This is a genomic window from Rhizobium sp. WW_1, from assembly GCF_003610155.1.
In the GTDB taxonomy this organism is placed as follows: domain Bacteria; phylum Pseudomonadota; class Alphaproteobacteria; order Rhizobiales; family Rhizobiaceae; genus Rhizobium; species Rhizobium tropici_A.
Map to the genome: position 1 here is coordinate 1 of NZ_RAIN01000005.1, position 57,473 is coordinate 57,473.

At 59.0% G+C, this 57,473-nt stretch carries 53 protein-coding genes (1 of these 53 running past the window's edge); 30 read left to right on the forward strand and 23 right to left on the reverse strand.

The annotated features are described in order from the left end of the window. The first annotated feature begins 108 nt into the window (after positions 1-108). On the forward strand, positions 109-933 hold the full coding sequence (locus tag BJ928_RS15755) for a CsgG/HfaB family protein (RefSeq protein WP_348628225.1): 825 nt from the start codon (positions 109-111) through the stop codon (positions 931-933). Positions 934-950: 17 nt separating this feature from the next. On the opposite strand, the gene BJ928_RS15760 is transcribed toward BJ928_RS15755, so the two are convergent. Further along, complete coding sequence (locus BJ928_RS15760; protein WP_047631540.1) at positions 951-1,241, reverse strand: hypothetical protein; 291 nt, start codon at positions 1,239-1,241, stop codon at positions 951-953. A 728-nt stretch (positions 1,242-1,969) separates the two neighbouring features. Between BJ928_RS15760 and BJ928_RS15765 the strand changes: the two genes are divergently transcribed. Beyond that, positions 1,970-2,524 (forward strand): invasion associated locus B family protein, encoded by a 555-nt coding sequence (locus tag BJ928_RS15765; protein ID WP_183079417.1) that lies wholly within the window; start codon positions 1,970-1,972, stop codon positions 2,522-2,524. 210 nt (positions 2,525-2,734) lie between these two features. Here the strand turns inward: BJ928_RS15765 and BJ928_RS15770 are convergent, their stop codons facing one another. Then, on the reverse strand, positions 2,735-3,637 hold the full coding sequence (locus BJ928_RS15770) for an alanine--tRNA ligase-related protein (protein ID WP_047631538.1): 903 nt from the start codon (positions 3,635-3,637) through the stop codon (positions 2,735-2,737). Positions 3,638-3,850: 213 nt separating this feature from the next. On the opposite strand from BJ928_RS15770, the gene BJ928_RS15775 reads away from it, so the two are divergent. Continuing rightward, positions 3,851-4,585 (forward strand): hypothetical protein, encoded by a 735-nt coding sequence (locus tag BJ928_RS15775; protein ID WP_245432349.1) that lies wholly within the window; start codon positions 3,851-3,853, stop codon positions 4,583-4,585. A gap of 87 nt (positions 4,586-4,672) precedes the next feature. Here the strand turns inward: BJ928_RS15775 and BJ928_RS15780 are convergent, their stop codons facing one another. From BJ928_RS15780 to BJ928_RS15810, 7 genes are all read right to left on the reverse strand, one after another. Beyond that, positions 4,673-5,599: an HlyD family efflux transporter periplasmic adaptor subunit gene (locus BJ928_RS15780; RefSeq protein WP_047631536.1), complete on the reverse strand. Its 927-nt coding sequence runs from the start codon at positions 5,597-5,599 to the stop codon at positions 4,673-4,675. Beyond that, positions 5,586-6,320: an ABC transporter ATP-binding protein gene (locus BJ928_RS15785; protein ID WP_047631535.1), complete on the reverse strand. Its 735-nt coding sequence runs from the start codon at positions 6,318-6,320 to the stop codon at positions 5,586-5,588. The genes BJ928_RS15780 and BJ928_RS15785 overlap by 14 nt, the downstream gene beginning before the upstream one ends. A gap of 4 nt (positions 6,321-6,324) precedes the next feature. Next, positions 6,325-7,461: an FtsX-like permease family protein gene (locus tag BJ928_RS15790; protein WP_047631534.1), complete on the reverse strand. Its 1,137-nt coding sequence runs from the start codon at positions 7,459-7,461 to the stop codon at positions 6,325-6,327. Between the two features lie 2 nt (positions 7,462-7,463). Next, positions 7,464-8,840 carry a TolC family protein gene (locus BJ928_RS15795; protein WP_047631533.1) on the reverse strand — a complete coding sequence of 459 codons (1,377 nt, stop codon included), beginning with the start codon at positions 8,838-8,840 and terminating at the stop codon, positions 7,464-7,466. Between the two features lie 216 nt (positions 8,841-9,056). Next, complete coding sequence (locus BJ928_RS15800) at positions 9,057-9,479, reverse strand: SH3 domain-containing protein (RefSeq protein ID WP_052227682.1); 423 nt, start codon at positions 9,477-9,479, stop codon at positions 9,057-9,059. A gap of 138 nt (positions 9,480-9,617) precedes the next feature. Further along, a complete protein-coding gene (locus tag BJ928_RS15805) occupies positions 9,618-10,520 on the reverse strand; it encodes a DMT family transporter (RefSeq protein WP_047631532.1) in 903 nt (300 codons plus the stop codon). Between the two features lie 465 nt (positions 10,521-10,985). After that, positions 10,986-11,243, reverse strand: coding sequence for a DUF2934 domain-containing protein (locus tag BJ928_RS15810; RefSeq protein WP_047631616.1), 258 nt, complete (start codon positions 11,241-11,243; stop codon positions 10,986-10,988). Positions 11,244-11,386: 143 nt separating this feature from the next. Between BJ928_RS15810 and BJ928_RS15815 the strand changes: the two genes are divergently transcribed. Continuing rightward, positions 11,387-11,848 carry a YbhB/YbcL family Raf kinase inhibitor-like protein gene (locus tag BJ928_RS15815; RefSeq protein ID WP_047631531.1) on the forward strand — a complete coding sequence of 154 codons (462 nt, stop codon included), beginning with the start codon at positions 11,387-11,389 and terminating at the stop codon, positions 11,846-11,848. A gap of 187 nt (positions 11,849-12,035) precedes the next feature. Here BJ928_RS15815 and BJ928_RS15820 read toward each other — a convergent pair whose 3' ends face one another. The 4 genes from BJ928_RS15820 to BJ928_RS39345 form a co-directional block, all read right to left on the reverse strand. Beyond that, a complete protein-coding gene (locus tag BJ928_RS15820) occupies positions 12,036-14,411 on the reverse strand; it encodes a phosphoketolase family protein (protein WP_047631530.1) in 2,376 nt (791 codons plus the stop codon). A 19-nt stretch (positions 14,412-14,430) separates the two neighbouring features. Further along, positions 14,431-15,603 (reverse strand): acetate/propionate family kinase, encoded by a 1,173-nt coding sequence (locus BJ928_RS15825; protein WP_047631529.1) that lies wholly within the window; start codon positions 15,601-15,603, stop codon positions 14,431-14,433. 207 nt (positions 15,604-15,810) lie between these two features. Next, complete coding sequence (locus BJ928_RS15830; RefSeq protein ID WP_047631528.1) at positions 15,811-16,188, reverse strand: hypothetical protein; 378 nt, start codon at positions 16,186-16,188, stop codon at positions 15,811-15,813. A 181-nt stretch (positions 16,189-16,369) separates the two neighbouring features. Then, a complete protein-coding gene (locus BJ928_RS39345; RefSeq protein ID WP_245432351.1) occupies positions 16,370-16,795 on the reverse strand; it encodes a hypothetical protein in 426 nt (141 codons plus the stop codon). Positions 16,796-16,958: 163 nt separating this feature from the next. Here BJ928_RS39345 and BJ928_RS15840 point away from each other — a divergent pair, with 163 nt between their 5' ends. Beyond that, complete coding sequence (locus tag BJ928_RS15840) at positions 16,959-18,599, forward strand: FAD-binding dehydrogenase (protein ID WP_047631526.1); 1,641 nt, start codon at positions 16,959-16,961, stop codon at positions 18,597-18,599. A 251-nt stretch (positions 18,600-18,850) separates the two neighbouring features. On the opposite strand, the gene BJ928_RS15845 is transcribed toward BJ928_RS15840, so the two are convergent. The 5 genes from BJ928_RS15845 to BJ928_RS15870 form a co-directional block, all read right to left on the reverse strand. Further along, positions 18,851-20,311 (reverse strand): HAMP domain-containing sensor histidine kinase, encoded by a 1,461-nt coding sequence (locus tag BJ928_RS15845; RefSeq protein ID WP_047631525.1) that lies wholly within the window; start codon positions 20,309-20,311, stop codon positions 18,851-18,853. Further along, entirely contained in the window at positions 20,308-20,982 is a 675-nt protein-coding gene (locus BJ928_RS15850) for a response regulator transcription factor (protein ID WP_047631524.1), read from the reverse strand. Before BJ928_RS15850 ends, BJ928_RS15845 begins: the two co-directional genes overlap by 4 nt. Positions 20,983-21,558: 576 nt before the next feature. Further along, positions 21,559-23,292 (reverse strand): phospholipase D-like domain-containing protein, encoded by a 1,734-nt coding sequence (locus tag BJ928_RS15860; protein WP_047631522.1) that lies wholly within the window; start codon positions 23,290-23,292, stop codon positions 21,559-21,561. A 103-nt stretch (positions 23,293-23,395) separates the two neighbouring features. Continuing rightward, positions 23,396-24,070 carry a DUF2278 family protein gene (locus BJ928_RS15865; RefSeq protein WP_047631615.1) on the reverse strand — a complete coding sequence of 225 codons (675 nt, stop codon included), beginning with the start codon at positions 24,068-24,070 and terminating at the stop codon, positions 23,396-23,398. A gap of 23 nt (positions 24,071-24,093) precedes the next feature. Beyond that, positions 24,094-24,639, reverse strand: coding sequence for a hypothetical protein (locus tag BJ928_RS15870; RefSeq protein WP_047631521.1), 546 nt, complete (start codon positions 24,637-24,639; stop codon positions 24,094-24,096). A 427-nt stretch (positions 24,640-25,066) separates the two neighbouring features. Here BJ928_RS15870 and BJ928_RS15875 point away from each other — a divergent pair, with 427 nt between their 5' ends. From BJ928_RS15875 to BJ928_RS15925, 11 genes are all read left to right on the forward strand, one after another. Beyond that, positions 25,067-26,113 carry a LacI family DNA-binding transcriptional regulator gene (locus tag BJ928_RS15875; protein WP_245432353.1) on the forward strand — a complete coding sequence of 349 codons (1,047 nt, stop codon included), beginning with the start codon at positions 25,067-25,069 and terminating at the stop codon, positions 26,111-26,113. Between the two features lie 81 nt (positions 26,114-26,194). Continuing rightward, positions 26,195-27,802 (forward strand): ABC transporter substrate-binding protein, encoded by a 1,608-nt coding sequence (locus BJ928_RS15880; protein WP_047631520.1) that lies wholly within the window; start codon positions 26,195-26,197, stop codon positions 27,800-27,802. 10 nt (positions 27,803-27,812) lie between these two features. Further along, positions 27,813-28,781, forward strand: a complete 969-nt coding sequence (locus BJ928_RS15885; protein ID WP_047631519.1) for an ABC transporter ATP-binding protein — start codon at positions 27,813-27,815, stop codon at positions 28,779-28,781. Next, a complete protein-coding gene (locus tag BJ928_RS15890) occupies positions 28,771-29,640 on the forward strand; it encodes an ATP-binding cassette domain-containing protein (protein ID WP_197070131.1) in 870 nt (289 codons plus the stop codon). The genes BJ928_RS15885 and BJ928_RS15890 overlap by 11 nt, the downstream gene beginning before the upstream one ends. 10 nt (positions 29,641-29,650) lie before the next feature. Further along, complete coding sequence (locus BJ928_RS15895) at positions 29,651-30,577, forward strand: ABC transporter permease (protein WP_047631518.1); 927 nt, start codon at positions 29,651-29,653, stop codon at positions 30,575-30,577. Positions 30,578-30,602: 25 nt separating this feature from the next. Continuing rightward, on the forward strand, positions 30,603-31,493 hold the full coding sequence (locus BJ928_RS15900; protein WP_047631517.1) for an ABC transporter permease: 891 nt from the start codon (positions 30,603-30,605) through the stop codon (positions 31,491-31,493). A 37-nt stretch (positions 31,494-31,530) separates the two neighbouring features. After that, entirely contained in the window at positions 31,531-32,328 is a 798-nt protein-coding gene (locus tag BJ928_RS15905; protein ID WP_047631516.1) for a glycerophosphodiester phosphodiesterase family protein, read from the forward strand. A gap of 85 nt (positions 32,329-32,413) precedes the next feature. Continuing rightward, entirely contained in the window at positions 32,414-32,737 is a 324-nt protein-coding gene (locus BJ928_RS15910; RefSeq protein WP_047631515.1) for a metalloregulator ArsR/SmtB family transcription factor, read from the forward strand. Further along, positions 32,734-33,159: an SRPBCC domain-containing protein gene (locus BJ928_RS15915; protein ID WP_047631514.1), complete on the forward strand. Its 426-nt coding sequence runs from the start codon at positions 32,734-32,736 to the stop codon at positions 33,157-33,159. The genes BJ928_RS15910 and BJ928_RS15915 overlap by 4 nt, the downstream gene beginning before the upstream one ends. Positions 33,160-33,283: 124 nt before the next feature. Continuing rightward, positions 33,284-33,904, forward strand: coding sequence for a YdeI/OmpD-associated family protein (locus tag BJ928_RS15920; protein WP_047631612.1), 621 nt, complete (start codon positions 33,284-33,286; stop codon positions 33,902-33,904). Positions 33,905-34,297: 393 nt separating this feature from the next. Continuing rightward, positions 34,298-34,573, forward strand: a complete 276-nt coding sequence (locus tag BJ928_RS15925) for a hypothetical protein (RefSeq protein WP_147413915.1) — start codon at positions 34,298-34,300, stop codon at positions 34,571-34,573. Positions 34,574-34,648: 75 nt separating this feature from the next. On the opposite strand, the gene BJ928_RS15930 is transcribed toward BJ928_RS15925, so the two are convergent. From BJ928_RS15930 to BJ928_RS15945, 3 genes are all read right to left on the reverse strand, one after another. Next, positions 34,649-36,211, reverse strand: coding sequence for a glycosyltransferase family 39 protein (locus tag BJ928_RS15930; protein WP_052227681.1), 1,563 nt, complete (start codon positions 36,209-36,211; stop codon positions 34,649-34,651). Between the two features lie 599 nt (positions 36,212-36,810). Then, a complete protein-coding gene (locus BJ928_RS15940) occupies positions 36,811-37,614 on the reverse strand; it encodes a LytTR family DNA-binding domain-containing protein (RefSeq protein WP_245432355.1) in 804 nt (267 codons plus the stop codon). Next, positions 37,611-38,705 carry a histidine kinase gene (locus BJ928_RS15945; RefSeq protein ID WP_052227680.1) on the reverse strand — a complete coding sequence of 365 codons (1,095 nt, stop codon included), beginning with the start codon at positions 38,703-38,705 and terminating at the stop codon, positions 37,611-37,613. The genes BJ928_RS15940 and BJ928_RS15945 overlap by 4 nt, the downstream gene beginning before the upstream one ends. A gap of 224 nt (positions 38,706-38,929) precedes the next feature. Between BJ928_RS15945 and BJ928_RS15950 the strand changes: the two genes are divergently transcribed. The 3 genes from BJ928_RS15950 to BJ928_RS15960 all read left to right on the forward strand — a co-directional run bounded on the left by BJ928_RS15950 (position 38,930) and on the right by BJ928_RS15960 (position 44,022). Next, positions 38,930-42,049, forward strand: a complete 3,120-nt coding sequence (locus BJ928_RS15950) for an autotransporter domain-containing protein (RefSeq protein WP_183079418.1) — start codon at positions 38,930-38,932, stop codon at positions 42,047-42,049. Between the two features lie 32 nt (positions 42,050-42,081). Beyond that, positions 42,082-42,588 (forward strand): invasion associated locus B family protein, encoded by a 507-nt coding sequence (locus tag BJ928_RS15955; RefSeq protein WP_183079419.1) that lies wholly within the window; start codon positions 42,082-42,084, stop codon positions 42,586-42,588. Between the two features lie 99 nt (positions 42,589-42,687). Further along, complete coding sequence (locus BJ928_RS15960) at positions 42,688-44,022, forward strand: tetratricopeptide repeat protein (protein WP_047631510.1); 1,335 nt, start codon at positions 42,688-42,690, stop codon at positions 44,020-44,022. Positions 44,023-44,032: 10 nt separating this feature from the next. Here BJ928_RS15960 and BJ928_RS15965 read toward each other — a convergent pair whose 3' ends face one another. Further along, positions 44,033-44,953, reverse strand: a complete 921-nt coding sequence (locus BJ928_RS15965) for a LysR family transcriptional regulator (RefSeq protein ID WP_047631509.1) — start codon at positions 44,951-44,953, stop codon at positions 44,033-44,035. Between the two features lie 73 nt (positions 44,954-45,026). Between BJ928_RS15965 and BJ928_RS15970 the strand changes: the two genes are divergently transcribed. Continuing rightward, complete coding sequence (locus BJ928_RS15970; protein ID WP_047631508.1) at positions 45,027-45,470, forward strand: VOC family protein; 444 nt, start codon at positions 45,027-45,029, stop codon at positions 45,468-45,470. Positions 45,471-45,570: 100 nt separating this feature from the next. Continuing rightward, positions 45,571-46,842: an MFS transporter gene (locus BJ928_RS15975; protein WP_052227678.1), complete on the forward strand. Its 1,272-nt coding sequence runs from the start codon at positions 45,571-45,573 to the stop codon at positions 46,840-46,842. A 66-nt stretch (positions 46,843-46,908) separates the two neighbouring features. Here the strand turns inward: BJ928_RS15975 and BJ928_RS15980 are convergent, their stop codons facing one another. Next, positions 46,909-47,493 carry a YigZ family protein gene (locus BJ928_RS15980; protein ID WP_047631506.1) on the reverse strand — a complete coding sequence of 195 codons (585 nt, stop codon included), beginning with the start codon at positions 47,491-47,493 and terminating at the stop codon, positions 46,909-46,911. A gap of 352 nt (positions 47,494-47,845) precedes the next feature. Between BJ928_RS15980 and BJ928_RS15985 the strand changes: the two genes are divergently transcribed. The 9 genes from BJ928_RS15985 to BJ928_RS16030 form a co-directional block, all read left to right on the forward strand. Further along, positions 47,846-48,682 carry an AraC family transcriptional regulator gene (locus BJ928_RS15985; RefSeq protein ID WP_245432362.1) on the forward strand — a complete coding sequence of 279 codons (837 nt, stop codon included), beginning with the start codon at positions 47,846-47,848 and terminating at the stop codon, positions 48,680-48,682. Between the two features lie 157 nt (positions 48,683-48,839). After that, on the forward strand, positions 48,840-50,117 hold the full coding sequence (locus BJ928_RS15990) for a sugar ABC transporter substrate-binding protein (RefSeq protein WP_047631505.1): 1,278 nt from the start codon (positions 48,840-48,842) through the stop codon (positions 50,115-50,117). Positions 50,118-50,203: 86 nt separating this feature from the next. Then, complete coding sequence (locus BJ928_RS15995) at positions 50,204-51,070, forward strand: sugar ABC transporter permease (protein ID WP_047631504.1); 867 nt, start codon at positions 50,204-50,206, stop codon at positions 51,068-51,070. After that, positions 51,067-51,888: a carbohydrate ABC transporter permease gene (locus tag BJ928_RS16000; RefSeq protein ID WP_047631503.1), complete on the forward strand. Its 822-nt coding sequence runs from the start codon at positions 51,067-51,069 to the stop codon at positions 51,886-51,888. The genes BJ928_RS15995 and BJ928_RS16000 overlap by 4 nt, the downstream gene beginning before the upstream one ends. Before the next feature lie 13 nt (positions 51,889-51,901). Then, positions 51,902-52,948, forward strand: a complete 1,047-nt coding sequence (locus tag BJ928_RS16005; protein WP_047631502.1) for an NAD(P)-dependent alcohol dehydrogenase — start codon at positions 51,902-51,904, stop codon at positions 52,946-52,948. A gap of 1 nt (position 52,949) precedes the next feature. After that, positions 52,950-54,035, forward strand: a complete 1,086-nt coding sequence (ugpC, locus tag BJ928_RS16010; RefSeq protein WP_047631501.1) for a sn-glycerol-3-phosphate ABC transporter ATP-binding protein UgpC — start codon at positions 52,950-52,952, stop codon at positions 54,033-54,035. Between the two features lie 655 nt (positions 54,036-54,690). Beyond that, entirely contained in the window at positions 54,691-55,872 is a 1,182-nt protein-coding gene (locus BJ928_RS16020; protein WP_047631500.1) for a carbohydrate kinase family protein, read from the forward strand. Positions 55,873-55,914: 42 nt separating this feature from the next. Then, positions 55,915-56,682 carry a glutamine amidotransferase gene (locus BJ928_RS16025; RefSeq protein WP_047631499.1) on the forward strand — a complete coding sequence of 256 codons (768 nt, stop codon included), beginning with the start codon at positions 55,915-55,917 and terminating at the stop codon, positions 56,680-56,682. Positions 56,683-56,708: 26 nt separating this feature from the next. Continuing rightward, positions 56,709-57,473 carry the 5' portion of an ATP-binding cassette domain-containing protein gene (locus tag BJ928_RS16030; RefSeq protein ID WP_047631498.1) on the forward strand. Its footprint extends 6 nt past the window's final position, so the window shows 765 of its 771 coding nt (coding positions 1-765); the start codon lies at positions 56,709-56,711; the stop codon falls past the right edge of the window.

The window sequence follows — 57,473 nt, forward strand, 5'->3', positions numbered from 1 at the left end:
CACCAGGCCAAAGCGGCTTAAATCAACCCGCAAACTGAGCCGGAAACTCCATTCTTCCAGAGCCCAAAAAGTCTCAAATCATTCGACGACGGACACCTGCCGCCGCCCATACAAAAGCTCGATGTGGCGGTTTACTCCTTCCCAGATCTGACGGGGCAGAACAAGCCCAATGAAAATTTTGCCGAATATTCCCGCGCCCTGACGCAAGGTGGCGCACAGCTATTGACTGACGTGCTGACCAGGGCGGGTAACGGCAACTGGTTCAATGTCGTCGAACGCACCGACCTGCAATCGCTGTTGCAGGAGCGGCAGATCATTCAGAACACCCGGTCGGCAGTCTACGGCGCAAAGGCCGGCGGTATCCCGCCACTTCGGTTTGCCGGCGTGCTGCTCGATGGCGGCATCATCGGCTATGACTCCAATGAAACGACGGGCGGTATCGGCGCCAACTATCTCGGGATAGGCGGAAATACGCAATATCGCAAGGATATCGTGACTGTATCCTTGCGAGCCGTCAGCGTCAGCACCGGGCGCGTATTGGCTTCGGTCAGCACGACCAAGACAATCTATTCCGTGCAACTGCAGGGATCGGCATTCCGCTTCGTCGGCGTCGATCAGCTGCTCCAGATCGAGGGTGGCATCACGCGAAATGCCCCCACGACCTTGGGAGTCCAGGAAGGTATCCAGCTAGCCGTCTATTCGCTGATCTTCGAAGGCGTGAAGAATGGACTGTGGCAGTTCAGGGATGCCGCGGCCGGCGCGGCGTTCATGCGATATCTGGACGAGCATCAACGGGCGATGACGTATAAGCTCGATGCCAACGGCCGGCCGCTCGGCCCGGCGGTAACCGTTCCTGCTGTCATCGCGCCGCCGCCTGCCGTGGAAACGGCGTCCAAGCCTATCCTCATCCAGAACAAGCCGAAGACCTCATGACCGTCACTGACGAGGCGTCATTTTTTCCGGCAGAATTCCGATTGCGCATTGTCGGGTCCGCAGGTGGCTGCACCGTTCTGGGCATTTGCGTTTGGATTGGGTTTGGCTGCCGTCTTGCTGCCGGGCCCCTTCTCCAGATTGCCATTCTTCCGGACTGGAACACGGCCTTTCACCTGAGGAATCTGCGTTTCTGAAAATCCGGAACGCTGGATGATGGGCTGGCTATCGGCAAGAGCATCTGCAGAGCCGAACGTGCCGGCAAAAAGCGTGATAGCCGTAACCGCGGTGATTGTATTGGGATGCATCATGTCGATACTGCTCCTCAATCGTAATCTCGAACCGATATCGGGTTATCGGCTCCAAACATGCTGTCTTCGACGTTTCAATCGGCCAGAGGCCTTTCAGTTCCAAATTTGCCGGCGCTTTCGCCGTTGCCGGCAACTGGAGCGTCTTCAGTGGCCTACAGCGCCGGGCCCAACCGTGGGCAGGCGATTATCCGTCGGCGCGGGTGCTGCCCGCTCGGTAACACCACTGCCTACGCTCGGAAAGACGCTGTTTGCCAATTGGATTTGCGTCCGCGTTCGCGATACCTGCTTCGGCCTATGTGATGCAGTTCGGCGAATAGCCGGCGGCCGAGATGCGGGCATGACGACTGTCTCCGGCAGTTGCTCGACAAAGGCAGGATTTGTCTCTGCGGAGGGAGCCTGTTGTAGATAGCTTTCCCCAGACACGGCGCCGCCGGTTAGCGTAAGCATAGCGATCAGGGAGTATCCGGCAATTAACTTTGATGTCATCTGCATTGGTTCCCTTGCGCGTTATAAAATATTAAAATTTCAGTATTTCATATAAAACAATGTATCATAAATATTAACATATTTAAATATGTTCAAAGCTTGATATCGTATTTGCGTGTTACGCATTATTACAAAATTATTCTGTAGTTGCAACTTAAATCTGGGAGGAGCGCGTGAATCTATATTATAGAATGTTCGTGATTTGTGTGGCCTTCTTGCTTTGGGAGGCCGGCGCGTTCTCGGTGCTGGCTGCCGATAATGATCCGGCAACACCGCAGCCGAGGCCCCAAGACGCGGCGCCAGATGCCGGCAAGAGCGCACCATCCGCTGCCGCATCCTCAAGCCGGCCCGCGCCCGCCGCCTCGCAGGTGACGGAACAGAAGTTCGACGCGTGGACGCTGCAGTGCACGACGGACAAAGCGATGAAGCCGCCGTGCCAGATCGTCTATCGCCTGACCTCGCCCGATCAAAAGCAGGTATTTCTCGTTATCAGCATGGCGCGGTCGGCTGACAACAAGGTTGGCATGCAGATGGCGCTTCCGCTCGGTTTCGCCGTCCAGGGCGGCGTGAAGATCGCGTTCGGCGCAAAATATTCGACGATGGCGAAAGTGTCGCGCTGTACGACGCAAGGATGTCTGGTGGAGGGCCAGTGCCCGCCGGACATGCTCTCGGTCTTGGCCAAGGAAAAATCCGGGAAAGTGTCGATCCGGATGATGCAGGGAAATGTGGCGGAACTTCCGATCTCTCTGAGCGGATTCAACTCTGCCTTCCAGGCAATGCAAGCAAACGGCGGATGAGAATTGAAGCGGCATTACCTGGTCTGAATTGGCCGTATTCGAGGCGATAGAGGGTCATCTTGCGATATCGCCGATGATGAAGGCTGGGACCTTGCTACATATGCAGGATTGCTCCTGACTTGCTGCGGTGTTGGTGGGGCCGGTGTCTTCAGGGGTGGCGAAGGAAGTCGCTTGCGCGATCTCCTTCGCCGATCTTCCTGTCAGTGGAGGCTATCTTCCGTTGAGCGCGAGCATATCGGTAACATCGATGCCGTGCGTATCAAACCACCATTGCGCCGTCATGTCGGGATACTTCTCGCGCAGGCGAAGATACTTAGAACGCAGCCGTTCCTGACGCTCGACTTCCTGCTCGAAATAAGGATGATCCAGCGTTCCGCCCATCACATGGATTCGACGAAGAAGCTTGCGCAGGACATAACTCTGCTCCTTGTTTCCCGGCTTATAGCCGCATTCCACGATGGTCATGACCGTGTCGCACAGCGTACTAAGGGCGTCGGCAGGTGGCGTTCCGTTCACGATCATATCAAGCCGTTCGGCCCCGAAGCCGACGTCGATACAGGTCCCGAGCGGATTGACGATGTTGCCGATCTCGATGCCGTCCTTGTAGAACTCTGTGCAATATCCGGTGATATTGCCGTCGCTCCAGGTACATTCATCATCTGTGACGATGGGGATGTGGCCGCGATAGAGCGGTGCCCATTCCTCCAGGCGATCCGGATGGATGGTGACATGATCTGGCAAGAGGCCGAGGGTTGCAAGAAACTCAAGCCAGAAGTCGATGGCGTCGCCGACAGTCATCTCCCGGAAGGAGAAAAGCCCGAGCATCGTGAATTGGAGGAAATGCGTTCCGTCTCCGATTTCGTCGAGATCGCCCATGCGCAGGCAAGCCTGGCTATTGGCGACGGTTCCAATGTGGGAGAGATCGAGGAAGAGAGGTTTGTACTGCTGCATTCCGGCGCTGCAAAAGAGCGTGGTATGATCGTGCGGCCGTACGGAGTCTATGCGTGTAAATTTGATGCCTCTGAAGAGGCAGAAGTCCTGGTATTGCTGGATCAGGCGTCCCGCGATGACATAGGCAACCTCCTTTGCTGTTCGTGTGCCTCCACAAAACATAGCGACGGAACGCGGGATGTGCAATGCAAGGGCTCTCATTCTCTACCGGAAGTTTGGAAAGTGGCTGCTGTCTCAAGCCATCGATCTCCTCAACCGCTGCTACATGCCTGTCGTGTTCATGCTGTAGATCTGGTTTGATGCATTGATAGTTATTTTGAACGGGAGCTGCGAGATTGCTTCATCGGCTAGTTTGGTGTAGGGCGTTAATTCAGAATGATCGTGGACGATCTTTTCACTGCTGTCGTCGCTCTCGGGAAATACCAACTTCTCATCAGTGCTAATTTATCCAACCACTGCGCTCCGTCGCTGAGTACCTATCGAAACATCATGGTTAAACAGACAAAGCCTTTTATCATCGAAGTCAAAACCACCCGCCGAATGAAATCAAAGCCAGCTGAAACAGCAAGATCGATCTGGGGTGACCTTGCCGTCAACCTCAAGCAGACGCTGGCAATGGAAGAGGAAGCGCCCGCCGCTTCGCCGGTGCAGCCCGATTGCGCAGAGCAACCGGGTGGTAGCTCCCCAACGGTTGCGGATCACGGTGAGGCGACGGCTGTACAGCCCGAATCTCAGTTCTTCGAAAAGTGGATTTCAAGGAAGGCGGAAAGGCCGAAGGTCGGTTCGCAGGGTGAGGTCGCGACATTCCTTGCACGGCTCGAGCAGCAGAAGGTCCTGCTCGCGGAATTTCAATCCGACCCCGATGGCTTCAAACGTTGGCGCTCGGCATGGTTTCGCAAGGTGCCCGATGGCTTTGGCGTGAGCGTCAGCCATGACCGCATCGATGCCGGCGATGGTCTGCGATATGTCGTTGTCGATACGCTCGATGACGTCTCCCGGTTTCTCGATGACCTTCGTCACCACGCGCAAACAGACCCGGATTTTCAGCAGGCGTTGAAAGCAAGCCGCATGCGCCGAGCAGCTCGCCTGGCCGGTGGCAAAGCGAGGTAATGGAGTTTCGCAATAGCGGTATCTGCGAAATCGGAGATTGAAGATGCGCGACGCGAACCGCATGGATCACGTCGTGCTTCAGGTTCCTTATTTGAGAACGCGCACGACAACGCGCTGTCCGATCGCCAGTGGCGCGTCGCGCGCGACAGTAATGATGCAGTTTGCTGTCCGCATATCGCTGCGTTCTCCGGAGTTTTCCGTCGATTTGACGTGCGTCAACACTTTGGAAACTCGGCTGATGCGTCCTGAAACCGTTTGCGCCGCGCGACCCTCGGGAACGATCTCGACGCTCATACCGGGGCCGACAAGGTCGAGATACTCTTCCGGAATGTCCGCACGCACGATCTTCGCTCCATCGGGCAGCAGGACAAACATCTCGCTCATCATCTGAGTGGAGACAGCCTCACCCGCCTTGACCGCCTGGCGCACTACGACGCCGTCGGCCGGCGCCCTGATCTCGCGCAGGCTGATCTCGCGCTTTGCCATTTCGAGACGTTCCTGCGCTATCGTTACGGTCGTAGCTGCGGAATTGGTTTCGATGGCCTGTGTCTCATAGGCGTCGCGCGCATCTTCGAGCGCCTGATCCGACACGGCCTTGCCGGCGGCTGCTCGCCGCATTCTTTCGTAGGTCTTGGAAAGGTTCCTTCCCTTGAGTTCCAGGAGTTTATGCCGGTCCTCGGCCTGGGAAAGCTCCTGTTCGGCAATGCGAACCGTGGATTCCTCCTGCCGTCTGTCGAGAACGGCAAGAAGATCTCCCTTGCGGACATAGGCCCCTTCGATCGCTCGTACTTCGGCGACGATGCCGTCGCGCACGGCGGTTATGCGATAGAGCCCTCCCTCTACATCCACGGTCCCGCGCGCGGCAGCTGCGATGGCCGGAGCGGCGCGTTCGGTGGAGTTCGAGTTTTCATCCGCCCTCGGGGTGCCGACGGCCATCCATAGAGGACCCAATATGAGTGACGAGCCCAGCAGGCCGGTCGCCCAAAGACGGCGGGAGCGCTTAAATTGATCCATGCCAGTACTCTCGTGTGTCGATGTTTCGTCCGGAGATGGTCTGCTCGTCGGTTAGCAGGCGCCCATCCTCCATGCGCAGGAGGCGGTCAGCTTTCGAAAACAGGCGCGTATCGTGCGAGACGCATAGAACAGCCGTTCCTAATTGCCGTGCCGTGTCGCGCAGGATCTCGACGATCCGCTGCCCATTGCTGCTGTCGAGCGCGCTCGTCGGTTCGTCGGCAAACAGGATCGCCGGTTGCTTGACGATCGCTCGCGCGATGGCGACGCGTTGCTTTTCTCCGCCCGACAGATGCGAAGGCCGCAGGTGCTGGCGGCGCAGCAGGCCAACGCGCTCCAATGCTTCAAGGGCCCTGGCGCGCGCTTCGGCCTCCGGAATTCCCAGATAGTCGAGCGGGATTTGAACTTGTTCGAGCGCTGAAAGCGCGGGAAACAGATTGAAGCCCTGAAAGATGAAGCCGCAGTTTTTCAAGCGAAATGCGTCTCGCTCAGCATCCGTCGATGACGACAGATCGGTCGCACCGGCACGCAGGCGCCCGCTGTCCGGTCTGGTCATGCCGCCGAGTGTTGCCAGAAGCGTGCTCTTGCCGCAGCCGGAAGGGCCGCTGAGTACGGTGAATTCGCCGCCATGGATTTCGACGGAGATATCGACGAGCGCGTTCGTACGCGCGCCCTGAACAGTGAAGGATTTATGGAGGTTGAAGGCCGAGATAGCGGATCGCACGACATCACCTCAAAAGGGACGCAGGATCGGCCTGGCGCAACCGGTGGATTGACAGAAGACAGGCAAGCACGGCCACGACCAGAACGACAAGCGAGGCAAGAGAGACGACAATACCGTCAAGCACGAAAGGGACCTTGTAAGCCCGTGCAATAAGCGCGATGAAAAGGCTCAGAGCGACGTTTATGACAAGACCCGAAACGCCGACCCAGGTGGCCTGTTCGACAACGATGGTTCTCAAACTGCCGAAGGGCACGCCGAGGGCGCGGAGCGTGGCGTATTGCGGTAGCGCTCCTGCGACCGCCGCCATCAGGGTTTGGCTGGTTATGAGTGCTCCGATACTGGCGGCAATCAGCGTCGCGAAGATGAATGCGATGCCGGCACCGGAATCGAAGAGCATATAACTGGTCGACATGCTCGCCAGCTGACCGGCGGGCCAGATCTCGAAGCGTTCGACGGAAGCGCGCCGATCAAGGTGCTTGATCACGTCCGAAGGATTGTCGCCGGCCTTGATATTGAACAGGAAATAGGTCGCAGCTCCATCGGCCGGCAGCGTCTGGTCGAGCATGCGTGCAGTATCCAACGAACTTACCACATTCACCCCGCCGAGACCGCGAAGCCCGTCAATGAGGCCGACCACGCGCACGGCACGGCCGTTTATCTCGGCAAGATCGCCGGGTTTGGCGGAAAGCTTGTCGCTGTCCGACGCATCGACGACGACAGCGCCGGGCTCGCGCAGCTGATTGCGCAGGCTGGCTGGCACGACCCGTGCCAGTCCGAGGCTATCGGTTTGCGTATCGATGCCCACAACTGTGATGCTGACACCTCCGTTGCCACCCGTCGCGCGCCAGTCGCCGGACCCAAGGAGCAGTGGTTCGATGTCGGAGACGAGCGGCTCTGAATAGAGGCTCGTCAATACGCTTGCTTTGACGGTCCGTCCGAGTTCGACACTTTGAGTGCCGGGATAACCAACCCAGTATTCGGCATTCGATTGGGATACGTAAAGCGAATTGGCGCTGACAATGCCAAGGAGAAGCGCTCCCTGGGCGGTCATTAATAGGCCGGAGAAGGCAACGGCAGCAACAGCCGGCAGAAAGCGCCGCCATTCGTAGAGAAGCGTCTTTCGGGCGATCGGAACTGCCACGGCTACTTCAGCCTTTCCGATGCGCGAGGCCGAGCGGCCTGCTCCGCAGCGCCCGTTGCCTTGTAGAAGGCGATGAAGGCCCGGGCCTCATCTTCGATGCTGTCGGTGAGCGACGCGCGCAATTCCAGCACATCGAGCGCCCCCCTTATGGATTTCGATCTGTCCTCAAGGCCTTCCCGGACGAGAATGTCAGCGCCATTGCGCACCGTGGTCACTCGTTTCAGTTTTGATTTCAGCTGCGCGGTTTTCCGTTGTGCAGCGTTGAACTCGCGCAGCGCCCTTGAAGCCTCCTCATAGGCGACGAGGACCGTCTGCCTGTATGCAAAGCCAGCCTCGCGAAATTTCGCCTCACTTGCGGTGACGACGTCCTTGCGCTTGCCGAGATCAAATATCGGTATTTGCAGCGACGGGCCGCCGGAGGCGCCGAACAGCGAACTGTCGATAGGAGCTCCGATCCCGATCGTTCCCGAAAGCCGCAATTTCGGATAGAGCTCGCTTCTGGCAAGACCCACTTGTGCACCGGCTTGCGCGACCGCGAGCTCCGCACGGCGGACATCGGGGCGTGAGCGCAAGAGATCGGCGGGGCGGCCACTCATGAGGCGTGCCGGCGCAATCGGTTGCGGTTGGGGTTTGAGAAGGCTTGCGGCGGGGGTGGCTGAGCCTTGGAGGGTCGCGATTTGCTGCGCCGAGGTGTTTATCTCGTTTTCCAGGTCAGCGAGCCTCGATTTGGCAGTCTCGATGCCTGATTTCTGCGGTTCCGTTTCAATTGCGGTGGAAAGGCCGACCCGTTCCCTGACGTCAGCGAGTTCAGAGTTTTTCTGGAGCAGTGCGATCGTCTCGACCGTGTCGGCATGACGTTGCTGAAGCGCGCGAAGATGAACGTAGCTGGCGGCGATTTCCGCCGCCACGGCCAATCTGGCCGCCGCCAGATCCTCGCTCGCCATCTCCGTGGTCAGATCGGCGGATCTTTGGGTTTGCTTGTCCTGTCCGAAGAGCGCGGCTTCCCAACCGACTTCAAGATTCAATTGAAGCGGGCGCCGCGTAAAGTCGTTGTTCACGCGGGAGCCGGTCGATGCATTCGCAAGCGCAACTGTTCCCACCTCGGGGCGATAGCCGGCAATTGCCGAATGTCCCAAGGCGCGGGCGGCGAGGAGATTCTGCTCGGCTTGCGCAATAGTCAGGTTGCTGCTACCGGCGCGAGAGACGAGTGATGACAGCGTCTTGTCATGGAAACCCTCCCACCACGTGGTTCCGTTGAATGTAGCCTCGGGGCTTCTTTGTGATAGTCCCGCATAGGCAACGGGCAGCTGGGGGGCAGAAACGGGTGGTGACAAGTCCATCGACTGGCAGGCCGATAGCAGAAAAACTGTAGTTGTCATCGAGAGGACGATATGACGCCACCCGGGTTTACTCTTCGATATATCACAATTGCTCGTTCGACATAGGCTGCGCAACCGCAACGCAATACTGTAAGACCGATCGATCATCGCTTTGTCACTGAGAAATCCATTTCACAATCCACGCTGGCTCATAGGTATTTGCTTGCCGAGCATGTCTGATGTCTGCTTTGATACGACTGAGTATCGGTCATGATGTCAGTTGATGGTTCGCCAGTTCCCTATCTCGTCATAGAAGTACAATTGCGAGTAGTTCTGCGACCAATAGGTGTCGATATCGAACGAAACGACGGCGATAGCAGGCTTTTCTGCAACGTGAACATAGGTTGAAATTGGCATTCTTTGGCGATGATATTCTATGTCGACGTCGCCCGAAGGTATCCATCCCCTTCGCCCGCAGACCCTGACATCGCACCATCTAATTTGCTTGGTGCATCCGTACATATGGACGCGGGAGCCCGCCAGCACCGTGCCGACGGCCGGAAACAGGGCACTTGGTCCCGATCGCAACACCACGTCGGTCTTCGCATATTCCGTTGCTGCTGCCTGACCGACGATCGGGCCCGCGGTCGCCAGGGCGCCGGCAAGCAGCGTCAACTGGATCTTGGTGCGGAACTTCATGTTTCGACGACATCCTTCTCGACCAAATCGACGACCGATCCCCTGCGAGGGCCGATGCGCAATGGCTGTCGACGACATAGTCCGCTTCTGTGCAGATCGTGTGGAGATTGCGCATAGAACCGGTGAAGGAAATGGATTTTATGAGGAAGGTGCGTTCTTCCTGCGGGCGCCCTCGATGCGACGTTCCCATAGGACCAGCAGGAAACTCGAGGCGATGATGAGGAGGGCGCCGACGAAGACATTTGTCGCGGGGATCTCGGCCCAGATCACATAGCCATACACGAAAGCCCAAACGAGACCGCTGTATTCGATGGGAGCCAGCGTTGACGCGGGGGCGTATCGGAAACCTTCATAGAGCAGAAACTGTCCGATGGTCGAGATCACTCCGAGCGTCAGCATCAACGCCCAGCCGCTTGCATCGGGGGTCTTCCATGTCCATGGAAAGGACAGGGCGCAGGCAAGGCCGAATATCAGGCTCGTGGCATACATCTGCGTGAGCGTGGTTTCGCTTCGGCTGACCAGCCGGACGAGGATCGTGCTCCATGCCCAGCAGAATCCTGCAACGATGCACATGGCGGCGGGCAAGAGATTGGGCGACTGGCTGGGATTTGCCGCGATCGTTACGCCGATGAAGCCGCCTATGCAGGCAATCCAGCGGCCGGCATGGATCTTCTCCTTGAGAACGAGGATCGACAGAACCATGACGATGATCGGCGCCGAGAAATACAGCGTCGTCAATTCGGCGAGCCCGAGATGGCGAGCCGCGTTGTAGAACAGCAGCCAGGCAATCAGCATCAGCGCGGCACGCAGGATGACCGTGCCGCGATAGGGGCTTTTGAAGATCGACGGATGGCGTCGATAGCGGACGAGTGCGCCTGCGACCAGCACGATGACGAGGCTGCGCATGAACAGGATTTCCGGGACTTCATAGCTGGCGACCAGCCACTTCACCATCGCATCCTGAAGGGAAAAACAGGCGTATCCGGCGCAGGCGAGTGCAATCCCGGCAATGGGTCCCTTCTCGCTGGTTCCGGAAATCATATGGCCTCGCAGGATATTTCGAATCGATACAGTCACTTCCCGTTGCAGGAAGCGATTCGCGGCGCAGCGGCACACGACGGTCTTCTGGCTAAGCAATTTCCTTTGAGCTGACAAGGGCAGGAGAGGGCATCATGCTACTTCTGTGATGTGTTTGGCGAGCGGTTTCTTTCCTTCAGGCGCATCACGAAGTCGTGTCATTCGAAATGGCGGCGATTGGGGCCTGATACGGCCGCTCAAAGCGGAACATTCCCGAGCAATGGGGGTGTCAGCCCCTTATCGGGCAGGGGATGAAGACGATGCCGACCCACCCAAGCCGTGATGGAACGCGGAATTAGGTGGTTGGCCTTCGAATGACATGATCGATATCGTGATTTCGAAGTTCCGCTCCTTGTGAACAGGACTGCGCATGGGAATGGAGCAGGCTTGCGAATTCTTCTGGCAGACGTTGCCGCCCATAAATGAAAATTATCCGAGGCGGCGGTCCTTGGCGTGTGTTTGTGCCTCGGCTTCGCTTGCGTCATCTTCGGAAGAGTGTGTCGCATTGGTTTTTCGAAATCTTGCCAATACTTCTTCGCCGTCGGCGGATGCGCGCGTTCTCTCCATGATCTCGCGTTCCCTGGCGGCCTGCTCCCAGTGATGCTGGCTGCGTCCCCAGGGGCGACCGGCAGCTTCCCAGATTGCGTAGGCGCGTTTGCTGATCCATTCGAACCTCTCATCCGTCATCTTTTCCTCCTTGGTTGGCGCTGCGAACAACTGCAAATGAATGCGAATGTTCCCTATGGGGAACAATAATGACTCTGATGTGTTCCACCTTAGGTTCAGAACTTCACAGGCTCGTGAATCCAAAACAGAAACAGGAGGATCTGATGGCTTTGACTTTGATCAGCAAGGCCTTTGCTGAAGACGCGCCGATACCGGGCAAACACGCGCTCGACGGGGAAAACATATTCCCGCCGCTGGCCTGGGGCGGCGCTCCTAAGAGAACTCAAAGCTTCGCGCTGATCGTCGAAGACCCGGATGCGCCTGGCGGAACATTCCGTCATTGCGGCATTGCCAATATTCCGGCGCAGTGGGGCGGTCTTGCGGAAAACGTGGATGCGATGCAGGAGCAGGCTCTGCGTTTCTACAAGAACGATTTCGGCAATGCCCGTTATGACGGCCCGAAGCCGCCTAGCGGCGATCCTCCTCATCGATATGTTTTCCGGCTCGCAGCCCTCGACGTGCCGAGGATGACGCTTCCTGAAGCTGCAGGGGCGGAGGTCATGTGGAGGAAGGTGAGGAAACACATGCTTGCAGAAGCAAGCCTTACCGGCATCTATCAGTCGTAAATCACGATCTGCAAGCAGACACGATCGGCGGGCTTGCCGTCGCCGTTCTCGTGATCTTGCTGGTGCGGTTTGCAGAATAGGCGAGCGGTGCTCGGAAGAGTTGATCGCAGTTGCGAGGATAAGATTGCAATCGGTCGCCGCCCGTGCGGCGACCATTCATGGGATTAAGGCAAGGTGCGGACTACCCTTATCGCTTCCACCGCCAGTTGCTGACCTCAGGCATATCCTCTCCGTAATACCGGACATAATCGTGATGCCTGATGAGCTTTGCCTTCAGGGCATCGATGACCTCGGGCACTTTTTCCGCCAGGCCCGGCACGCGGTCGATCGCCTCAAGCGCGAGATGATAGCGATCCAGCTCATTCAGAACGGTCATGTCGAATGGCGTGGTCGTCGTGCCTTCTTCGATAAAGCCGCGAACGTGAATGTTGTCGTGATTAGTCCGCCGGTAGGTCAGCCGGTGGATCAGGTAGGGATAGCCGTGATAGGCGAAGATGACAGGCTTGTCCGTGGTGAAGATCTGGTCGAAGGCCTGATGCTCGAGGCCGTGCGGATGCTGCTTCGGGTCCTGCAGGGCCAGAAGATCGACCACATTGACCGTGCGGATCTTCAGATCGGGAATTGCTTCATGCAGCAACATGACGGCTGCGAGCGTCTCCATGGTCGGGACATCGCCCGCGCAAGCCATCACGACGTCGGGGGCGATGGTATCGTGCTCGTAGCTTGCCCAGTCCCATATGCCGACGCCGGCCTTGCAGTGGGCGGTCGCTTCATCGATGCTGAGCCATTGCGATTCCGGCTGCTTGCCGGCGACGATGACATTGATCCGATCATAGGTCCTCAGGCAATGATCGCCGACCCATAGCAGCGTATTGGCGTCCGGAGGCAGATAGATGCGGACGATATCGGCCTTCTTGTTGGCGACGAGATCGACGAAACCAGGGTCCTGGTGGGAAAAGCCGTTGTGATCCTGCCGCCAGACATGCGACGTCAGCAGATAGTTCAGCGACGAGATCGGCTTGCGCCACGGCAATTCGCGCGACACCTTCAGCCATTTGGCATGCTGGTTGAACATGGAATCGACGATGTGGATGAAGGCCTCGTAGCACGAGAAGAGCCCGTGCCTGCCGGTGAGTAGATAGCCCTCCAGCCAGCCCTGGCACAGATGCTCGCTCAGGACCTCCATCACCCGCCCGTCCGGGGCCAGATGGACGTCATAATCTTCGATCGCCTCCATCCAGACCCGGTCCGTGACTTCGAAGACGCTGCCGAGCCGGTTGGATTCCGTCTCGTCTGGGCCGAAGATACGGAAATTCTGCTCGGGAGTATTGAGCTTCAGCGTGTCGCGAAGATAATGGCCAAGGATCTCGGTGGATTGCATCTGTTGGCTGCCGCGCTCGCCGATTTCGACGGCGTAGTCCGCGATCGAGGGGACGATAAGCTCCCTGCGAAGCAGGCCGCCATTGGCGTGAGGATTGGCGCCCATGCGCCTTTCGCCTCGCGGCGCGAGCGCCTGTAATTCGGCCTTGAGCCGCCCTTCATGATCGAAGAGGTCGTCGGGATCATAGCTGCGCATCCAATCTTCCAAGATTTTGCGATGGCCCTCGTCGCCGCGGCAATTGGCGACCGGTACCTGATGCGCCCGCCAGAAGCCCTCGACCTTCTTGCCATCGACTTCCTTTGGACCCGTCCAGCCTTTTGGGCTTCGCAGCACGATCATCGGCCAGCGCGGCATCCCCCTGGAGGCTTCATTTGCGCGCGCGTTCTTCTGTATGTCTCGGATTCGGTCGAATACCTGGTCGAACGTGCCGGCCATCGCCTGATGCATGGCGTGCGGCTCGTGCCCTTCGACAAAGAAGGGTTCATAGCCGTAACCAGAAAACAGCTTGCGAAGATCGTCGTCGCTTTCCCGGCCGAGGATCGTGGGATTGGCAATCTTGTAGCCGTTCAGGTGGAGGATGGGCAGCACGGCGCCATCGCGCGCCGGATTGAGAAACTTGTTGGAATGCCAGCTTGCGGCGAGTGGCCCGGTTTCGGCCTCGCCATCGCCGACCACACAGGCAACGATGAGGTCCGGATTGTCGAAGGCAGCACCATAGGCGTGAACGAGGGCATAGCCGAGTTCACCGCCTTCGTGGATGGAGCCCGGGGTTTCGGGGGCTGCATGGCTTGGAATGCCGCCCGGAAAGGAAAACTGCTTGAAGAGCTTCTGCATCCCTTCCATCGTCTCGGAGATATCCGGATAGATTTCGCTGTAGATGCCCTCGAGATAGGTGTTGGCGACCATACCGGGACCGCCATGGCCGGGGCCGCACATATAGATGACGTCGAGATCACGCGCCTTGATGACGCGGTTCAGGTGAGCGTAGATGAAGTTCAGCCCCGGCGTCGTACCCCAATGGCCGAGCAGTCTCGGCTTGATATGCTCCGGCTTTAGCGGTTCGCGCAGCAGCGGATTGTCCATCAGATAGATCTGGCCGACCGACAGGTAATTTGCAGCTTTCCAGTAACGGTCGATCAAAGAGAGGTCTTCAGGCGAAAGCGGTGTGGTAACGGCATTCATGTGCGTCTCCTCGTTTTCGTCATGCGATGAGTGCAAGGGCCTCGTCGGCGATCACCTGTTCCTCATCGGTCGGGATCACGAATAACGTCACGCGGCTGGACGCCGCATTGATGGCGATTGCGTTGCGCTTGTTCGCGTCTTCATCGATCTCAATACCCAACCATTGCAACCTCTGTGCAACGCGTGCCCGGATCTGCGGCTGGTTTTCGCCGATGCCGGCCGTAAAGACGATGGTATCAACGCCGCCGATCGTCGCGCATAAGCGTCCGATTTCGCCTGATATGCGCAGGCAGAACAGATCCACGGCTTCCGCCGCCTCCGGGCTGTCGTCGTCAAGCAGAACCCGTGTGTCGCCGCTGATGCCGGAAACCCCGAGCAGGCCGCATTCATGGTAGAGGAAGTCCTCGATCCGTTCCGGTTGCCGCATTCCGGTTCTCATAAGGTAGAGCAGGGCACCGGGATCGAGCCAGCCAGGGCGCGTCGCCATCGGAATTCCATCCAGCGCCGAAAACCCCATGCTGGTGTCACGACTGACGCCGTTTTCCATAGCACACAGGCTGGCACCGCTGCCGAGATGGCAGGCGATAGCCTTGCCCTTGGCGGCTTCCGGATCGATCTTTCGAAGCTGCGAGGCGATATATTTGTAGGAAAGTCCATGAAAGCCATAGCGACGTACGCCATCGTCATGCATGCCGCGCGGGATTGCCAGCCGCCGCACGACATCGACCTGTGACGAATGAAAGGCCGTGTCGAAGGAGGCGACTTGCAAAACGTCCGGCCGCAACGTTTCTATCGAACGGATGGCACGCAGGGCCTGCGGCTGATGCAGGGGCGCAAGGGGAATAAGCTTTTCGATCCCCTCGATGGCGTTGTCATCAAGCAGGGTCGCCCCCTTAAACGTCATGCCGCCATGGACGATGCGATGAGCAACTGCCCGCAGCCGGCCGGGGAGATGGGCGAGCATATGATCCAGCGTTTCGGATATGACGGATGTGAATTGCGCACCATTGTCGCCGTTGATTGGCTTCTCGTATCTATCCGCGCCGATGGAATAGTGGAGCATCAACGGATTCCGATCGAAATCGATCTTGCCGCGGCCGACATTTCTCGGCTGTTTCGCCGTCAGCTCGAATATCCCGATCTTCAGGGTCGAGGAGCCGGCATTGAACGTCAGCAAGACATCGTCGGTCATGTCAGCCTCGAGTGAAGGGTGTCGACTACCGCAAGTTAGTGCATTCCATTGCCGAGGCAACCGCTGAGCCGGTCGCATGCGGCGCTTTACCGCCAGGCGGAGCTGTCATTCTTGTACAAGCCGATGAAATGCGCGCCGATTCTTGTCGAAAGCCTTGGCGCGGCTGTGCCGCCTTGGTGCTGATTACCCTCAACCAGCCCGCCGCGATCAGACTTCCATCACGTCTTCGAATGCTTCGGGGAAGCTTTCTCGGGCCACTTTCTCGTTGATGATGAGCATGGCTTCATAGGAAAGGGGATCGAAATCCTTGTCGGCTGGCAGGACTTCGCGCTCAAAGAGGAGGTTTAGGCGCGCGGCGTCCAGATTGCCGCGTTCGAAGGGTTCTGCACCGAAATAGTGCCAGAGCGCATGCAGGAATGCCGCGTCGATCCGGTGTTCCTGCGTTCCCGGCCGTGCGCGCCGCGGCAGCTTCTTGATCGGCGTTACGCCTTTCGGATTTGCACGGCGAATGGTGAACTGGACGCCGGTTCCCGGCATGCCGGAAGGAAAGCCGCGATGTTTCGTCATGTCGGGAAGCTTGCCCATGGCTGCTGCTCCTCTCTTGTTAAGCAATCGGATGGTGCCTTTTCCGGTGTCAGGCAAGCCGATGCGATGGAGAAGGTCGTGGAGACGCACCTTGTCGCGATTTCTTTCCCGCAGTCAATCGCGCAGCGGGAAGGAAAACGGACCGTAGCGACAAAACCACGATCGATGAGCGCTGGGCGCTTTACAATGGTGAGCCTTGGACGGACAGGCTCAGTTCCACATCAAGCAGTTGGTACAAGAGTGCGGCGAAGGCGATGAAAAATGCCGTGCCGAGAATGAAACGAAAGACTATCGGCCACAGATAGACAGTGATGATCGGCATGAGGCGTGCGAGCATCGAAAGCCAATCGGCGAGCGTGGGCGTCTTCTGTTTGCACATGACATTTCCTCTGCCAGATCCGGCAGTGTCGTTGGTGATACGCCGGCCTCCTCGAAAATCCATGAATGCTGAAGCCCTTTTCCGCGGCGACAGATGGCCGCCAATGCCGGAAAGCAATATGAAAATGGTGCAGGTTTCGTGGAGATCGGATGCAGGCATGGTGGATGTCGGTGTCCCCCGATCTATTGATCTGCCGCAAGGACAGTTTCGATAGATCGGCGATTCCATTGGATTGCGTCCTTCCAGTCGCCGTGATTGCAGGCGCGAGACGTAGTTTCCTGGACGTCGGTGGGAGGAGGCTGATGCTTTCGCGGTGTCAGCATGGATAGGGCAAGCATTTACTTTTACGTAAGCTTCATTAGACTTCTGGCGAATTCGCTGGAGGGATCGAATGGGTAGTCATGCGGATGTCGTCATCGTCGGAACGGGACTGTCGGGCCTTGTTGCTGCCTGCGAGCTGATCGAGCGCGGCAGGCGAGTGATCCTTGTCGATCAGGAGCCGCGAGCAAGCCTTGGCGGCCAGGCTTTCTGGTCTCTCGGCGGACTGTTCATGGTCGATACGCCGGAACAGCGGCGGATGCGAATTCGCGATAGCCTCGATCTCGCCCGTCAGGATTGGCTGGGTGCTGCAGGTTTCGACCGGGCCGAGGACTTCTGGCCCCGTGCCTGGGCGGACGCTTATCTTGATTTTGCCGCCGGAGAAATGCGCAGCTGGCTGCATGGGCTCGGCATGCGCTGGTTTCCCGTTGTCGGTTGGGCGGAACGCGGCGGAGGCCTTGCCACCGGGCACGGCAATTCCGTGCCGCGCTTTCATCTTACCTGGGGTACGGGCCGTGGCGTTCTCGATCCATTTGTAAAACAGATTCTGGCGGCGGAGAAGGAAGGGAAGGTCGAGCTCTTGTTTCGTCGGCGGGTAACCCGGCTGATCGGCGATGACAAAGGCGTTTTCGGCTTAGAAGGAGAGATCCTGGCGGAGGACAATATCCGTCGCGGCCAGCAGTCGAACCGTGATGTCGTCGGTGATTTCCGCATCGAGGGTGCGGTGATCGTCGCAAGCGGCGGCATTGGTGGCAATCCGGAGCTGGTTCGGCGCGCCTGGCCGGTCGAGCGTCTCGGTTCACCTCCTGAACGGATGCTGAGCGGCGTGCCCCATCATGTGGACGGGCTGATGATCGGTCATGCCGAGGCCGTCGGGGCACGGCCGATCAATGGCGACAGGATGTGGCACTATACCGAAGGCATTGCCAATTGGGACCCGATCTGGCCGAATCATGGCATTCGCATCCTGCCGGGACCGTCGTCACTCTGGTTCGACGCCGATGGTAATCGCATGCCGGCACCCTGCCTGCCGGGTTTCGATAGTCTTGCGACGCTGCAGCATATCTGCAAGCTTGGCCATAGCTACAGCTGGTTCGTGACGACGCAGAAAATCGTCAAGAAGGAATTTGCCCTTTCGGGCTCGGAACAGAACCCAGATCTTACGGGGCGCGATATCGCGCTGCTCCTGCGTAGTAGGCTTGGCCGATCGGCTCCCCCGCCGGTGGAAGCCTTCAAGTCGAAGGGAAGGGATTTCGTCGTTGCCGAAACGCTGGAAGAGCTGGTTGCCGGCATGAACCGCATTGGCGACCGCCCGATCGATCCCGCCCATCTGCGCGTCCAGATCGAGGCCCGCGACCGCGAGTTGGACAATCCCTTCGCCAAGGATGCGCAGATTGTCGCTCTGAGGCAGGCTCGCGGGTATCTCGGCGACCGGTTCATGCGCACGGCCCCGCCGCATCGCATATTGGACGCAAGAGCCGGCCCGTTGATCGCCGTGCGCCTTAATATCCTCACCCGCAAGTCGCTAGGCGGACTGGAAACAGATCTGAACAGCCAGGCGCTTGCACGCAGCGGCGCGCTCATACCGGGATTGTACGCCTGCGGCGAGGCGGCCGGTTTCGGCGGTGGCGGATACCACGGCTACAATGCGTTGGAGGGTACGTTTCTGGGAGGATGTATTTTTTCCGGACGCAAGGCGGGGCGGGCGGCATGAAGCCGTCGGAATGGCGCTCTTTTGGCGAGGGTGTCCGACGACACTGCGAGGGCATGCAGTCTCGCCGGACGCTGCAATTGCCGGCTCGGGGGTGGCATCCGAACCGGTAGTGGAAGTCATAGCATCTACCAGAGGTTTATTTAACCTGCCCGAATGGATGGCTTGCAGCCCCACACGCTACACGAGGGTGGCGAGATCTCCTGTCCCAAGGGGGTATGAGGAACGCGGACGCGCGATCTGGTCGAGCAATGTCATGAAGATTGCGCTCTAAGGTTGTAAATCGGGAGTTGAATGCGGACGTGAGCGCCAGCCGAAGGACCGCTGGCGATCGCGATGCTGCCTCCGTGCAGGTGCGCGATCTGCCGAGCAAGGTTGAGACCAAGGCCGGCACCGCGGGAATGCGGATGCAGCCGGTAGAACGGCTCGAATACGTTATCGCGTTCCTCGGGGGGAATACCCGGACCTTCATCGCGCACTTCCAGGCCCCCAGCCCGGTCGACCGCGACCGTGATGGTTCCCCGGCGGCCGCCATGTTCGATGGCATTTCGAATAATGTTGGCAAGTGCCTGTTCGATCTGTAGCGCATTCACCTCGACCTCAACCTTGCCGTTTGGGGGGGCGAAGGCGAGATCATAGCCGGCCTCGATCGCAAGCGGCGCGAAGTCGGCCCCGACGCGACCGGCGAGCTCGACCAGGTCGACGAACTCGCGTTGATCCGCAGGGCGATCCAGCAACTGGCGGTCCAGCAATTGCTGGGCCAGATGGGAGAGGCGGTCGATATCCTGCCGCAACCGCAGACTTTCCGGTTCCTCCTTCAACAGTTCAGCTCGCGTGCGCAGGATGGCAATCGGAGTGCGCAACTCGTGTGCCGCATCCGTGAGGAAACGATTGTGGCGATCAAAGCCTTGGGTGAGGCGTGCGAGGGCCTGGTTGAAGGCATTGACCAGGGGAACGACCTCCCGCGGGACATTCTTCACTGGCAATTGCATGGCGCGCGTTCCGAAGTCGATGCGCGCGGCCTGATCGGCGGTACCGATCAGGCCCGACAAGGCGCGACGAACCACGAACGGCGTCGTCACAAGCGTCGCCATGCCCATGGCGAGAATGATCGGCAGAAGAACGATCGCAACCGAGAAGAGCAAACCCGGCAGCACCCGTGGCCAGTCGGCGCTGCCATCGGGTGTGCGGGCCATATCGACGGTGGCCGAGATGCTGATGCCGAAGCTTTCCGCGTCGGCTCGCGAATAGAACGTCGAGGTAACGACCTGGACAGGCCCCGCCTTGGTGTCGACCCGCTGAACGAGGGCCTCAGGGCGCATTTCCTGCCCATCACGCTTGCCGGCAAAGCCGATGCTTGCATGATCGACCGCTGTAAGGAGGTTTCCGAGATCGCGGTCGTAATCGGGCGGAACGACGCCGACGCGCAGGCTCTGACCCGTCATGTCGTGAATGATGTACCAAACCTTGGGATGCTCCGCGCGAAACCGCGCAAGCTCGCTGCTATCGTCGATGATCAGCCTGCCGTCCTTGTCGCGATCGATCGCACCTGCGATTGCGGCCGCGGCGGCTTCGTTGTCGACTGTGAGCGTCGGCTGGATCACGGACAACACCACAATCGACAGGATGATGAAGAAGACGAGCATGGCCGCCTGGAGCAGAACCAGCCGCCGCACGAGAATCCATTGCAGGGAGCGGGCGCGCGCCAGCGTCATGGAATCGCCCGCAGCAGATAGCCGAGATTGCGCACGGCACGGATCTCGACGCCGGCTGAAAGATCGTCCAACTTGCGGCGCAGGCGTGAAATATGAGCGTCGAGGGCATTGGAGCCGATCTCGTCGTCGAGAGCATAGACGGCTTCCTCCAGCATCCCTCGCATCACGGTGCGCCCAGGCCTGCGGATCAGGGTCTCGAGCACCAGACGTTCGCGACGCGGCAGGTCCAGGGCTTGACTGTCGATCAGCGCCTCGCGGTGGCGAAAGTCATAAGTGAGGCGACCGACCACGGTCTGGTCGGCCCGCATGATGTAGGGACGTCTGTGGAGGGCCTTCAGCCGGGCGACCAACTCCTCGGTGGCGAACGGTTTGCCCATATAGTCGTCGGCGCCGGCGTCGAGCCCGGCAATGCGTTCGCGCAGGTCGCTCATGGCGGTCAGGGCAATCACCGGGGCCTCGACGTTGAGCGCCCGCAACCGCGGAATCAGCGTCAGTCCCTCGCCATCGGGAAGACGTCTGTCGAGGACGATGGCGTCATAGGCGCCGAACCGCACCATGGCTTCTGCATCGGCGAGATTAGCGGCATGGTCGACCACGACATCCTGACGTCTCAATGCGGTCTTGAGCACCGATGCCATTTCCAGTTCGTCCTCGACCAAAAGAATGCGCATATACTTCTCTACTCCTCGGTTCTCGCCACACCAGTAAGAGCGGCGGGATCGCTCATGTTCCGTGCTCGGCTTGCGGAGTCTCGTGATGAGCCAATTTTCGCCAATGGCGCGAACGCAGAAGGAATAAAAGCATCCGGGCGCGTTCGAAATAGCCCGGCGTCGGGCGCGCGTCGCCATCATCATCGGATGGAGCTCTACGAACCTCGCTGCCGGAAGCGGCCGATACGGCATTGCTGGCAACCCTGTGCCACGTGGCCGCCTGCCGTTCGGACATGAGGTGAAGCATGCCGGAAAGCGGCCCGTGATTTGACGCGCCCATCTCATTCGGGCGGGCTTTATGGTTTTCGACGATGATGAAAGCCCACCCCGTAAGCGCCAAGGCGCCGATAAAAACAAGCACGGGAACAGAGTAGCGGAGCAACATTTGGGAATCCAGATTGTTGCAAAGCCACTAGAAGTCGAAGATTGCGTCGGCATTACAAATGCTCGACCAGGTCGAACTATGCCGGCAAGGGGAATCGCTGCCTGATCATTCGAAGATATCGGCTGCGATCCCGGATCGATGCCTGACAGATGTCAGGTGTTGTCATTTTTGCCAAACCAGAAGTCAAGCTCGCGTATGCGGCGCTTGTCATAGGGCTGGTCCGGCGATTTGATCTGCCAGCTGTCGTCGTTGGCAAGCCCCGTCCACTTCGGCGCGCCACCCTGCTTTTGAACTGATTGTCGCCAGCGATACTGGGCATAGATTTCCATGATTTTGCCGGCATATTGGCTGGCAAGATCGCCATTGCCGGTGATGATCACCAGGTTCTCGTCGTTCACGCCGCTCGCCTTCGGCCCCATATTGTGGGAGCCGGTCATGACGACGGGATTGGGGCCGAACGGATCGACGATGACCACCTTGCTGTGAACCATGGCGTGGGCGGTCGGCAGCTTCAGAACTTCCTTCTGCCAATAGGCAAAACGGCCGGGGATTGCGGCTGGCAGGACGACATCGGCGTTGGCGTCGATACGCTCGCCTCTGTTGAACAGCACGACCGGATTCTTTGTTGTGCCGGGGTTCTGGTTGACGACGCCCTGGATGTAGAGATCGGGTTTGAACGACGGGCTAGACGGAGACGCAAGCTCGATGATGTCGTTGAGAAGCGTGCCGCGCGGGCCGGGATTGAACATGGCAAACAGAATGCCCTGCTGGGCGCTGCGGATCAGCTCACCCGCCTGTTCGAGATCGAGCCCCTCATGCATGGGCGTGAACCAGACCGTCGTATTCGGAGCCTTGGGCGTCGTTCTGGGTTCGGCATTGCTTTGGTAGAGAGCGGGTGGAGAATCATTGCCATCGGAGGCCAGCGTCTTCCACTGGTCGAGGTAGAATTCGGCCACCGCCGGATTGTCGATCAGAAGCGCATTATTGGCCTGGGTGCAAAGACCGGTCATCGTCCAATTCGTGCTGCCGGTCCACACCGCCTGGGGTGATTTGTCCGCGTCGCAGATGACCAGGAATTTATTGTGCGCCAGTGCCCGCGGCGCGCTCATGCGATCCTTGACATCGCAGCCTGAAAGCTCGGATCGCGCTTCCTCGTTTTCGTCCTCGCCCTTTTTCTTCACGCTGCCATTGCCGAGCACGACATGGGCACGTTTCTTGAAGCCCTGCAGCAGAGGGATCAGTTCCGGGTCATCCAGCTCGAACAGGGCGGCATAGATATGGCCGCCATTCGACTGTGCGGCGCCCAGGAGCGATACCAGCTTGTCGCGGATCGGTCCCGCAAGAAATCGGCGGATCGGGTCTTCCGGGTTGGCGATCGCTTTCTTGAGCTTGGTGGTGGGAGCTTCTTCAGGCAGTGCGCGCGCAAGCCATTGGCTGGCGACGATGCCTCGGTTGAAATAGCAGCTGACATGGCCGCTGGTCTCTGCCCCGATCTGCATGGCATCGCTCCAGTCCGAGGCGTGGTCGGCCGATTCCTGCAGTGCCGTCTCAGGCCCGACCATGGCGGAGACCCGGTAGGCGACGACATCACCCGGATTGACGGCGAAATCGGACCAGAGATATTTCTGGATCGGCCATTCCGTCGTCGGCTTGCGCGTGCCTTCCTCGACGGCCGGCCCATCGGCGAAGCCGACCCAGCTGGCGACGATCTCCTCATGAAAGCCATCGGCATCGACATCGGAGACCGTGTTCGGGCTTTGCGGGCTTCCAGCTGCGCGCTTGATCTTTCGCCGCAAGGCAAAACCGCGGCATTGGTCGATGAAGTCGCTGCGCCAGGCAATAAGGGCACTATCGACACCGGGATGCACGATCAGGCTTATGTTCATTGGACCTCTCCCTGGATGATTGCTTCTCTTCCCATAATTGCTGTCGAATGTAGGCGCTGTGGCTGTACTCCGAAGCGCCGCGGGCTTCGGCCCTTGGTGCGCGTCAGTTCAGTGGAGCACCGGTCTGATCGTCGGTCTTCAGCGCCTGAACGCTGAAGCGCACGAACAAGGCTATGGTCTCCCCGCCGGCAAATCGGATGAACAGCCCGCCATCGCCATGGACGCGGTTGTCGTCGGCAAAACTGCCGGAATTGCCCTGCATGAAGTGAGTGTCGTGGACGCCGCGTTCTGGGCTGAACTGGAAGGTTTCGTCGCTTCCCTGATCCTGAAAATATTCACCGAAGGCGACGATGGCGGCGCTTGCATCGGCCTTCGCACGCTCGATCTGCCCATCCAGCATGTTGGCGAGCGACAATTGTGTCCCGTCTGCGGGAATGGCCTCCATGTCGGCAATCGGGAAGAGCGTATCGCGAATATAGTCGAGACCCTCGCCATCCGGTCCCGTCTGCAGCGCCTTGAAGCCCGACGGACCTTGCGCAAGGCTGGCAATATCGTGGCCGCTATTGTCCTTGAAGTCGGGGTCGTAGTGTACGAGCACTTCGCTGCCATCGACGGACTGGACGTTGACGGCAATCCGGAAGTCCGCATCGCCTGCCTTGACCCAGATCTCATAATGCGGCGAGGAGCCTGACGGTTTCATGGTTCCATCGGCGACCTTACCGACGAGGACTCCGTAGGTGCGCTTGGCGTCTTTGGGCTTGCGACGTTCACGTGTCATGAGAAGGAACCTTTGATTGGGGGCTAGAAAATGCTGGCCTGGTCACCTGCCAGCAGCTGCTGCGGCACTTGAACAAGACGCCAGGCGCGATCTGCGGTGAGTATGAAAATCATGTCGAACCGATCGTCAGGCCAGCCGGGCACCTCGATCGCACTTTGCGTCATGGCCGTGACGATCTCATGAATTGCATTGTGCTCCCAGGCGATGAGCACGACGCCGTCCTGATGCAGGACTGCTTCGGCGAGCGCCGCCTCTTCGCCGCGCGCATGATCGATATTGACGGTGAGGCCGGCAAGGTCGGCCAGCGGCTGAAGGGTCGATCGGGTACGATGGCTGTGATGCTTGTCGTCGGGATGGGCTGCAAAGAGGGACGTTGGCTGTTCGATGGGACTTTGTTTGCCGGCGCCCGCAAGCGGGCAGAATAGCCGAACCAGGGCTCCGGCCCGCTGCCATCCCCTGACGGTCAGAGAGTTAGCGCTTGGCGAACCATCCGGCCGGACGCCTTGATCCTTGCCGCCGTCCATCGGACGTTCGGCGTGACGAATAATCATGATCTTACGTGGCGTCATGGGAAGGTCCTCAAAAAAGTTGGATTTCGATGAGCTTAAACAAGCCTGGACGCTTCGTTGTCGATCGTTGCTGCAGCTTTTTGAAGGCTAAATTTCGCGGCTTCGTCATGGGTATGTACAAAACAAAATGCCGTCGCATATGGAACTGTGGTTTAAATATCGCGGGGAAAGCTCGGCAAGCGCCTGAGCTTTAGTTTCCATTGCCGGTTGATCCTGCGACATTTCGCTTGTTGTTGTCTGCGTCCATTTTTGAGACCGAATTTCGCCAAGTTGCAGACAGATGCTTGCGTGCCACTTTGCCTTCATGTTCACGGTTGTCTCTGAAAATATCCCCGAAACAGGGATGTGAACTTGCGTCTTGAAGCAAGTAAGGCAAGAGTTTGGAACCCTCGGCGCGGGCATGGCGCGACAAGTTTCGGCAGACCGTATGAAAGCACCAAAGAGAATCGGCATTCTGGAAGTCGCCCGACTGGCTGGCGTGTCCGCGACCACGGTTTCGCGCGTCCTGAACGGCCAGGCCGACAGCCGCATCAGCCTGGAGACACAGGAGCGCGTCAGGGCAACGGCAAGCAGCGTCGGCTATGTCGTCAACCGTCTGGCAACATCGCTGAGGACGCACAGGACCGGTGTTTTCGGAGCGATCGTCAACAGCCTGTCCGGCCACTATCAGCCGCATTTGACAAGCCGCCTCCAGGCCGCAGCACAGCGCCGGGACGTTGAGTTGCTGGTGGCGCAGGCCAAGTCGGAGGCCGGCGAAATCGCAGGGCAACTGCAGCTGTTCCAGCAGGATTTCTTCGACGGCGTGATTATGGTCAGCGATCTCCCGGGTCAGCAGGCGCTCTGCGATCACCTTGACCGCATGGGCAAGGCGCATGTGACGCTCGGCGCCGGGTTGATGGGACCGCTTCCGGCGGTGCTGACGGATGATCGCCGTGGCATGGATCTTCTCTTTGAGCACCTGAAGGGGCTCGGGCATCGCCGCATCTCCTTCGTCTATCGCATCAGCCGCAGTGCGCTTCGCGATCGGCTGTCGATCTTTGAAGAGGTGGTTGGAAGGAGCGGTGGCTCCATCGCCGGCGGCGTCATCTCTTTCGAGAAGGACGGGCATGACCGCGAGCTCTTTAAAAATCTGCTAGCGTCGCCCGGGCGCCCAACGGCGCTCATCTGCGGCAGCGATGGGCTTGCGATCGAGGTCGTTGCATTCCTGCGCGATCTCGGCCTGCAGATCCCCGGCGACATTTCCGTCGTCGGCTATGACAATGTGCCGGACACTGCCTATTGGGCACCGCCGTTGACGACCATTGCCCAGCCAACGGATGCGCTTTGCGAGGCTTCGCTCGACCTCCTGGTTGAACTTTCGAATCTCCCTATGGACGCTCGCGTTGCAATGCGTCCGGTGCGTTTCGTCCACCCCGAACTTGTCATACGTGCGTCATCGAGCTCGCCTAGCTTGCGGCCACTCTCCCTTGCGTAAGAAATGATAGTTCTGAGCGCAAGTGGTCATATTTTGCTTGCGCAAACGTTTGTGCAAAAGCTCTAACAGGAAAGTTTGCCGATGTCCGAATATCTGCTCAGCGGCTTCAACAGCCCAGTTACCCGCCGCACGACCCTTCTCATGGGAGCGGCAGCCGGCCTCTCCGCCTTTGTCCCGGCGTTGTCCGCAGCCGCCGATGACAATGGCGACAAGAGGCCGGAGCTTCGCATCGCGGTGCAGCAGAATCCGGTCTCGCAGGAACCTGTCGACGCCGCCAGCAACGTCGCCTTCCGCAACAACTATTCCATCCACGAGACGGTGCTTGCGCTCGACATGCGCGGCGACTTCTCGGTGAAGCCCAATCTCGCCACCTCGTGGACATGGATTTCGCCGACCGTGCTCGAAATGAAGCTGCGCCCTGGCGTGATCTTCCACGACGGCCGCGAGATGACGGCCGAGGACGTCGCTTTCTCCTTCGGGCCGGAGCGGCTCCTGAACAAGGATGCGCCGGGCTACCCTACCTATCGCACCAACTTCACCAGCCTCGACCACGTCGAAGTAGTCGATCCGATGACGGTCCGGTTCGTCACCAAGTTTCAGGATCCGATCTTCCTGCAGCGCCTCGCATCCTACGCGGCCGTCGTCATCAGCAAGGATGCCTGGCAGAAGAACGGCGGCAACTGGACGACCTGGCGTCAGAAGCCGGTCGGCGCCGGTCCTTATAAGGTTGAAAGCTATACGGCCAACGAGAGCGTGGTTCTGGCCGCCCACGATCAGGCCTATCGCGGCAAGCCGGCCGCCAAACGGGTAACCCTGCGCATCGTACCCGAGGTTTCCTCGCGGATTGCAGGCCTCTTGGCCGGCGACTACGATATTGCAACGGACCTGCCGCCGGATCAGCTTTCCGTCGTCAGTGCCAGCACGGATCATGCGATTGTCGGCGGGCCGGTCCCGAACAACCGCATTCTGTTCTTCGACAAGAACAATCCGGCGCTCAAGGACCCGCGCGTCCGCCAGGCGCTGATCCTCGCCATCGATCGCCAGGCGATCGTCGATACGATCTGGAACGGTCGCACGAGAGTGCCGAACGGGCTGCAGTTCGAGCTCTACGGCCCCATTTATCTCAAGGATTACCCGGCTTATCAATATGATCCCGATCGGGCGACGCAACTCCTGAAGGATGCCGGCTATAATGGCGAGGAGATCGAAGTCCGCTCGCAGAACAATTATTACACGGCGGAAAACCCGGTCACGCAGGCCGTCGTAGCCATGTGGCAGGCGATCGGCGTCAACGCCAAGATGAAGTTCGTCGAAGCTGGCAAGCTGTTCGACAACTCGCCAACCCGCGCGACCGGAAACTGGTCGAGCACCGGGCAGATCCCTGATCCTTACATTTCCTTCTTCACGCAGTTCAGTGCGGCCGGCTCGCTCACCTCGTTCAAGATCTGGCAGAATGCCGATTTCGATGCGCTCGGCGCCAAGATGGAGAAGGCCGTCGATCCGGCCGATCGCGCCAAGATTTTCCGCGACATGCTGCATCTGATCGAATGGGAAGATCCGGGCGAGACGGTCCTGCATCAGAACGCCGTCTTCTTCGGTATTCGCAAAGGCATCAAGTGGCAGCCTCTGCCGGCTTTCCAGATGGATCTCGGTGCCGGCAGCCTCGCCTTCGAAGAGCAGAAGAGCTAAGCGGTCGGTCATGGCGACGCCCGTTCTTTCGGTCGACAATCTGAGTGTCTCGTTCGGAACGGGCGCCAGCCGGTTTCACCCGGTCAATAACGTCTCCTTCGATCTTGCCGAGGGTGAAATCCTCGGCATCGTCGGTGAGAGCGGATCAGGCAAGAGCCTAACCTGCTTGGCGCTTGCGGGTCTTCTGGGGTCGACCGCCAGCGCGACGGGCTATATTTCCTTCCAGGACGCCATGTATGACGCGGCCGAGCTCGGTCCGCGGTCGCGGATAAAGATGCCACCGATCGGGTTGATCTTTCAGGAGCCGGTCTCCTGTCTCGACCCGGTGCGCACGATCGGCTCCCAGATCGCAGAGGCGGCGGTCAGCGCCGGCATGTCGGCAAAGGAAGCCAGGACAGAAGCGCTTCGGCTCCTGACGGAAGTCGCCATTTCGCAACCAGAGACACGCTACAATGCCTATCCCGCGCAATTTTCCGGCGGCATGTGCCAGCGCGTGATGATCGCGACAGCGCTTGCCATGCAGCCGCGATTGATCATCGCCGACGAACCCACGACGGCGCTTGACGTGACGGTGCAGGCACAGGTCGTCGCTCTCCTGGTCAAGGCGGTACGTGAGCGCGGCATTCCGATGATCTTCATCAGCCACGATCTCGATCTCGTCTCGGAAGTCTGCGACCGTATCGCGGTGATGTATGCGGGGTCGCTGGTCGAGATCAATCGCACGGACAACCTCTACGACAACCCGCGCCATCCCTATACAAGGCTGCTGCTGGAGGCGATGCCTGGGAGGGGCAGGCCGCTTCAGAGGCTTGCGGATATTCCCGGCGAACTGAAATTCCACCACGATCTGCCGCGGGCCTGCGCTTTTGCGCCCCGCTGCCCGCGCGCGGAGCCGGCTTGCGCAACGATGGTTCCGCCGCTGATTGCCGGCGCGGCAGCCCTTGCCTGCTTCAATCCATGGAGTTCTCATGACGCCTGAGAAGCAAACGCCAGCCGAGATGCAGAAGGCGGAGGCAGCCCTTGCTGCCCGTGATCTGCAATTTTCCTATGCGCCAGGCTTTTCGCTCTGGCCGGGACGGGCGAGGGGATTTCACGCGATCAAGGATGTAAGCCTAGAACTGAAGCCCGGCGAAACCTTGGGTCTTGTCGGCGAGTCCGGTTGCGGCAAATCCACCCTTGCCTCGTTGCTCTGCGGCGATCGCACGCCGACATCAGGCGAAATCACCCTCTTCGGACAGCCCTTCAACAGTCTGATGAAGCCGAACCGGCGCGGCTTGGCGAAGCATCTGCAGGTCATCTCACAAGATACGATGGGCGCGCTCGATCCGCGGCGGAGCGTCGGCCACCAGATCGTGGAGACGTTGGCAATTCACGGCATCGGCTATCCGGCAAGCAGGCTCGATCGCGCGGCGGAGACATTCAAGGCTGTGAGCCTGCCGGTCTCCGCCCTGCGGAAGTTTCCGCATCAGCTCTCAGGTGGTCAGCGTCAGCGCGTCGCGATCGCCCGTGCTCTCGTGGTCGAGCCGCAAATTTTGCTTTGCGACGAGCCGGTCTCGGCGCTCGACGTCTCGGTGCAGGCGCAGGTGCTCAATCTCCTGCTTGAATTGCAGCGCGCACGCGGCCTGTCGCTGCTTTTCATCAGCCATGACGTGCGGGTGGTCCGTCACGTGTCGCATCGCGTGGCGATCATGGAGGCGGGCTCGATTGTCGAAACCGGTCCGACGGAGGATGTCTTCGCAAATCCGGCCCACCCCTATACCGCCAAGCTTTTGTCCGCCGTTCCCCGCGGGCGGCGTGGCAGGGTGCGACAGGTAGCCGCCATGCTCGAAACGCTTTGAGGGAACGGCAATGCTTCAATCCATCCTGCGCGCGTTTCTAAGAGCACTCGTGACGCTGTTCCTGGCGATGACCTTCACCTTCGTCATCCTACGGGTCAGCGGTGACCCGCTGCATTCCTTGCTGCCCATTGAGACGCCGCCGGAAGTGGTGGCGCTGATGCGACAGCAATGGGGTCTCGATCAGCCGCTCTATATCCAGTATTTCGCTTATCTCGGCCATCTTCTGCGTGGCGATTTCGGTACGTCGCTCCTCAATGGTCAGGACGCGCTGGCACTGGTTCTATCGAAAGTTCCCGCAACGCTGGAGCTGATGGGCGCTGCCCTGATATTGGCCTTTGGCGCCGGCGTGCCGCTCGGCATTCTGGCGGCGCGTAACCGCGGCGGCCTGATCGACCGCTTCGTCATGGCACTGGCGGTATTGATGCATTCGCTCCCGAATTTCCTGATCGCCATCCTTCTTATCCAGCTTTTCGCCGTCACCTTGCGGATCTTGCCAAGCGGCGGGGGAGCGACGATGGCACATCTCGTCATGCCCGTTCTGGTGATCGGCCTCTATAATGCCGGCATCATCGCCCGTTTCGTCCGGTCCAGCGTGTTGGAGGTGCTGGGTCAGCGTTATATCCTGGCAGCGCGCGCCAAGCGCATCGGCGAGAGCGCCCTTCTCTGGCGGCATATCATGCCGAATGCGGCCCTGCCGCTCCTGACCATGCTCGGCTTTCTGGTCGGCGGTATGATTGGCGGCGCGGCCGTGGTCGAAAGCGTCTATGCCTGGCCAGGTGTCGGCCGTTTTCTCGTCTCCTCCGTCGCGCAGCGCGATCTGAACGTGGTGCAGACCATCGTCTTGCTGATCACGGCAACAATGGTGGCCGCCAATCTCATGATCGACTGCCTCTACATTCTCGCCGATCCGCGCCTGCGGCATCGCACAACGGCTTGATCGGCCGTCTCGAAAGGTAACAGCCATGGCCAATGCAGCGACCGGCGCCGACGTTTCCCCGAAGACCGGGTCAAAGAGAGCCTTCCGGCTCGGCCGGCGCTTCGATCTGATGACGGCCATTTGCGCCATCATCCTCGTGACCTTCATCATGGTTGCGATCTTCGCCAATGTGCTTGCGCCTCATGGCTTCGCGCAGATTGACCTCCACGCCCGCAAGGCGCCGCCGATCTTATTCGGCGGCTCGTTCAAGCATATTCTCGGCACCGACGAGCTTGGTCGCGATATTCTGAGCCGCATCTTCTATGGTTTACGCACCAGCCTGTTGATCGCGCTCGGCGCATCGGCAATCAGCCTGACTCTCGGCACGGTGCTCGGACTGCTTGCCGCCTTTGGTCGCGGATTTGCCGACATGCTGATCCGCATTGCGGTGGATTTTCAGGCATCGATGCCATTCTTGATCATCGCGCTCGCCGTTCTCGCCTTCTTCGGCGATAACCTATGGCTTTTCATGGCGTTGCTCGGCCTTTACGGCTGGGAGCGTTATGCGCGGCTGGTGCGCACGATGGCCGGGCTGGAACTGGAGCGTGGCTATGTCGCCGCCTTGAGGCGCAATGGCGCCGGGACAGGGCGTATCGCCTTCCTGCATGTGCTGCCCAACATCCTCTCCGTCGTCCTCGTCAACCTGACGATCGTCTTGCCTGAGATCCTTTTGCAGGAATCGGCGCTGAGCTTTCTCGGCCTCGGCATCCAGCCGCCGCTCGTCAGCCTCGGCAGCATGGTCGGCGCGGGTCGCGACTATGTGATGACCGAATGGTGGATCGCGATCCTGCCGGGCATGGTGATCTTCTTCCTGTCGCTGTCGATCAGCCTGATAGGCGACTATCTGCGCGACGTTCTCGATCCGACCCTTCGCTAGATTGCCCTTAAAGAACTGATTTCCAAGGAGAGTTGCATTGCCCTTGCCCCTTCACGCCGCCCGCCATGGTTCGCTGCGCATCGCCGCTCATCGCGGTTTCAGCCGACGGTTCCCGGAAAACACCGTTTTCGCCTTCCAAAAGGCCGTGGATGCAGGCGCCAACGAGTGCGAAATCGACCTCATGCTGACGCGTGACGACCAGATCGTTGTGATCCACGACAGAACGCTGGATCGCACGACCAATGGCTTCGGCTTTGTCGCCGATCAGGATCTCGAGCACATTCTTTCGCTCGATGCCGGCGCGAAATTCGACCCGCGCTTTACCGGGACCCGCGTGCCGACACTTGCCGATACGCTGTTATGGGCCAAGCAGACTGATACGCGCCTTGCAATCGAAATGAAGGAGCCTGAACGCGCCGATCGTCTTATCGATCTCATGATCGGCACGTTGAAGGAGCTCGACGCTTTCGACCATGTTGCCATATCCTCCTTCGACCATATCGACCTGTTGCGCGTAAAGGAGATCGAGCCACGTCTACAAACGGAAGCGATCATTCACCATCGTCCCGTGGACATTGTTGCCTCGATGCGCGCAGGTAGCATTGACGGCGTCTCGCTGGAACTGAACCGCTTTCACCGGGCTGACGCCGAGGCGCTGCAGGAGGCCGGCATTGCCGTGCGTCTGAGCCTGCCGCTGCCGGAAAAGCTTGCCATCTTCTGGCAGGGCGGCCGCGACCCGCTTCCTATGATTCGAAGCTGTGTCCAGGACCGGCTGGTCGACGCGCTAATCGGCGACGATGTGGATTTCCTGCGGACGCTGGGCGTGAGCGCCTGAAAATCTCAGCGACCGGTCGGCACTTGACTCATTCATAGCTCACCAGCTATTGGTCTAATCAATAGCCAAAGAGTTATGAATTGTCATGACCAATGCCCATGATCCTATCTTCCGAGCGCTCGCCGATCCGACGCGGCGGGCGATCTTCGAGCGTTTGTGCCGTGCCGGCGATCAGACCGTCGTCGCGCTCACGACCTATGCCAGGGTCTCCCAGCCGGGTGTCTCGAAGCATCTGGCCGTTTTGAAACAGGCGGGGCTGGTGTGTGACCGGCACGAGGGACGCCAGACGCACTATAGCGTTAAGCGCAATGCGCTTGCCCCATTGCTCGACTGGACGAGCGAGATGGTCGGCTTCTGGGAGGGCAAGTTCGACGATCTGGAAGACTTGCTCGATAGGATGGATCAATGACTGAGGCGCCAGATGCAGTGCGCACTGTCACGGTCGAGCGCGACATTGCGCATCCGCCGGAAAAGGTCTGGCGCGCGCTGACCCAGCCGCATCTGATCACCGAGTGGCTGATGAAGAACGACTTTGCTCCTATCCTTGGCCACCGCTTTACCTTTCGTAGCGACTGGGGAGGTGTCTTGGATTGCGAAGTGCTCGTCGTCGAGCCGAACAGCAAGCTGTCTTACCGATGGAATTTCGCGCACGATGATCCTTCTTTCGATCTGAAGAGCGTCGTGACGTTTACGCTCGTGCAGACGGAAAGGGGAACGCATCTGCGCATGGAGCAGGTCGGCTTCCGGCCGGGTCAGAAGCAGGCCTATGGAGGCGCCAGAGCCGGATGGCGGCAGTTTCTTGAAAGACTGGACGAGGTCCTGCGGGAGTAAGTGGGACCAGCGCGGATAAAGTCCCGGATGCAATCATGCGAGCATATTGCGGTCGCTTGCTTGCATCAGTTTTTCGGTTCCGTGCGGGCACGTCAACCAGCAGAATTATGAAGTGGGCAAGGACATGATCACCGATATCGAGGACTTCTTTACCAAGGGATGCGGACGCTGCGAACGCTTTGCGACGGCCGACTGTTCGACAAGACTGTGGATTGATGGCTTGAACGAATTGCGCCGGATCTGTCTGGAAGTGGGTCTCGTCGAGACGCTGAAATGGGCTCATCCGTGCTACATGCATGCGGGGCGAAACATCGTCATCATCGGTGCCTTTCGCGGCGATTTTCGCGCCAGCTTTTTTAATGCGGCATTGATGAAGGACCCTGAGGGCGTGCTCGAAAAGCAAGGGCAGAATACCCAGCACGCCGATATGATCCGCTTTGTGAGCAATGCCGCCGTCGCGCAGATGGAGCCCATCATTCGATCCTATCTGAAGGAGGCAATGGTCTATGCTGAGGCCGGCATTAAGCCAAAGAAGGAAGTGGTGGAAGTCGAATTGCCGGACGAGTTGATCGAGGCCCTGGATTCCGATCCAGAGCTTGCGGAGGCTTTCCATGATCTGACGCCGGGACGAAAGAAGAGCTATGTGATCAATCTCAACTCGGTGAAGAAGTCTGAAACGCGAAGCGCGCGGATTGTGAAGTTCCGCAATCATATTCTCGCCGGAAAGGGTGCGCTGGAGCGCTGACCGGCCGCATGGCCGGCTGCTGCGGGGCGTCGACATCTCCTTGGTCGGCATTGTGAAATACTTATATCGCGCCACAGCCAGTCCAATCGAAAACCTATGCCGTAGTCGATACCGTTAAATGGCGCGGTCGAACTCTCGACCGCTCGCGTCGAATGGTGGCTCTTTCGGAGGGATTGGCGATGTATGGTCGTTGGTGGGCATATTATATTGTGGAGCGTGCACGCCCGGCACATCCTTCGTCGGCGATCCCTGTTGCTGCGACATCCAACTTAGACGACACGGGCGATCTGTGGATGTTTGCCCGGCTCATTATCGTATTGGCGATTGTCTTCGCAGCGCTGACATGCGTGCTCCTAGCCGTGCATTGAATGCCTCATACGTCCAAGCGATACAGTGAGTATCCAAGAATTGAAGCCCGTTGAATTGGATCAGATATCGAAGGCGACGATCAGCAGATTCATATGGAAATGCAATATCGCATTCGCGATTTCCCTGTTTTCAAAATCCAGCCATCTGCTGTCGGCTTCGAGATGTCTCGTGCTATATGCATTTCTTATGATTGTGGTTGCCGCCCTTACCCGCCAGCGCTTTTATGCGGAGAGCTTCAATCACTGGAGCGAAGCCCTTTGGCTGGGATTTGTCGCCGCAGGTCTCAACTTGCTTGCTTGAGCTTGCAGCAGCTAGCGCTGGAACTGCTCGACGGTTTCTCCCCCTGGCATGCGCAAACAACCGCGCTTTCGCGGGCTATTGCGGCTTCGGATCATACCACGCATATCCGAAATGGTAGCGATCGGGATCTTTCCCATAGTAATAGGGAAGAGCGATATCCTGTTGCGATGGCAGCTGTGCCGTCTCGCCGAATTTCGACGTGAACCATCGCTTCAAGGCATCCGGCATGCCTGACTGACGTCCGTCCCGCTCGTTCCAGACCAGGAGGACCGGGCCGTCTCCTATGAACTCCCGGCTTAGATCCGATTGAGGATACTCGGTGGAGATCACACGCGTATACGGCATGTTGACGCGGATATTGCCCGCCTTGAGCCAGGTCGTGGTCACGACTGCCGTCGGTTGCTTTCCTTCAGCTTCAATGACCTTGTCCACGAAGGTTCCATAAGGCGTGTTCAAATGCTCATAGGAATGAAAAAATCGCGCAAAAAGGACGCCGCCCGCTATTATCAGGGGTAGCGCCACGATCATGGCGGCAGGCACATAAAGGAACTTCTTTATGTCGGCTTGGCTTTGTTTTCCGGCGGCATCGAGCTTCAGACAAAAATAAAGCGGCAGCAGAAACAGGAACGGAAGCAGCCAGCGGTCACGAAACTCGGTGAGGGTTATCGCCAGTATCAACCCCAACAGGATAACGAGAGTGCTGACAAGTATCCGTCCTACGAAATCGCTCCACTCGCTTTTGGCGCGCAGCGACCGCAGGAATGACTGGCGAAAGATCAATAGAAAGATCACCGTCGTCGGGATCACGATCGCGACGCCCGTCTTGAGCAGTTCGACAAGCCCGACGCCGATATCGGAAAGCTTGTTGCCAGCGTCTTGGGCCGACATCGTGTGGACGGTCGTTGTCAGGACGCGGTCCATGTTGGACACCATCCACACCGCATGCGGCAGGAACATCAAGACGGCGATGGAAAGCGTCAGCAGGAGCCGCTTGTCCAGGAGCCTTTTTCGCCCCTCCGGATGAAAGAACGTGGCAACCAGCACGCTGATGACAACGAGAGCGAAATTGTACTTGGTGAGCATTCCAAGCCCGGCCCACAGACCGATCATCGCATAGGAGGCGACCGTCGGTCGCCGGATCGTGACCACAACGAAGTGGATAACCATGATCACCGCAAGCAGGGTGGCGACGGTATGTGTCAGGTCTCTCTGCGCCTGCCAGAACATCTGTGGCATCGTCAGGAGCGATAGTGCCCCGACCGCCGCCAGCCTCTTGTCGACCAGAAGCAATCTCAGGAGCCTGTAATAGGCGAAATAGACGAGAAAGAGCAGAATGTTCTTGAATATGACGAGCGATGCCACGCTCGTGCCGAACACTTCGAAGATGCCGTACTGAATCCAATTGTACAGCGGCGGCTGGGCGTCATATCCCCAAGCAAGCCATTGGCTCACCAGAAATTGCTGTGCTTCGTCAATCCGCAGCGAATTGGAGATGGCGATGCGGATGGCGGTCTGCGCCGCAAAATATATGGCCAGGATCGCAGGCACCCACCAATAGTCGGAGAAAGATCGACTGCTGTCGGCTGGCGCCAGCTGGTGGGTCGCATCCGCAAAACTGGCCTTTTCCACAGGGTTCATCCCATTCTCCGCGCGATTGCCGATATCGTCGTCCGCGACATGTCACAGATGTCGAGGGCCCACAATCGCTTTCAACTCAATTTCAGGGGCCGGCATCTTGAGGCAAGCCTGATGTGCCGGACCTCACAGCCTTCGGCAGCCGGGTTGTCGAAACATGCTTCTCGATCGTGGCGTTTAGCATCCCCGTGCCGCACTCGCCAGATCTCCTCGCTGAGATAATTGCTTAAGGCTGCGGGAATATGAATGCCTCGCCAATTGCCAACAACAATTTTTCCCGTCGACGACTTAATCCGCATCAAGCTTGTTGTCAAACATACCGAATGTATGTATATAGAGGTCAAGCATAGGTAAGAATTCGGATGAGGGGCGTTCTCCGGTCCCGAATCCGCTGATATCCGGCACCAAATCGTGTCGGTACAGCAGCCCGTCGTTTCCAATCCGATGAGGCTGCCCACCCCCGATCGGTTGACCTCCGATCAAGACGAGAAGGATTCGGCATTCCCTCCGAATCCTTCTCTTTTCATCGGCGTTGCGAGCTCTCAACAATAGTGAAGTGTGGTCGGCAGAGTTCCACAGGGGCAGTCGTGTGCGCGTCGTCTCTATACCGAGAGAGATCGGTCGCCGGCTATTGACTTGATTTGCCGGGAGTAGGTTCGGCCGACACGGATTTCGCTACCATCGGAAAGCAGCGCGACAAGAGCGGCAAAAGGAGCTTGCCGAAAGCCGACAATACATTCCCGCCGGACGATCGAACTGCGGTGCAGCCGAAGAAATTCCTTGGCATCGAGGCGCTGTTCGAGCGAAGCGAGGCTTTCATGATGTAGGTATGTCCTGCCTTCCGTATGGATGCGGACATAGTCGCGTTCCGCCTGGAAGCGCACGACTCGGTCGAGGCTTATCCGGATGAATTCTCCCCTCGACTTGATCCAGAGATCGGCGGACTGCGCTTCATGTCTTCGCAGTGCCTGCCGCAATGATCGCACGGTTTCGTTCAGTTCCGCGATGCGCTCGGCGCTTGTCCGCGCGGCGATTGTCGTGCGGGCTTTATCGATTGCCGCCTGCAGGCGGCTTGGTTCGATTGGCTTGGTCAGATAGTCGATGGCGGCAGCTTTGAAGGCGCGAAGGGCGTAGTGATCGAAAGCGGTCACGAAGATGAATGCTGAGGTATTGCCGTCAACACGTTCAATAATGTCGAAGCCGGTACCGCCCGGCATCTGGATATCGAGCAGCACCACATCCGGGGCGAGATCGGTAATCAGGCTTCTAGCTTGCTGAACATTGCCCGCCTCGCCGATCACTTTGGCATCGGCCATTGCTGCGAGGAGACGAAGCAACCGGCGCCTAGCCAGGGGTTCGTCATCGACAACAAGGATCGTTAGGGGCTTCATTTGTCCGTGGCTCATGCCAGCCTCAGCGGCATCGTGATTGCCGCCCTGAAGCGGTAGGGTGAAACCAGGCCGGCAACCAGAGCGCCGACGCCCGGAAAGCGCGCAGCGACGCGGTCTGCGACGTTTCGCAAGCCGACACCCGTGCCGGGGGAGGGGTGGCGGGAGCCCTCTGTCTCAGCCGCAGTGTCGTTCTCGACTGAAATCTCGAGTGCGTGGCCGATCTTTGACGCGCTGATGACGATCTCGACCTTGTGTGGAGAACGGCCGACGCCGTGCTTCACCGCATTCTCGATCAGCGGCTGCAGGATCAGGCTCGGCACCAAAGCCTCTTCGAGGCCATTTGCGATCTCAATCCGCAACGTCATGCGGTCGGAATAGCGTTCACCCTCGATGCGCAGATATCCGACCTGGAGCGCGAGTTCGTCGGCAAGTCTGACATCCTGCAGTGGGTCGAGCTCCAGCGTGGTACGCAAGAAATTGGAAAGAGACATCACCATGCGCCCAGCCGCGACACTCGATCCCTCCTCGATGAGGCCCGCAATGGAGTTCAGCGTGTTGAACAGGAAATGCGGATTGACTTGATATCGCAGGGCACGCATCTGCGCCGAAAGGGCTTCCTCGCGGCTGATGGCCAGGCGCCGCTCGCGCTCGCGCAGCTCGAAACTGTAAATCAACGCCACGAAAAAGAACGACCAGCCGAGAAAGGCGGCCATGCCGTAGATCAGCGTGTAGCCGACATTCGTCCAGTCGACGGTAATCGGATCGGGGCGGACGAAATAAAGATAAATCAGGAAATCGATCGCTGCATTGGCAGCGGCGGCGAGAAGGGCGGTGGAGAAGCCGACGATAATCTTGGCTGCGATATGCCAGTGCCGGACCCGAAACAACGCCGCTGAAATGCCACAGGAAAGAACGATGCTTGAGGACATTAGCAGCAATTTTCCCGGTGCGGACATGATGGGGTCGGTCCCCAAGATCCCCCACATTATGCTGCTGACGACGAACTCCACGAACCAATAGAGGAAGACGAGCCAGAGCGTGGCGCGCCGCACGCCGGCGAAATAGGCATCCTCATCCAATGATTCCGTTGCGTCCTTGGGTTTCATGCTGCTTTTATCCTTCACCTGGCAGCAGTTGTCGATTGCCGTTGGTCGGCTAAATCAAGCAGTTCGCAGAAAGTCGCAGCCCTTCGCAGCTGCAATCTGCCGTTGGTAGAAAGCCGAATTCTCCCCGTTATCAGGCTTGCTATAGCGCCCCATGACCTGCGTGTTCCCGGTCGGCAGTCGCCGGGACCGTGTGCTGATGATTGCAAATGAAAAAGGGGCAGACATTGAGTATTTCCAACCACGCGAACGGTTTGCGGATCAACCTCCTGAGCTCGACCATGCTCGCCCGCGTCGGCGTCCTCTCCCTGATCCTCGCCGGTGCGGCCACCGTTCCACAGGCGGCGCAGGCGGCGGGATTGCTGGTCAATTCCGACACCACCTGGGATCAGGATCATACGATCAACGACCTGCTTGTCGTGCGCGGCGGGGCCGGGGGCGCGACCTTGACAATCAAGGACGGGGCTGCCGTTAAGAGCACCTCGGGCTATATCGCCGACAGCCGAAATTCGGTCGGTGCCGTCATTGTCTCCGGTCCCGGCTCAAGCTGGGATATCGTCAACCCCGATCCGAGGGGCGCGCGCGAGCTGTTCATCGGCGGTTTCGGCAATGGTATCTACGGGGGCAAGGCGACCCTGACGATCGAGAATGGCGGTAGGGTCTCGGGCAAAGATGTCTATGTCGGCGCTCTGATGGAGGGCGATGGCAAGCTTTTCGTGCGTGGCGCCGGGTCTACGCTGACAGCCGACTATCTCGGGGTCGCCGTCGGAGCTCTTACGAACAACAACGGTGAGGTCGTTATCGAAGATGGCGGCTTGATCAGTTCGAACAGAGCCGATTTTGAGAATGGCAAGGTATTGCTGAGTGGCCAGAACTCGCGTTGGATCAACACGGGCGAATTCATGATCGGCGACAGTTTCACGATCGAGAAGGGTGCTGTGGTCTCCACCGGCACCGCGACCCTGCAGGAGCAGGAGAGCGTCGATCTCATCACCATGTATGTCGATGGTGCCGGCAGCGAGTTCAAGATCAACGACAGACTGACGATCGGCGAGGAGGGAAGTGTCAATCTTTCCGTCGCCAACGGCGCCAGGCTGTCTGCCGGCAGCATCGTCATCTCCGGTTCCGGCAATTTCATCCAAGAAGGTATGGGAAGCCTGACGATCGGCGGCAAGGTCGAACATTCGCGTGTCGGCGGCGTGACCGCGCTGGAGGCCCAGATGGCAGGGATCGTCGATCCATCGGCCGCCATCACGTTCGGTGCGGGCGACGGCCACCTCAATTTCAATCATACCAATGCCGGCTATGACTTTGCCAACACGATCGGCGGTAAGGGGACCATCAACAGTCTGGCCGGTGAAACGATCCTCAGCGGCGACCTGACGAAATTCAACGGCAACGTCAACGTCGACGGCGGTAAGCTCGTCCTGAAGGGCAATCTCGACACGACCGACAATGACGGCAACGTAAACGACGCGCTGCGCTACAGCACCACCAAGTTCGACGTGAAGGATGGTACGCTGATCGTCGACGGTGAGGCGGGGCGCATTCAGACAAACGCGTTTGGCGGCAAGACCTACACCAACTCCGTCATCGTCTGGGGCGAAAACCTGAACCGCATGGGCAATCAGACGTCGGCAGCCTTTGGCAGGCTCGGTGGTTCCGGCACGGTTGGCGATACGTTTATCGACACGAAGGCCGTTATTGCCCCCGGCAACAATTCGACGGGCGTCCTCACGATCGCAGGTGAACTGGAGATGGCAGGCGGCTCCATCTACGAAGCCGATATCGCCGGCAATGGCAGCGCCGACAGGATCGATGTCAAGATTGTCGATGGCGGCGTGGCGCGCAGCGGCACGGCAACGATCCGCAGCGGCGTCGATGTCCACGTGACCGCGCTCGACGCCGCCACCAGCTACCAGAACGGGCAAACCTACACGATCCTGACCGCCGAGCGCGGCATCGAAGGGCAGTTCGCCCAAGCGGTCTCGAAATCCGCCTTCCTTGATGTGGCGCTCGACCAGAAGGAAAAGCAGGTCGACCTCAAGATTGCGGTGAAGAGCACGGGCCCTAATCCCAACGAACCCAGGCCGAACGAGCCCAAGCCGAACGAACCGGAACCGAACGAGCCCAATCCGGGCACGGGCGAGAACCCCAATGCAGGCAAACCGGCACCTCAGGTCTTCAATGGCGTGGCCGTGACGGGCAATCAGCGCGATGTTGCCCTGGCGCTCAACACGCTTAGCCAGAACGGCCCAGCGCTCGGGCTTTACAATGCTCTTCTGCCGTTGGATGCCGACGAGGCACGCGGCGCCTTCAACCTGCTGTCCGGTGAGATCCATTCGGCTGCGCAGACCGCACTCGTCAATGACAGCGGCTTGCTGCGCAACGCCGTCAACGACCGTATCCGTGCCGCTTTCGATGATGTCGGTGCGCCAAAGGTTCCAGTTCTCGCCTATGGGCCGGAGGACAAGCCGGCGACGGCGGCAGTCGGTGCAATTGCCGCGGCCACCATCGAACCGCAGCCGGTCGTTGCCTGGGGGCAGGCATTCGGCTCGTGGAGCAGCATCGATGGCAACCGCAATTCCGGTCGCCTCGATCAATCCGCCGGCGGCTTTGTCACCGGTTTCGATGCCGCCGTCGCAGAGAGTGTGCGCGTCGGCATCCTGGCCGGCTACAGCCGGTCCAGTTTCGATGTGGATAGTCGCTTGTCACATGGAAGCAGTGACAATTACCATCTCGGAATTTACGGTGGCGGCCGCTGGGGTGACCTCGCAGTGCGCTCGGGCGTTGCCTATACATGGCATTCCATCGACACGAGCAGAACGGTGGCATTTCCCGGTTTCCGAGACCGGTTGAAGGCCGATTACGATGCCGGCACCTTCCAGGCATTCGGCGAGCTCGGTTACCGCATCGATATGGCGCCCGTTGCCATCGAGCCGTTCGCAAACCTTGCCTATGTGAGCCTTCATACCGACAGCTTCGTCGAACACGGGGCCGCGGCGGCGCTGTCGGGCCGCAGCGATACGAGCGACACGACGTTTACCACACTCGGTCTGCGTGCCTCGACGGCACTGACCCTTGGCGGGGTCGATACGAAGATGCGCGGCATGGTCGGCTGGCAGCATGCCTACGGCGATGCCACGCCTAATTCCACGCTTGGCTTTTCGACCGGCAACGCATTTTCTGTTGCAGGCACGCCGATTGCCGAGAATGCGGCTGTCGTCGAAGCCGGCCTCGACTTTGCCCTCAGCAGGAACGCCAATCTCGGCTTTACCTATACGGGACAGTTCGGTTCCGGTTCCCGGCAGAACGGCATTGATGCCAAGCTCAATGTCCGGTTCTGATGCGTAGGGTTGGCTTCATTTGCTGGGTACCGATGGCGAGCCTTCTCGCCATCGGATCGCTTCACGCACAAGATGCTGACAATGGTGCGACTACCGCACCATCGTCGCTTTCGGAAACCTACGAAGATTGGAGTGTCGCCTGTGCCGGCATCGGGAATGAAAGACGCTGCATGTTATCGCAACGGCAGTTCCATAAGAGCGGGCAGAATATCTTGACTGTCGAATTGCGGCCGTCGGAGGCAGGCGGCGTGCAGGGCAATGTCGCCTTGCCCTTCGGCCTCTATCTGGACAAGGGCATCAGCTTTGGCGTCGATGATGCCAAAGGTGCCAAGCCCTCGCGTTTTCGCACCTGCCTGCCTGCGGGCTGCATTGTCCAACTGTCTTTCACGGAACCGACGGTCAAGTCGTTGCGCGGCGGCAAAATGTTAAAGCTCGTTGCTTTTGCGAGCGATAGCGAGAATGAAGTGGCGTTTTCGGTATCCCTGAAAGGCTTTGCCGCCGCATTGGACAGAACGATCGCGCTTTCATCGAAGAAGTAAGCTGTTTGCTGCGTCTGTCGCAGGCTCGATGACAGGGGCCGTAGTCATTGGGCCCGTCAAACGATATGATATCTTTGCCAACAGACGAGGCTGGTGGCCATGAAAGCTGTAGTCGCCACAATTATCATCCTGGCTCTCCTGTCCGGCTCCGCTAACGCCGAAGACAGCCAGCGTGCCGGAGGGCCGCAGCGCACGATCGAGGATTTCAGCAGGGCCATCCGCCTCGACCCCCACAATGCCATCGCTTACAATGAGCGCGGCAATATTTATCAATTGGACGGCAAATTCAAAGAAGCGATCGACGATTTTACGACTGTCATCAGATTGCTGCCCCACAGCGCGACGGCCTATCAAAATCGCGGTCTGACCTATGTCAAATCGGGCGATTTCGCACGCGGCCTGGCCGACCTCAACGAGGCGCTGAAGCGGGGCGCCTCCAGTATGCAGGTCTATCAAGGGCGCGGCGTAGCCTATGTGGAAACCGGCGATTTTGAAAAGGGGATTGCCGATTTCACCGAAGCAATTGCACGCGGTCCCACGGCGATTTCATACAATTCACGAGGCTCGGCCTATGCGATGCAAGGCAAGTTCGAGCGTGCCATCGCCGACTACGATGCTGCCTTGCGCCTTGAGCCGGAGAATGCCGGAGTTTATCGGAACCGTGGTTCGGCACGTGTAAACAATGGCGATATCGAGCAAGGGATTGCCGATATCAATGAGGCGATCAGGCTGGACGGTAAGAACGCCCAGTCGTTCAACCTGAGAGGCGGTGCCTACATGAGAGGCGGCGCTTATGGTTTGAAACGTGATTTTGAGAGGGCGATAGCCGACTTCAACCGAGCTATCGAACTTAATCCGAACGGCGCCGAGTCTTATCGCAACCTTGGTGTTGCTCAATCGGAGAGCGGCAAGGTCGAGGTGGCGATCGCCAGTTTCGACAAGGCACTTGCGCTCAATCCGCGTGACGACGTGGCCCTCGGCGGACGTGGCTTCACGCGCTATCGGCTTGGAGATTTCAATGGAGCGTTTGAAGACCTGAACGCGGCTCTTGAGCTCAACCCGAACAATGCCGACAACTATAACAATCGTGGCGAGCTCTACCGCCGGGACGGCCAACTGGATAGGGCCGTGGCAGACTTTGATCGTGCCTTGAAACTGAATCCCAGGCAAAGGTCGGCCCGACATAATCGCGGCTTGGTCCTCCTGCTGATGAGGAAATATGGTGAGGCTATCTCCGACTTCGACCAAGCCATTGAAATGAACCTCGCTGACGAGGAGACGTATTACGGCCGTGCGGTCGCTTTCCAGAAAGCAGGTCGAACCGATGACGCGCTTGCAGACCTGGACCAAGCGCTGCTGATCAACCCAAGATTCTACAAGGCGCTGGACCTGCGCGCTGCGATAAAGGACGGCAAGCCGATCATTCCAAGGTAAGTGCTTGCGATCATGCCGGCTGTCGCATCAATTCCTCGATCTGCCCGCGCAGCCAGCGATGCGCTGCGTCCCGGTCGCGACGGCGATGCCAGGTCTGGACGAAGGGAAAGCCAGGCAAAGCGAAAGGTACCTCAAGACATAGAAGATCCCGGCCCGACAACTGGTCTATGCTGCGTCGTGCCGCGGTCAATATGAGGTCTGTGCCACGCACGAGGTCGGGCGCGGTCGACCAATGCGGAATCTGAACGGCAATCCGGCGCTTGTGGCCTAGCCGCAAGAGCGCCGTGTCGATCTCGCTGTTGTCCTGCAGCGCGACGGAAACCTGAACATGCGGCCGAGACAGATAGGCGGCAAGATCCAGAGGTCCATGTGCGGACTTGTCATCGATGAGACAGGCGAAGCTCTCTTCGAACAGCAGCGTGCTGTTGAGATCGCGATGGCTTGGCTGCTTCAATGTCGGATAGACGCCGACGGCAAGGTCGATCTCGCCATCCGACAGGGCGGCAAGAGCCCTGTCCCTGCCATAGGAGACGACGATGATGTCGACGAGAGGGGCGTTTTGCCTCAACCGGGAGACGAGGGCCGGCAAGAGGATGGCGGCGCCGTAATCGGAGAGCGACAAGCGGAAAAGGCGCTCGGTCTGCCTGACATCGAATAGCGGCTGCTCCACCATGGAGCGCACGAGCGCAAGGGCTTCCGACAGCGGCTGGGCAAGCTGAAGTGCGCGGGCGGTCGGCTGCATCCCATCATTGCCTCTGACCAACAACGGATCGTTGAAGATATCTCTCAGCCTCGCCAGAGCGTGGCTGACGGCCGGTTGCGAGCGGTTGAGCCGCAGGGCGGCGCGTGAGACATGGCGTTCCTCCAACAATGCCTCCAGAACAAGCAGAAGATTGAGGTCCGAGGCGGCAATATTATTCATTTTGTGCATGAGAGAGATACCGTTATCCGATTTCCATTCTTATTATCGATGATCCACAGTGAAAGGGAAAGGAGAATTGATCATGAGCCAATCGGCAAACAAAGATCTGGGATTATCGCATGTCGCGCTTCTGGTGCGCGATCTCGACACGAGCATTGCCTTTTATGAGGAATTTGCCGGTCTTCACGTTATCCACCGAAGAGAGGCAAAGGAGCCGCTGGACGCTGTCGCATGGATGGCGGACGGTCTGCGTCCTTTTGCACTTGTTCTTGTCGCTTCGCGCAGCCTAAAGGATACGCCGCTTGGCCCCTTCGGCCATATCGGCATTGCCTGCTCAACGCGCGATGAAGTGCTGCGCCAGGCGGATGAAGCCGAACGGCGGGGCATATTGAGGTCCAAGCCGCGCGACGACGGGCCTCCGGTGGGTTGCTGGACCTATATCGCCGATCCCGACGGCAATACGCTCGAATTGTCCTTCGGCCAGGAAATTGCGTTCACGACGGAGACGATGGCGGCGCGGGCCTAGGCCCCGCTACTCCAAACGCGTGGGAACCTTTTGCCGCCCAGCGCTTTCCATTTGACGATTTCAGAAACAATGTGGTTGTCACTTGTCGCGCGCTTCTCCCATGGACCAACAGCAAGCTCGAGCTCTCGTTCCACTTGGATTTTTGAATTTCTTCATGGCCGATGTTCAGGCTGGCATCGGACCGTTCCTCGGTGTTTTTCTCGTTGCCCATGGCTGGCAAAGCGGATCAATCGGCTCCGTCATGACGATCGGCGGGATCGCGGGAATGGTGATGATGGCACCGGCCGGAGCTTTCATCGATGAGACGACGCACAAGCGCATATGCGTGATCGTGTTGGGTATCTGCACCGTTCTGGCATCCATGATCATATTGCTGTCGCAGCTCTTCTGGGTCGTGGCTCTGTCGCAGGTTGCGACCTCTATTGCCGGCGCTGCAATCGGGCCGGCTCTTAATGGTATCACTCTCGGCATTGTCCGGCAGGCGGGGTTCAATCGGCAGAATGGCTACAATCAGGCGTTCAATCACGCCGGCAACCTGGTCGGTGCCGGACTGTCGGGATGGCTCGGCTGGATGTTCGGGCTTACTGCCGTATTCTGGCTGTCGGCCGTCTTTGGCGTGCTTACCATTATCTCCGTGCTGATGATCCCGGCCGACGCGATCGACGATGACGAAGCGCGTGGCGCGACCCTTGCCGCCGTCGGTCCGCAAGGAGGGGTGGAGCCCGCAATGCACCGGAAGCCAAGCGGCTTCAAGGTGCTTGCAGAATCGAAGCCGCTGCTCGTCCTGGCGGGTGCGCTTGCATTGTTTCATCTCGGCAACGGCGCGATGCTACCGCTGTTCGGGCTGGCGGTCGTCTCCGCCGGTCATGCCGATCCCGCGAGCTTCGTCGCCCTGACAGTGGTGGTGGCGCAAGGCACGATGATCATCACCTCGTTGATCGCGATGCACATGGCGGAAAGGAGAGGGCAATGGCTCGTGCTGCTGATCTCGTTCGTCTCCCTGCCGATCCGCGGTTTTGTGGCGGCGCATCTCATTACGTCCTGGGGCGTCTATCCGGTGCAGGTTCTCGATGGTATCGGCGCGGGCCTGCAAAGCGTGGCCGTTCCGGCGCTCGTTGCCCGCATCCTGAACGGAACCGGCCGCATCAACGTCGGCCAGGGCGTCGTGATGACCATGCAAGGGATCGGCGCATCCCTGAGCCCGGCGATCGGCGGCTGGCTGGCACAGGAGATCGGCTACGGCACGATGTTCACCATCCTCGGCAGCTTCGCGTTCGGATCGGTCGCGCTTTGGATCGGGTTCCACGGCTTGCTGCGGGCAGCCGCTTCAGTATCCAGTCCGCCTCAGGGTATCGTAGCTTCCGGCGATTGATGGCTTTGCTTGTTTCCCATGTCAGACGAGATGTCCCTTCAGTCGGCTTTTCTTGCGGCGCCTCGATCAATCCAATTTCACGGTTGCCCGGCCGCTCGTGAGATCCAGGACGTTGTCAACGACCTGCTCGACCATCGACGCGTTTATGCTCACGCCGAGCGTTGCGCCGCACTCGGTGAAGCGCTCTTCCAGAATCTGAACGCCTGCCTCGGCGAGAAGCTTCGCTTTCACCAGAGCGAGATGGGAAAACTGCACATCGATCGTTGCAGCGACGGTCGGTAGGATTTCTCTTTTCTCCGCGCCTTGAAGACATGTTGCGGCGGTGCCCCCATAGGCACGGATCAATCCGCCGGCACCCAGGAGAGTACCGCCGAACCAGCGCGTGACGACGACGGCGACCATGTCCAATTCGAAGCCGTCGACAGCCTGCAGGATCGGCTTGCCGGCCGTACCGCTCGGCTCGCCATCGTCGCTGAAGCGATAGTTCTGCCCAATACGCCAGGCCCAACAATTGTGATTGGCATCCATGACCGAGTGCTTTGCGACAAACGCCTTTGCGGCCTCAATATCAGTGACCGGAGCGGCCGTCGCAACGAACCGGCTTTTCTTGATTTCCTGACTGGCGGTGACGATCGATACGAGCTCAAACATGGGGCTTAATAGCCAATTTTGTCGGGCATGCGAAGAGGCTCCAGTCACTCATGAACGATGAGTTGAGGGCACGCTCGAAAGCTCATTTATCCGGCAATTCGTCTTCTTGCGCGCGACAGGGAAAGGCGAAGGTGTCCTCATTGCCTGAGGGGGCTTCGAAACAATGTAGTGTAGGCAATTGCATGAGATTGTCTTTCCTGAGAAAAGCAATGACTTGTGATGTTCGGGTCGAAATATGTCACGGAGCAAGAAATCTGCTGCTGGAAAGCATGCTTTAGGTGCCAAGACGGGATCGCTGATCGGCAGCCCTCCGACCTATGAGCATATCATTACCAAAGCGGACGAGACTTTCTTGTGGCGATTGGACGATTATCCGTGGGAACGCAACGTATGGAACTACCACCCCGAGATCGAGATACATCTGCTTCGCAAGGCAAGCGGCATGGCATTCGTCGGCGATCATATTGGCGAATTCCATCCAGGCTATCTGACGATTGTCGGGTCGAACCTGCCACACGATTGGGTAACGCCGACCGAGCCCGGAGAAATAATTCGCGGGCGTGATGTCATTATCCAATTTGACCCGGAACGGGTGCTGTCGATCAGCGCGATGCTGCCGGAAGTCGCGCAGCTGACCAGCTTCTTTGCCCGCTCGGAACGAGGGCTCGTCTTTCACGGCAAGAGCAAGCGGATGGCGACGGAGGTCATCGATGCAATGGAAACAGCCAAGGGTTTCTCGCGGCTATCGCTGTTCATCCAGCTTCTCGACATACTTTCCTCCTCGCAGGAGTTCGAAATCCTATCGTCGACCGAATTTTCTCCCAAGCTCGATGCGGAGACGCTCGATGTTCTTCAGCGCTCGCTTACCTATATATTCGAGCAGTTGGCGACTGATATTCACCTGCGCGAGGTGGCCGAACTGGCCGGTATGAGCGAAAGCGCCTTTTCGCGTTTCTTCAAGAAGAACACTGGCAACAGCTTCACGGATCATGTCAACAAGCTGCGGGTCTGGCAGGCATGCAAGCTGCTTGCCGAGACAGATATGCCGATTACCGACATTTGCTTCGAAGTCGGATATCTCAACATATCCAACTTCAACCGAACCTTCCTTCGTCAGCACAGGATGACGCCATCGGCATATCGCAGGCTGACGGGTCAAAGGCGGCCCGTTCGGGCGGTCGAGAGCTGATCGATTTTGCGCATTAAAGTATAGATTCTCTGCATGGCGCGCGCTAGCACCGCGCATCGATACCCGTACTATTTGCAACTGCGATCAACGTCGCTTGGGAGGGCAGGCGCAGGCACATTCGCCTGTCTGCACCGTCTATTTACAGGGGAGGAATTACATGAGAGCCGTAAAGACGCTCGTTTCGAGCATCGCTATCGCATGCGCTTTTTTTGGCACTGCACCATCTTTTGCATCTGCAGCACAATGCTCCGGCACCATCCGCGTGCTGGCGCAGCCGCGTGACGGTTTGACCTTGCTGGAGCAATACAAGGGTGAATTCAGCAAGCTGAGCGGAGGCGCAAGCTTCCAAATCGACTATCTCAACGAGAATGACAGGCGGGCGAAAACCAAGGCCGACGCCTCCACGATTGGCAAGTACAATGTGTACTATATTGACGAAGCCAACGTTGCGCTCTTCGCCTCGTCGGGCTGGGTCGTGCCGCTGCTGGACTACTACCCCAAGGAATATGACTACGCCGATTTCGACCCTGGTCGTCAGAAGATTGCGACCTATGACGGCAAGGTCTGGTTCGCGCCGGTGACCGGTGGTGGCGACTTGATGATCTACCGCAAGGATCTGCTCGACGCGGCAGGCATCCAGCCGCCGAAGACGCTTGACGAATACATTGCCGCGGTAAAAAAGCTCAATCAGCCGGACAAGGGCATCTACGGCACCGCATTGCGCGGTCAACGCGGTTCGGGTGCCAATGTCTGGCGTTGGATGCCCTTCTTCAAGGGCTTCGGCGGTCAATGGTTTGACGGCAAGACGCCGACCTTCGATAGCGATGCTGCTGTGAAGGCGACACAGACCTATCTGGAGCTTTTCAAGTATTCGGCGCCTGGCAGCCAGACAGGAAGTTGGGATGAGGCCGTGGGCGCCTTTACCTCCGGACAAGTCGCGATCCTGATCGAGTCGACGCCGCTGGTCGGCATGGCGCTCGACAAGAAGTCCTCTCAGGTCGCCGACAAGATCGGGTATCTGCCGCCGCCGACGCCGCTGACGGGCGGTGGCTATGGCCATGGCCTTGCCATCGGCACGAAGGCCAACAAGGACGAGGCTTCGAAGCAGTGTGCAGGCCTCTTTATCGCCTGGGCGACGTCGAAGGAGAACGAGGAACGCCGTCTCGATGCCGGCCAGTTCAGCGAGCTCAACCGCACGAGCATCATGACGAGCAAGAAGTTCGCCGACACTTACGGACCGGCGCTCGGGCAGGCCCTTGCTGACACAGGCAAGGTGACTGCCGTCAACTTCTGGCAGAGCCCGCAATGGCCTGACCTTGGCGATCGCTGGGGTATTATCCTCGAAGAGCTGATCACCGGCACGCGCACGGATATCAAGGGTGGCCTCGACGAACTCAACGATTTCGCCAAGGACCTGGTCGCTCGCAGCCAGTAGGCACGGAGCATCCTCCCAAGGCCCGGCGGTCATTGCGGCCGCCGGGTTCTTCGTTCATCGGCGAACAGGTTGCCGGAAGGTAAGTCATGACAAACAAACGCATTCTGCTACCGGCGGTCTTCCTGACGCCAGCCATGATCGTTCTGGCCGTTTTGGCACTTGTGCCGACGGTCTACGCGATCGTGATCTCGTTCGAGGATCGTGAGCTCAGCCGGCCCGATGGACGGTTCGTCGGCTTTGCCAATTATCTATCGCTGTTTTCGGATCGCCGCTTTCTCAATGCTATCCGGGTGTCGCTCACATGGGAGGTGCTGACCGTCGCGTTGACCCTCATCATCGCAATCGGCCTTGGCATTCTCCTGTTTGAGTGCGCTACTGCGAAGGCACGCAACCTGCTGTCGCTGCTTTTCCTGATGCCGGTCATTCTTCCACGCGTGTCGGCAGCCTTCGTGTGGAAGTTCGCCTTCCATCCGCTTTATGGCATCATCACCTATCCCTATAAGGCGATTACCGGCCAACCGCTCGATCTGCTTTCCAATCCGGTGACTGCACTCGGCACGGTCGCCCTGGTCGATGTCTGGCAATGGGGCTTGTTCTTCTCCGTCATCGTCTTGAAGCTGCTGGAAACGCTCCCGCCTCAGCCCTTTGAGGCGGCCAGGCTCGATCATGCCCGGACATGGGAAGTCTATGCCTATGTCGCGTTGCCGATGCTGAAGGCGCCGCTGATCTCGCTTGCCTTCGTCAAGATGATCGAGTCGTTGCGCGCATTCGACCTGATCTATGTGATGACACGTGGCGGGCCGGGGATTTCGACGGAAACGCTCGACATGTATGCCTTCTCGCAAGGCTTCATCGAGTCCGGTCGCATTTCCTATGCGTCGAGCATGGCCGTGCTGATGATGATTGCAACATCCGTGGCGTTTACCTTCATCTGGAAGAGGGCCAGGATATGAGCAGTCGTCGCGCAGGCCGTTTGGTCGGCAGGGTCATTCTTGCAATAGCCGCATTCTCAGCTGTTTTCCCGGTCTTCTGGACAACGCTCAACGCCTTCAAGAACCGAGTCGACATCGTCACGCCGACGCCGCTCTTTTTCTTTACCCCGACATTGGATAATTTCGCCTATGTCCTCGGCCGCGACAGCGTGTTTGCCGGTCTCGTCAACTCCGTGCTGATTTCGGGTATCGCTGTGTTTATCGGGACATTCCTTGGGCTGCCCGCAGCTTATGCGATTGCCCGCTATCCAAATCGCTGGTCGAAGGACATTCAGTTCTTTGTCCTGTCGCTCCGCTTCCTACCGCCGGTTGCCGTCGCCATTCCGCTCATGGTGATTTGGCTGAACTTCGGTCTTTACGACACCCGCCTGTCGATGATCGTGACCTACACGCTCCTGACGCTGGCAACTATCGTCTGGCTCAGCATTCCGGCCTTCGCCCGAGTGCCCAAGGATGTCGAAGAGGCGGCGCGTGTCGACGGTTACGGGCCTTTCGCAATCTTCTTTCTCATTGCGCTGCCGATTGCGTCGCGGTCATTGATCGGTGCCGTGGCCTTCGCATTCGTGCTGGTGTGGAACGAGTTCCTGATTGCACTCATGCTGACCACGTCCGATGCCAAGACGCTTCCGATCGTCGCGTCCGAATTGACCCAGCTCGGCCGCGACGTTCCCTGGGGCATTCTCAATGCCTCGGTGGTGCTTCTTTCCATTCCCCCGCTGCTCTTCATCGGCGTTCTGAGCGGGCTGCTAAACAATGCGTTCAAACGCAAGTCATCATAAAAGGATCATCGAAATGGAAGCTCTCGTTCTCGAGCAAAAAGGCGTGCTCTCGTTGCGGGACATCGACCTGCCGCTCGAACTTGGCCCGAACGACGTCAAGATTAGGATCCACACGGTCGGCGTGTGTGGCAGCGATGTGCACTACTACACGCATGGCGCCATCGGGTCCTTCGTCCTGCGCGAACCCATGGTTCTCGGCCATGAGGCTGCGGGTACCGTTGTTGAAGTCGGCGGCAAGGTCGACAATCTCCGGCCGGGAGACCGCGTCTGCATGGAACCCGGCATCCCGGACCTTTCCTCGCGCGCGTCGAAGCTCGGCATCTACAATGTCGATCCCAGCGTGCGGTTTTGGGCGACGCCGCCCATTCACGGCGTGCTGACGCCCTTCGTGGTTCATCCGGCCGCCTTTACCTACAAGCTGCCCGACAATGTCAGTTTTGCCGAAGGCGCCATGGTCGAGCCTTTCGCGATCGGCATGCAGGCCGCGGCTCGGGCACGGATCGTGCCCGGCGATGTCGCAGCCGTGATCGGTTGCGGCCCGATTGGCATCATGGTCGCACTCGCAGCGCTCGCCGGCGGCTGCAGCCGGGTCTATGTCTCCGACTTCAGCCGTGAAAAGCTCGCGATTGCCGGTGGCTATCACGGCATCGTTCCGGTCAATCTCAACGAAAGATCGCTGCACGAGGTCATTCAATCCGAGACCGAAGGCTGGGGTGTGGATGTCGTTTTCGAGGCGAGCGGCAGTCCCAAGGCCTATAATGGCATTTTCGACCTCGTCCGACCCGGCGGCGCTATCGTCATGGTGGGCTTGCCTGTCGAACCCGTCAATTTCGATGTTCCGGGAGCAATTGCAAAGGAAGTCCGCATAGAGACGGTTTTCCGCTACGCGAACATCTTCGATCGCGCCCTGCAACTCATCGCCTCGGGCAAGGTCGACCTCAACCCGCTCATCACCGAGACCTTCAAGTTCGGCGACAGCATTAAGGCGTTCGAGCGTGCGGCATCGGGAAGACCGACCGACGTCAAGCTGCAAATTGCAATGGAAGGCGGGGGGAACTGAGATGTCGAACATCGTCTGCGCCAATGTCGACAAGAGCTATGGCGCCATCAATGTCATCAAGGGCTTTAATCTTGACGTTTCGGATCGCGAATTCATCGTCTTCCTCGGGCCGTCGGGATGCGGCAAATCCACGCTGCTTCGCATGATTGCCGGGCTTGAAGATATCTCGGGCGGCACCGTGTCGATCGGCGGCAGGCCGGTCAACGATCTCGAGCCGAGGGACAGGGGTGTGGCGATGGTCTTCCAGAATTATGCGCTTTACCCCCATATGACGATCTACGACAATATCGCCTTCGGCCTCAAGCGCATGAAGGTGCCGAAGGATCAGATCGACGAACGCATCAAGGCAGTCTCGGCAACGCTCGGGTTGGAGCCCTATCTTTCCCGTAAGCCGACCGAACTGTCCGGCGGGCAGCAGCAGCGTGTGGCGATCGCACGCGCCATGATCAAGACGCCGAAAGTCTTTCTCTTCGACGAACCGCTCTCCAATCTCGATGCGAAACTCAGGCACCATATGCGGGTGGAGATCGCAAGGCTTCATCAGAAGCTGCAGACCACCACCATCTATGTCACTCACGACCAGCTCGAGGCGATGACGCTTGCAGATAGAATTGTCCTGATGAAGGGTGGCGCGATCGAGCAGGTGGGTTCTCCCGCTGAAATCTATGAGCGGCCGAAATCACTATTCGTCGCAGGCTTTATCGGAACACCCAACATCAACTTCATCGACGTGTTGGTCGTCGAACGCGAGGGTGGGTGGATATTGAGGGCCGAAGACATGGACATCCCGATTTCCGGCAAGGGGTTCGACCTGAAACCAGGCCAGACGGCCGTACTCGGGATCCGTCCGCCCGATCTGCTGCCGGTGGATGCCGGGCATGGTTCGCTTAACGGCGTTGCCGATCTCATCGAATTCCACGGGAATGACGCACTCGTGACGTTCCGGTTTGCCGGCAAGGAAATAGGGGCGCTGGTCAAGACGTCCTCATGTCCGAAGACGGGTGATCGCGTGACCTTCGGCTTTGACGAAGCGCGCATTCATCTCTTCGACGCGGAGACGGGATTGTCCTTGAGGGCAGGCATGTAAGCCGCCGCTGCCGGTACATTGCTTCCGCAGGCGAAGCCGAGAGCGTCCAACCTCAAGGCTAACAAGGGTCTATGGCCTGTCGGGGAGCTCTGCCTCATGGGGATGAGGCAGAGCAGAGAGCCTTATGGGCGCCTCGTGCGAAACTTTGTTGGGGGCGTCAGTATTCGCACGAGGCAAGATTACAACGGCTGGCTGAAACGTAGCTGAGGGACAGCTAAGAAGCGGCACCAGCGCGACAGCCTACGCTCGATGTCTGCTGTCGCGACGAACTCCAGGAACAGGCTTTGCGCCGCCATGGGCAGCCAATTTGCGCGCAACGTCAGGCCGATTGGTCTTGCCGTATGCCGCAAGTCCAGTGGTGGCAGGGTATTTCCATGATCCATCCACCCCTAGCCACGGTCAGTCAATGTCAGCGGCGGGTTCGCCCGAAGAGCTTTAAACCGGCATCGGACTTGGACTTGACTGGTGCCAACGTTTCGTATGGAAGCGCAATTGAAGAAAATTCAATTTCGGGTCGGCATGGTCAAATATTCCTTCATTTGATCGGCAATTACCTCCGCGAAGCGGCTGCGCACTGTCAAATTAGATTCCAATTTCTTTGACGCATCTCCATTCGCTTCTTAGCATTTGAAGCGTTTCAATAAATGGGGATGCTATGAAGAAGGGACGCCCGACGATCGCCGATGTTGCGCAGGCCGCCGGGGTTTCGGTTGGCACGGTCTCGAATTTCCTGAACGGCACGGTTCCAGTCAAGTCCCATACAGCCGAGCGTATCCAGGAGGCGATCCAGAAGCTGGCCTATCGGCCAAGCGTATTTGCCCGTTCGCTCCCCATGCTGTCGGCAAAGACGGTGCAGGCGAAGGAGGGCAATCCCCGCCTGCTCGTCGTTGGCCACATCTGCCTCGACTATCTCTGCCGCGTGCCGGTTCTTCCGCATCGCGACGACCGCGTCGCGGCTGAACATATCAACAAGGCGCTCGGGGGGCCGGCCGCTAACTTGGCCGTCGCCGCAGCCGGCATGGGTGCGCCATACGAGCTCCAGATCGATCTTGCGACCGCGATCGGGGACGATGGCGACAGCGAATGGGCCCTGGCGGAGCTGCTTGCGCGCAACGTCAACGTCCTTCCGATCCGCCGCCCGGCAAAGAACCGCCTGCCGCGGGCGATCGTCATCATCGAGGCCAATGGCAGCCGCACGATCATCCACGAGACGTTCGAATTGAGCGAGATCGATCTGACCGAGAACATGGATATCGAACCGGCCGATGTTCGCTCCTGCGTCCACATTGAAGGATTTCACTACGAGCGGATGATCCCCTCGATCGCCCGGTTTCACGCGGCCGGCTGGAAGGTGAGCCTGCATACGGCCGGTCTGCCCGACGCTTCACGCACGCCCGCAGCCTTTGCAACGCTCGTCGGCCAGGTTGATCTGACCTTCATCAACGATGAGATATTCCGGGAGATCTTCGACATTCGCACGCCGCTTGCCTCGATGATCGACGAGGCTGACCGCATCCTGAAGCATATCAAGATCCGAGGCGATGTCGTCCTGACATTGGGCGAGTTCGGGGCTGTCGTCTTCAGGAAAAGCGGAGGCGCGCCGATCGAGGTGCCGGCACTGCCGGTGACGCGGGTCGATGCAACGGGGGCGGGGGATGCTTTTGCCGGGATATTTCTCAGCCTCTGGCTGCATGAAAAGTCGCTCGCCGTTGCCGCCCGGCACGCCGCGATCGGCGCCAGCTTGACGACGACGGTGGAAGGCGCGCAGGGGCGGCTCGCCAGCGCCCGGGAGATCGAGGCACTGCTGCCGTCGGTCGAAGTGAAAACCGCGGTCTAGCTCGGCCGCATCATCGAAACGACATCGCGCAAGGAGATAGAAATGACGATCAAGGTTCTGTTGGTGGGGGAAAGTTGGGTCAGTTCGGCCACCCATTACAAAGGTTTCGACCAGTTCGGCAGCGTCACCTTCCATCTGGGTGCCGAACCGCTGGTCGCCGCCCTTCAGGGCGACGAATTCGACATCACCTACATGACTGCGCATGACAGCGTCGAGAAATTCCCGTTTTCGCTGGAAGAGCTGTTGGCCTATCAGGTCATCATTCTCTCTGATATCGGCGCCAATTCGCTTCTCCTGCCGCCAGCGGTATGGCTGCACGGAAAGCCTGTCGTAAACCGCTTGAAGATTATCCGGGACTGGACGGCTGCCGGTGGCGGCCTGGTGATGGCCGGCGGCTATTTCAGCTTTCAGGGGATCGACGGCAAGGCACGCTGGCGTCGTACGCCCGTCGAGGAGGCGCTGCCGGTCGCCTGCCTTCCCTATGACGACCGGCTGGAAATTCCGGAAGGTTTCCGCGCCGTCGTCAGAAGGGATCATGAAATTCTCGCAGGGGTCGGCGGCGACTGGCCACTGCTGCTGGGTGCCAACGAAGTGGTGGCGAAAGATCAGCCTGATGTGGAGGTGATCGCGACGCTGCCTGACAGCGAAGGCGGCCATCCGCTGCTGGTGACGGGCAAATACGGGAATGGCCGAACCGTCGCATGGACCTCCGATATCGGGCCGCATTGGCTGCCGAACGAGTTCGTCGCCTGGCCCGGCTATGCCACGCTTTGGAAGAACATTCTGCGATGGGTCAATCGTGCCGCATAGGAAGCGTGACGCAGGGGAACAAAAAAATGACATATCCTTTCTTACGGGCGAACGGCATCAGCAAGCGCTTCGGCGCGCTTGCCGCATTGACCGGCGTCGACCTCGACATCAACAGCGGCGAAGTCCTTGCCCTGCTCGGCGACAACGGAGCCGGCAAATCCACCTTCGTGAAAATCCTGGCGGGCGCCCATGCCCAGAGTGACGGCGAATTGCTGGTCGAAGGAAAGCCGGTGACCTTCTCGTCGCCAAAGGATGCCGCAGGCTCGGGCATCGCCACGATCTTTCAGGAACTGGCGCTATCGGAGAACCTCTCCATCGCCGAGAATGTCTTTCTCGGTCGGGAACTGAAGCATTCCGTTCTTGGCATCCCGTTCCTGCGGCGCACCGAAATGCGCGACCGGGTCGATGCGTTGCTGCACGAACTCGACGCGCATATCTCGGACCCGGAGGCGCCGGTCGGCAGTTTGTCGGGCGGTCAACGCCAGGCGGTCGCGATCTGCCGCGCGCTCAATCTGAACGCCAGGCTTGTCATCATGGACGAGCCGACCGCAGCCCTTGCCGTTGCCGAGACGCGCAAGGTCCTGTCGCTGACGCGTCGCCTTGCCGAGCGCGGCTGCGCCGTCGTGCTGATCAGCCACAATATCGCCGATGTCTTCGAAGTCGCAGATCGCATGGTCGTCTTCCGCCGTGGCCGTAAGGTCGCAGAAAGACGGCGGCAGGACACGACGCCGGAAGAGATCGTATCCCTCATAACAGGCGCTCACCCCGACGTGCGAGCGCTTGAAAACAAA

Bases quoted from the DNA above. Each gene is read 5' to 3' on its own strand.
- BJ928_RS15870 (WP_047631521.1), bottom strand. From the start codon at position 24,639: ATGACGCCACGTAAGATCATGATTATTCGTCACGCCGAACGTCCGATG.
- BJ928_RS15875 (WP_245432353.1), top strand. From the start codon at position 25,067: ATGAAAGCACCAAAGAGAATCGGCATTCTGGAAGTCGCCCGACTGGCT.
- BJ928_RS15805 (WP_047631532.1), bottom strand. From the start codon at position 10,520: ATGATTTCCGGAACCAGCGAGAAGGGACCCATTGCCGGGATTGCACTC.
- BJ928_RS16005 (WP_047631502.1), top strand. From the start codon at position 51,902: ATGGAAGCTCTCGTTCTCGAGCAAAAAGGCGTGCTCTCGTTGCGGGAC.
- BJ928_RS15820 (WP_047631530.1), bottom strand. From the start codon at position 14,411: ATGAATGCCGTTACCACACCGCTTTCGCCTGAAGACCTCTCTTTGATC.
- BJ928_RS15895 (WP_047631518.1), top strand. From the start codon at position 29,651: ATGCTTCAATCCATCCTGCGCGCGTTTCTAAGAGCACTCGTGACGCTG.
- BJ928_RS15890 (WP_197070131.1), top strand. From the start codon at position 28,771: ATGACGCCTGAGAAGCAAACGCCAGCCGAGATGCAGAAGGCGGAGGCA.
- BJ928_RS15770 (WP_047631538.1), bottom strand. From the start codon at position 3,637: ATGTTTTGTGGAGGCACACGAACAGCAAAGGAGGTTGCCTATGTCATC.
- BJ928_RS15900 (WP_047631517.1), top strand. From the start codon at position 30,603: ATGGCCAATGCAGCGACCGGCGCCGACGTTTCCCCGAAGACCGGGTCA.
- BJ928_RS15970 (WP_047631508.1), top strand. From the start codon at position 45,027: ATGAGCCAATCGGCAAACAAAGATCTGGGATTATCGCATGTCGCGCTT.
- BJ928_RS15955 (WP_183079419.1), top strand. From the start codon at position 42,082: ATGGCGAGCCTTCTCGCCATCGGATCGCTTCACGCACAAGATGCTGAC.
- BJ928_RS15995 (WP_047631504.1), top strand. From the start codon at position 50,204: ATGACAAACAAACGCATTCTGCTACCGGCGGTCTTCCTGACGCCAGCC.
- BJ928_RS15885 (WP_047631519.1), top strand. From the start codon at position 27,813: ATGGCGACGCCCGTTCTTTCGGTCGACAATCTGAGTGTCTCGTTCGGA.
- BJ928_RS15975 (WP_052227678.1), top strand. From the start codon at position 45,571: ATGGACCAACAGCAAGCTCGAGCTCTCGTTCCACTTGGATTTTTGAAT.
- BJ928_RS16000 (WP_047631503.1), top strand. From the start codon at position 51,067: ATGAGCAGTCGTCGCGCAGGCCGTTTGGTCGGCAGGGTCATTCTTGCA.
- BJ928_RS15865 (WP_047631615.1), bottom strand. From the start codon at position 24,070: ATGACACGTGAACGTCGCAAGCCCAAAGACGCCAAGCGCACCTACGGA.
- BJ928_RS15845 (WP_047631525.1), bottom strand. From the start codon at position 20,311: ATGACGCTGGCGCGCGCCCGCTCCCTGCAATGGATTCTCGTGCGGCGG.
- BJ928_RS15810 (WP_047631616.1), bottom strand. From the start codon at position 11,243: ATGACGGATGAGAGGTTCGAATGGATCAGCAAACGCGCCTACGCAATC.
- BJ928_RS15830 (WP_047631528.1), bottom strand. From the start codon at position 16,188: ATGGGCAAGCTTCCCGACATGACGAAACATCGCGGCTTTCCTTCCGGC.
- BJ928_RS16025 (WP_047631499.1), top strand. From the start codon at position 55,915: ATGACGATCAAGGTTCTGTTGGTGGGGGAAAGTTGGGTCAGTTCGGCC.
- BJ928_RS15915 (WP_047631514.1), top strand. From the start codon at position 32,734: ATGACTGAGGCGCCAGATGCAGTGCGCACTGTCACGGTCGAGCGCGAC.
- BJ928_RS15940 (WP_245432355.1), bottom strand. From the start codon at position 37,614: ATGAGCCACGGACAAATGAAGCCCCTAACGATCCTTGTTGTCGATGAC.
- BJ928_RS39345 (WP_245432351.1), bottom strand. From the start codon at position 16,795: ATGGAATCGCCGATCTATCGAAACTGTCCTTGCGGCAGATCAATAGAT.
- BJ928_RS15800 (WP_052227682.1), bottom strand. From the start codon at position 9,479: ATGAAGTTCCGCACCAAGATCCAGTTGACGCTGCTTGCCGGCGCCCTG.
- BJ928_RS15860 (WP_047631522.1), bottom strand. From the start codon at position 23,292: ATGAACATAAGCCTGATCGTGCATCCCGGTGTCGATAGTGCCCTTATT.
- BJ928_RS15775 (WP_245432349.1), top strand. From the start codon at position 3,851: ATGATCGTGGACGATCTTTTCACTGCTGTCGTCGCTCTCGGGAAATAC.
- BJ928_RS15815 (WP_047631531.1), top strand. From the start codon at position 11,387: ATGGCTTTGACTTTGATCAGCAAGGCCTTTGCTGAAGACGCGCCGATA.
- BJ928_RS15760 (WP_047631540.1), bottom strand. From the start codon at position 1,241: ATGATGCATCCCAATACAATCACCGCGGTTACGGCTATCACGCTTTTT.
- BJ928_RS15780 (WP_047631536.1), bottom strand. From the start codon at position 5,599: ATGGATCAATTTAAGCGCTCCCGCCGTCTTTGGGCGACCGGCCTGCTG.
- BJ928_RS15930 (WP_052227681.1), bottom strand. From the start codon at position 36,211: ATGAACCCTGTGGAAAAGGCCAGTTTTGCGGATGCGACCCACCAGCTG.
- BJ928_RS15960 (WP_047631510.1), top strand. From the start codon at position 42,688: ATGAAAGCTGTAGTCGCCACAATTATCATCCTGGCTCTCCTGTCCGGC.
- BJ928_RS15980 (WP_047631506.1), bottom strand. From the start codon at position 47,493: ATGTTTGAGCTCGTATCGATCGTCACCGCCAGTCAGGAAATCAAGAAA.
- BJ928_RS15990 (WP_047631505.1), top strand. From the start codon at position 48,840: ATGAGAGCCGTAAAGACGCTCGTTTCGAGCATCGCTATCGCATGCGCT.
- BJ928_RS16020 (WP_047631500.1), top strand. From the start codon at position 54,691: ATGAAGAAGGGACGCCCGACGATCGCCGATGTTGCGCAGGCCGCCGGG.
- BJ928_RS15945 (WP_052227680.1), bottom strand. From the start codon at position 38,705: ATGAAACCCAAGGACGCAACGGAATCATTGGATGAGGATGCCTATTTC.
- BJ928_RS15880 (WP_047631520.1), top strand. From the start codon at position 26,195: ATGTCCGAATATCTGCTCAGCGGCTTCAACAGCCCAGTTACCCGCCGC.
- BJ928_RS15850 (WP_047631524.1), bottom strand. From the start codon at position 20,982: ATGCGCATTCTTTTGGTCGAGGACGAACTGGAAATGGCATCGGTGCTC.
- BJ928_RS15825 (WP_047631529.1), bottom strand. From the start codon at position 15,603: ATGACCGACGATGTCTTGCTGACGTTCAATGCCGGCTCCTCGACCCTG.
- BJ928_RS15840 (WP_047631526.1), top strand. From the start codon at position 16,959: ATGGGTAGTCATGCGGATGTCGTCATCGTCGGAACGGGACTGTCGGGC.
- BJ928_RS15795 (WP_047631533.1), bottom strand. From the start codon at position 8,840: ATGACAACTACAGTTTTTCTGCTATCGGCCTGCCAGTCGATGGACTTG.
- BJ928_RS15920 (WP_047631612.1), top strand. From the start codon at position 33,284: ATGATCACCGATATCGAGGACTTCTTTACCAAGGGATGCGGACGCTGC.
- BJ928_RS15910 (WP_047631515.1), top strand. From the start codon at position 32,414: ATGACCAATGCCCATGATCCTATCTTCCGAGCGCTCGCCGATCCGACG.
- BJ928_RS15965 (WP_047631509.1), bottom strand. From the start codon at position 44,953: ATGCACAAAATGAATAATATTGCCGCCTCGGACCTCAATCTTCTGCTT.
- ugpC (WP_047631501.1), top strand. From the start codon at position 52,950: ATGTCGAACATCGTCTGCGCCAATGTCGACAAGAGCTATGGCGCCATC.